Origin of the sequence: Actinomadura sp. WAC 06369 (genome assembly GCF_003947565.1) — a bacterium.
GTDB classification, from domain to species: Bacteria; Actinomycetota; Actinomycetes; order Streptosporangiales; family Streptosporangiaceae; genus Spirillospora; species Spirillospora rifamycini.
In genome coordinates, this window is sequence record NZ_QHJN01000021.1 from 1 (window position 1) to 55220 (window position 55220).

53 protein-coding genes (1 of these 53 running past the window's edge) are annotated in these 55220 nt (G+C 75.4%); 21 read left to right on the plus strand and 32 right to left on the minus strand.

Annotated elements, in window-relative coordinates:
• The 3 genes from DMH08_RS08210 to DMH08_RS08220 all read left to right on the plus strand — a co-directional run.
• On the plus strand, window positions 1-260 hold a 260-nt coding region (locus tag DMH08_RS08210; protein WP_199747684.1), incomplete at its 5' end, for a chorismate-binding protein.
• Window positions 261-483: 223 nt separating this feature from the next.
• A complete protein-coding gene (locus DMH08_RS08215) occupies window positions 484-966 on the plus strand; it encodes a cation:proton antiporter regulatory subunit (RefSeq protein WP_125612785.1) in 483 nt (160 codons plus the stop codon).
• Window positions 967-969: 3 nt separating this feature from the next.
• Window positions 970-2232, plus strand: a complete 1263-nt coding sequence (locus DMH08_RS08220; protein WP_034517324.1) for a cation:proton antiporter — start codon at window positions 970-972, stop codon at window positions 2230-2232.
• A gap of 111 nt (window positions 2233-2343) precedes the next feature.
• On the opposite strand, the gene DMH08_RS08225 is transcribed toward DMH08_RS08220, so the two are convergent.
• Together DMH08_RS08225 and DMH08_RS08230 are read right to left on the minus strand one after the other, a co-directional pair.
• Window positions 2344-3159, minus strand: coding sequence for an Fpg/Nei family DNA glycosylase (locus tag DMH08_RS08225; RefSeq protein ID WP_125612787.1), 816 nt, complete (start codon window positions 3157-3159; stop codon window positions 2344-2346).
• A 55-nt stretch (window positions 3160-3214) separates the two neighbouring features.
• Window positions 3215-4300 carry a fatty acid desaturase family protein gene (locus DMH08_RS08230; protein ID WP_125612789.1) on the minus strand — a complete coding sequence of 362 codons (1086 nt, stop codon included), beginning with the start codon at window positions 4298-4300 and terminating at the stop codon, window positions 3215-3217.
• A gap of 263 nt (window positions 4301-4563) precedes the next feature.
• Between DMH08_RS08230 and DMH08_RS08235 the strand changes: the two genes are divergently transcribed.
• Window positions 4564-5328, plus strand: coding sequence for a tyrosine-protein phosphatase (locus DMH08_RS08235; RefSeq protein ID WP_026401852.1), 765 nt, complete (start codon window positions 4564-4566; stop codon window positions 5326-5328).
• A 167-nt stretch (window positions 5329-5495) separates the two neighbouring features.
• Here the strand turns inward: DMH08_RS08235 and DMH08_RS08240 are convergent, their stop codons facing one another.
• The 5 genes from DMH08_RS08240 to DMH08_RS08260 all read right to left on the minus strand — a co-directional run bounded on the left by DMH08_RS08240 (window position 5496) and on the right by DMH08_RS08260 (window position 11714).
• A complete protein-coding gene (locus tag DMH08_RS08240) occupies window positions 5496-6701 on the minus strand; it encodes an MFS transporter (RefSeq protein ID WP_125612791.1) in 1206 nt (401 codons plus the stop codon).
• 90 nt (window positions 6702-6791) lie between these two features.
• Complete coding sequence (locus DMH08_RS08245) at window positions 6792-8084, minus strand: cryptochrome/photolyase family protein (protein ID WP_125612793.1); 1293 nt, start codon at window positions 8082-8084, stop codon at window positions 6792-6794.
• Window positions 8085-8141: 57 nt separating this feature from the next.
• Window positions 8142-9812, minus strand: a complete 1671-nt coding sequence (gene menD / locus DMH08_RS08250; protein ID WP_026401855.1) for a 2-succinyl-5-enolpyruvyl-6-hydroxy-3-cyclohexene-1-carboxylic-acid synthase — start codon at window positions 9810-9812, stop codon at window positions 8142-8144.
• The gene (locus DMH08_RS08255; RefSeq protein ID WP_233617486.1) at window positions 9809-10729 is read right to left on the minus strand and encodes an o-succinylbenzoate synthase; all 921 of its coding nucleotides are present in this window, start codon (window positions 10727-10729) and stop codon (window positions 9809-9811) included. The genes menD and DMH08_RS08255 overlap by 4 nt, the downstream gene beginning before the upstream one ends.
• A gap of 85 nt (window positions 10730-10814) precedes the next feature.
• Window positions 10815-11714 carry a 1,4-dihydroxy-2-naphthoyl-CoA synthase gene (locus DMH08_RS08260; RefSeq protein ID WP_026401857.1) on the minus strand — a complete coding sequence of 300 codons (900 nt, stop codon included), beginning with the start codon at window positions 11712-11714 and terminating at the stop codon, window positions 10815-10817.
• 93 nt (window positions 11715-11807) lie between these two features.
• Here DMH08_RS08260 and DMH08_RS08265 point away from each other — a divergent pair, with 93 nt between their 5' ends.
• The 3 genes from DMH08_RS08265 (at window position 11808) to DMH08_RS08275 (ending at window position 15608) form a co-directional block, all read left to right on the plus strand.
• Complete coding sequence (locus tag DMH08_RS08265; RefSeq protein WP_125612796.1) at window positions 11808-12884, plus strand: AMP-binding protein; 1077 nt, start codon at window positions 11808-11810, stop codon at window positions 12882-12884.
• 66 nt (window positions 12885-12950) lie between these two features.
• The gene (locus DMH08_RS08270) at window positions 12951-13955 is read left to right on the plus strand and encodes a cation diffusion facilitator family transporter (protein WP_125612798.1); all 1005 of its coding nucleotides are present in this window, start codon (window positions 12951-12953) and stop codon (window positions 13953-13955) included.
• Window positions 13956-14198: 243 nt separating this feature from the next.
• Window positions 14199-15608: an RNA polymerase sigma factor gene (locus DMH08_RS08275; protein WP_125612800.1), complete on the plus strand. Its 1410-nt coding sequence runs from the start codon at window positions 14199-14201 to the stop codon at window positions 15606-15608.
• Between the two features lie 82 nt (window positions 15609-15690).
• On the opposite strand, the gene DMH08_RS08280 is transcribed toward DMH08_RS08275, so the two are convergent.
• The 4 genes from DMH08_RS08280 to DMH08_RS08300 all read right to left on the minus strand — a co-directional run bounded on the left by DMH08_RS08280 (window position 15691) and on the right by DMH08_RS08300 (window position 20954).
• Complete coding sequence (locus DMH08_RS08280) at window positions 15691-16872, minus strand: esterase-like activity of phytase family protein (RefSeq protein ID WP_233617481.1); 1182 nt, start codon at window positions 16870-16872, stop codon at window positions 15691-15693.
• Window positions 16873-17036: 164 nt separating this feature from the next.
• On the minus strand, window positions 17037-18260 hold the full coding sequence (locus DMH08_RS08290) for a uroporphyrinogen-III synthase (protein WP_026401862.1): 1224 nt from the start codon (window positions 18258-18260) through the stop codon (window positions 17037-17039).
• Entirely contained in the window at window positions 18244-18735 is a 492-nt protein-coding gene (nirD, locus tag DMH08_RS08295) for a nitrite reductase small subunit NirD (RefSeq protein ID WP_125612804.1), read from the minus strand. Before nirD ends, DMH08_RS08290 begins: the two co-directional genes overlap by 17 nt.
• A 101-nt stretch (window positions 18736-18836) precedes the next feature.
• A complete protein-coding gene (locus DMH08_RS08300) occupies window positions 18837-20954 on the minus strand; it encodes a molybdopterin oxidoreductase family protein (RefSeq protein WP_125612806.1) in 2118 nt (705 codons plus the stop codon).
• A 293-nt stretch (window positions 20955-21247) separates the two neighbouring features.
• Here DMH08_RS08300 and DMH08_RS08305 point away from each other — a divergent pair, with 293 nt between their 5' ends.
• A complete protein-coding gene (locus tag DMH08_RS08305) occupies window positions 21248-21751 on the plus strand; it encodes an NUDIX domain-containing protein (protein ID WP_125612808.1) in 504 nt (167 codons plus the stop codon).
• Between the two features lie 14 nt (window positions 21752-21765).
• Here DMH08_RS08305 and DMH08_RS08310 read toward each other — a convergent pair whose 3' ends face one another.
• From DMH08_RS08310 to DMH08_RS08325, 4 genes are all read right to left on the minus strand, one after another.
• Window positions 21766-22014: a hypothetical protein gene (locus DMH08_RS08310; protein WP_026401864.1), complete on the minus strand. Its 249-nt coding sequence runs from the start codon at window positions 22012-22014 to the stop codon at window positions 21766-21768.
• Window positions 22015-22167: 153 nt separating this feature from the next.
• Window positions 22168-23559, minus strand: a complete 1392-nt coding sequence (locus DMH08_RS08315; protein ID WP_125612810.1) for an MFS transporter — start codon at window positions 23557-23559, stop codon at window positions 22168-22170.
• Between the two features lie 131 nt (window positions 23560-23690).
• Window positions 23691-24437 carry a maleylpyruvate isomerase N-terminal domain-containing protein gene (locus DMH08_RS08320; RefSeq protein WP_084550053.1) on the minus strand — a complete coding sequence of 249 codons (747 nt, stop codon included), beginning with the start codon at window positions 24435-24437 and terminating at the stop codon, window positions 23691-23693.
• Window positions 24438-24721: 284 nt separating this feature from the next.
• Entirely contained in the window at window positions 24722-25159 is a 438-nt protein-coding gene (locus tag DMH08_RS08325) for a plectin (RefSeq protein WP_233617482.1), read from the minus strand.
• 250 nt (window positions 25160-25409) lie between these two features.
• On the opposite strand from DMH08_RS08325, the gene DMH08_RS08330 reads away from it, so the two are divergent.
• The gene (locus tag DMH08_RS08330) at window positions 25410-25979 is read left to right on the plus strand and encodes a TetR/AcrR family transcriptional regulator (RefSeq protein ID WP_026401867.1); all 570 of its coding nucleotides are present in this window, start codon (window positions 25410-25412) and stop codon (window positions 25977-25979) included.
• A gap of 27 nt (window positions 25980-26006) precedes the next feature.
• On the opposite strand, the gene DMH08_RS08335 is transcribed toward DMH08_RS08330, so the two are convergent.
• The 3 genes from DMH08_RS08335 to DMH08_RS08345 are packed head-to-tail and all read right to left on the minus strand — an operon-like array spanning window position 26007 to window position 28860.
• Entirely contained in the window at window positions 26007-26648 is a 642-nt protein-coding gene (locus DMH08_RS08335; protein ID WP_125612812.1) for a LutC/YkgG family protein, read from the minus strand.
• Window positions 26645-28090 (minus strand): lactate utilization protein B, encoded by a 1446-nt coding sequence (locus DMH08_RS08340; protein ID WP_125612850.1) that lies wholly within the window; start codon window positions 28088-28090, stop codon window positions 26645-26647. The genes DMH08_RS08335 and DMH08_RS08340 overlap by 4 nt, the downstream gene beginning before the upstream one ends.
• Window positions 28091-28131: 41 nt before the next feature.
• Window positions 28132-28860 (minus strand): (Fe-S)-binding protein, encoded by a 729-nt coding sequence (locus DMH08_RS08345; protein ID WP_026401869.1) that lies wholly within the window; start codon window positions 28858-28860, stop codon window positions 28132-28134.
• 353 nt (window positions 28861-29213) lie between these two features.
• On the opposite strand from DMH08_RS08345, the gene DMH08_RS08350 reads away from it, so the two are divergent.
• Window positions 29214-29417: a DUF5999 family protein gene (locus DMH08_RS08350; RefSeq protein WP_026401870.1), complete on the plus strand. Its 204-nt coding sequence runs from the start codon at window positions 29214-29216 to the stop codon at window positions 29415-29417.
• A 140-nt stretch (window positions 29418-29557) separates the two neighbouring features.
• Here the strand turns inward: DMH08_RS08350 and DMH08_RS08355 are convergent, their stop codons facing one another.
• Window positions 29558-30172, minus strand: a complete 615-nt coding sequence (locus DMH08_RS08355; protein ID WP_026401871.1) for an alpha/beta hydrolase family protein — start codon at window positions 30170-30172, stop codon at window positions 29558-29560.
• 50 nt (window positions 30173-30222) lie between these two features.
• On the opposite strand from DMH08_RS08355, the gene DMH08_RS08360 reads away from it, so the two are divergent.
• Window positions 30223-30648, plus strand: a complete 426-nt coding sequence (locus DMH08_RS08360) for a PPOX class F420-dependent oxidoreductase (protein ID WP_125612814.1) — start codon at window positions 30223-30225, stop codon at window positions 30646-30648.
• Between the two features lie 94 nt (window positions 30649-30742).
• Here DMH08_RS08360 and DMH08_RS08365 read toward each other — a convergent pair whose 3' ends face one another.
• On the minus strand, window positions 30743-31312 hold the full coding sequence (locus DMH08_RS08365) for a TetR/AcrR family transcriptional regulator (RefSeq protein ID WP_125612816.1): 570 nt from the start codon (window positions 31310-31312) through the stop codon (window positions 30743-30745).
• A gap of 82 nt (window positions 31313-31394) precedes the next feature.
• Here DMH08_RS08365 and DMH08_RS08370 point away from each other — a divergent pair, with 82 nt between their 5' ends.
• Window positions 31395-31790: a nuclear transport factor 2 family protein gene (locus tag DMH08_RS08370; RefSeq protein WP_125612818.1), complete on the plus strand. Its 396-nt coding sequence runs from the start codon at window positions 31395-31397 to the stop codon at window positions 31788-31790.
• Window positions 31791-31816: 26 nt separating this feature from the next.
• On the opposite strand, the gene DMH08_RS08375 is transcribed toward DMH08_RS08370, so the two are convergent.
• On the minus strand, window positions 31817-32611 hold the full coding sequence (locus DMH08_RS08375; protein WP_233617483.1) for an MBL fold metallo-hydrolase: 795 nt from the start codon (window positions 32609-32611) through the stop codon (window positions 31817-31819).
• 69 nt (window positions 32612-32680) lie between these two features.
• Here DMH08_RS08375 and DMH08_RS08380 point away from each other — a divergent pair, with 69 nt between their 5' ends.
• Window positions 32681-33433: a maleylpyruvate isomerase family mycothiol-dependent enzyme gene (locus DMH08_RS08380; RefSeq protein WP_158642273.1), complete on the plus strand. Its 753-nt coding sequence runs from the start codon at window positions 32681-32683 to the stop codon at window positions 33431-33433.
• On the opposite strand, the gene DMH08_RS08385 is transcribed toward DMH08_RS08380, so the two are convergent.
• The 3 genes from DMH08_RS08385 to DMH08_RS08395 all read right to left on the minus strand — a co-directional run bounded on the left by DMH08_RS08385 (window position 33430) and on the right by DMH08_RS08395 (window position 38593).
• A complete protein-coding gene (locus DMH08_RS08385; protein WP_125612822.1) occupies window positions 33430-34125 on the minus strand; it encodes a Crp/Fnr family transcriptional regulator in 696 nt (231 codons plus the stop codon). The genes DMH08_RS08380 and DMH08_RS08385 overlap by 4 nt on opposite strands.
• Window positions 34126-34207: 82 nt before the next feature.
• A complete protein-coding gene (locus tag DMH08_RS08390; RefSeq protein WP_125612824.1) occupies window positions 34208-38083 on the minus strand; it encodes a tetratricopeptide repeat protein in 3876 nt (1291 codons plus the stop codon).
• A 3-nt stretch (window positions 38084-38086) separates the two neighbouring features.
• Window positions 38087-38593: a hypothetical protein gene (locus tag DMH08_RS08395; protein ID WP_026401877.1), complete on the minus strand. Its 507-nt coding sequence runs from the start codon at window positions 38591-38593 to the stop codon at window positions 38087-38089.
• Window positions 38594-38799: 206 nt separating this feature from the next.
• On the opposite strand from DMH08_RS08395, the gene DMH08_RS08400 reads away from it, so the two are divergent.
• A complete protein-coding gene (locus DMH08_RS08400) occupies window positions 38800-39465 on the plus strand; it encodes an MBL fold metallo-hydrolase (protein ID WP_026401878.1) in 666 nt (221 codons plus the stop codon).
• A 163-nt stretch (window positions 39466-39628) separates the two neighbouring features.
• Complete coding sequence (locus DMH08_RS08405) at window positions 39629-40159, plus strand: ATP-binding protein (RefSeq protein WP_233617484.1); 531 nt, start codon at window positions 39629-39631, stop codon at window positions 40157-40159.
• Window positions 40160-40188: 29 nt separating this feature from the next.
• Here the strand turns inward: DMH08_RS08405 and DMH08_RS08410 are convergent, their stop codons facing one another.
• Window positions 40189-41493 carry a hypothetical protein gene (locus DMH08_RS08410; protein WP_199747686.1) on the minus strand — a complete coding sequence of 435 codons (1305 nt, stop codon included), beginning with the start codon at window positions 41491-41493 and terminating at the stop codon, window positions 40189-40191.
• 237 nt (window positions 41494-41730) lie between these two features.
• Between DMH08_RS08410 and DMH08_RS08415 the strand changes: the two genes are divergently transcribed.
• On the plus strand, window positions 41731-42816 hold the full coding sequence (locus tag DMH08_RS08415) for an S-(hydroxymethyl)mycothiol dehydrogenase (protein ID WP_125612826.1): 1086 nt from the start codon (window positions 41731-41733) through the stop codon (window positions 42814-42816).
• Window positions 42816-43445 carry an MBL fold metallo-hydrolase gene (locus tag DMH08_RS08420; RefSeq protein WP_026401881.1) on the plus strand — a complete coding sequence of 210 codons (630 nt, stop codon included), beginning with the start codon at window positions 42816-42818 and terminating at the stop codon, window positions 43443-43445. The genes DMH08_RS08415 and DMH08_RS08420 overlap by 1 nt, the downstream gene beginning before the upstream one ends.
• Before the next feature lie 51 nt (window positions 43446-43496).
• On the opposite strand, the gene DMH08_RS08425 is transcribed toward DMH08_RS08420, so the two are convergent.
• Window positions 43497-45119 carry an adenylate/guanylate cyclase domain-containing protein gene (locus DMH08_RS08425; protein WP_125612828.1) on the minus strand — a complete coding sequence of 541 codons (1623 nt, stop codon included), beginning with the start codon at window positions 45117-45119 and terminating at the stop codon, window positions 43497-43499.
• 160 nt (window positions 45120-45279) lie between these two features.
• On the opposite strand from DMH08_RS08425, the gene DMH08_RS08430 reads away from it, so the two are divergent.
• On the plus strand, window positions 45280-45618 hold the full coding sequence (locus DMH08_RS08430) for an SPW repeat protein (RefSeq protein ID WP_026401882.1): 339 nt from the start codon (window positions 45280-45282) through the stop codon (window positions 45616-45618).
• A gap of 67 nt (window positions 45619-45685) precedes the next feature.
• Window positions 45686-46306 carry a TetR/AcrR family transcriptional regulator gene (locus DMH08_RS08435; protein WP_026401883.1) on the plus strand — a complete coding sequence of 207 codons (621 nt, stop codon included), beginning with the start codon at window positions 45686-45688 and terminating at the stop codon, window positions 46304-46306.
• A 10-nt stretch (window positions 46307-46316) separates the two neighbouring features.
• On the opposite strand, the gene DMH08_RS08440 is transcribed toward DMH08_RS08435, so the two are convergent.
• Complete coding sequence (locus DMH08_RS08440; protein WP_026401884.1) at window positions 46317-46811, minus strand: winged helix-turn-helix transcriptional regulator; 495 nt, start codon at window positions 46809-46811, stop codon at window positions 46317-46319.
• Window positions 46812-46935: 124 nt separating this feature from the next.
• Between DMH08_RS08440 and DMH08_RS08445 the strand changes: the two genes are divergently transcribed.
• Window positions 46936-48321 (plus strand): MFS transporter, encoded by a 1386-nt coding sequence (locus DMH08_RS08445; protein WP_125612830.1) that lies wholly within the window; start codon window positions 46936-46938, stop codon window positions 48319-48321.
• Here the strand turns inward: DMH08_RS08445 and DMH08_RS08450 are convergent.
• Entirely contained in the window at window positions 48318-49709 is a 1392-nt protein-coding gene (locus DMH08_RS08450; protein ID WP_125612832.1) for a vWA domain-containing protein, read from the minus strand. The genes DMH08_RS08445 and DMH08_RS08450 overlap by 4 nt on opposite strands.
• A 1-nt stretch (window position 49710) precedes the next feature.
• Entirely contained in the window at window positions 49711-50619 is a 909-nt protein-coding gene (locus tag DMH08_RS08455) for an AAA family ATPase (RefSeq protein WP_051300498.1), read from the minus strand.
• A 146-nt stretch (window positions 50620-50765) separates the two neighbouring features.
• Between DMH08_RS08455 and DMH08_RS08460 the strand changes: the two genes are divergently transcribed.
• Entirely contained in the window at window positions 50766-51122 is a 357-nt protein-coding gene (locus DMH08_RS08460; RefSeq protein WP_125612834.1) for a hypothetical protein, read from the plus strand.
• A 78-nt stretch (window positions 51123-51200) separates the two neighbouring features.
• On the opposite strand, the gene DMH08_RS08465 is transcribed toward DMH08_RS08460, so the two are convergent.
• The 3 genes from DMH08_RS08465 to DMH08_RS08475 form a co-directional block, all read right to left on the minus strand.
• Window positions 51201-53399 (minus strand): acyl-CoA dehydrogenase, encoded by a 2199-nt coding sequence (locus DMH08_RS08465; protein ID WP_026401890.1) that lies wholly within the window; start codon window positions 53397-53399, stop codon window positions 51201-51203.
• Between the two features lie 77 nt (window positions 53400-53476).
• Entirely contained in the window at window positions 53477-54526 is a 1050-nt protein-coding gene (locus DMH08_RS08470; RefSeq protein WP_125612836.1) for a TerC family protein, read from the minus strand.
• 234 nt (window positions 54527-54760) lie between these two features.
• Window positions 54761-55220, minus strand: partial view of a glycosyltransferase family 4 protein gene (locus DMH08_RS08475; protein ID WP_199747687.1) — the final stretch only. It continues 782 nt past the right edge of the window; only the last 460 of its 1242 coding nucleotides appear in the window; its start codon lies beyond the right edge, outside the window — the gene reads right to left on this strand; the stop codon is at window positions 54761-54763.

A 55220-nucleotide genomic window follows, 5' to 3' on the forward strand; every position in this document is an offset into this window, starting at 1 on the left:
GCGGCACCCCCACCGGCACCGCCATGCACCTCATCCGCGAACTCGAAGGCATGGACCGCGGCCGCTACGCCGGCCCCGTCGGCTGGGTCGACGCCCGCGGCGACGGCGAATGGGGCATCGCCCTGCGCTGCGCCCAACTCGACGGCCCCCGCGCCCGCCTGTTCGCCGGCTGCGGCATCGTCGCCGACTCCGACCCCGCCGCCGAACTCAGCGAAGCCGACCACAAGTTCGGCGCCATGCGCCACGCCCTGCACAGCTGACCGACACGCTGACCGGCACGGCCGACCGGCACCGCCACGACCGACGCAACCCCAGGTCAACCCCGCCCCCGGCTACCGCACCACCGCCCACATCTGCGATCATGACGGGCTGTGACCCCGGCCCGACCGGGTAGCGTCGAACGGCAGAACGTGCCCGCGAAGGCCCCCACAGCCGCCCCGGGCACCACCGCCCCACCATCCGAACCGGAAAGAACACAGCACCGTGGACCTCGAACGCACAAAACTCCCCGGCATCGGCCTCCAGCACGTCATGACCACGGCACGCGGCCGCCAACTCGGCGTCATCTCCCACCGCACCGGCCGCCGCGACCTCGTCATCTACGACAAAGAGGACCCCGACAGCTGCATCGCCACCGTCGCCCTCACCGTCGAAGAGGCCAACGCCATCGCCGAACTCCTCGGCACCGGACGCGTCCTGGAGCACCTCGCCGAACTCCAGCGCCAGGTCGGCGGGCTGAACACCGAACAACTCCCCATCACACCCGGCTCCCCCTACGACGGACGCACCCTCGGCGACACCCGCGCCCGCACCCGCACCAGCGCCTCCATCGTCGCCGTCGTCCGCCAGGACCGCATCATCCCCAGCCCCACACCCGACTTCACCTTCGCCCCCGGCGACACCGTCGTCGTCGTCGGCACCGCCGAAGGCACCACCGCCGTGGCCCGTATCCTCACCGACGGCTGACATATGCACTCGACCCTCCAGCTGATCGAAATCGGCGCCATCATCCTCGCCCTCGGCCTCCTGGGCGCCGTCTCCACCCGCTTCTCCATCTCCCCCATCCCCCTCTACCTCATCGCCGGCCTCGCCTTCGGCACCGGCGGCATCTACCCCCTCACCACCAGCGAGGACTTCATCTCCATCGGCTCCGAAATCGGAGTCATCCTCCTGCTGTTCACCCTCGGACTCGAATACACCGCCGACGAACTCGTCGGCACCCTGCGCACATCCGCGCCCGTCGGCCTCGCCGACCTCGTCCTCAACGCCGCCCCCGGCGTCATCGCCGCACTGCTCCTCGGCTGGGGACCCGTCGCCGCCGTCGCCATGGGCGGCGTCACCTACGTCACCTCCTCCGGCATCACCGCCAAGGTCATGGGCGACCTCGGCTGGCTCGGCAACCGCGAAACACCCGCGGTCCTGTCCATCCTCGTCTTCGAAGACCTCGCGATGGCCGTCTACCTGCCGATCCTCACCGCCCTCCTCGCCGGCGCCGGACTCGTCAGCGGCTCCATCACCCTCGCGATCGCCGCCGGAACCATCACCATCATCCTCATCATCGCGCTCCGCTTCGGATCGCTCGTGGAACGCTTCGTCCACAGCCCCAACGAGGAAGTCCTGCTCCTGAAGGTCCTCGGCCTCACCATGCTGGTCGCCGGAATCGCCCAGCAACTCCAGGTCTCGGCCGCCGTCGGCGCCTTCCTCGTCGGCATCGCCCTGTCCGGCAGCCTCGCCCACCAGGCACAGAAGCTCCTCGCACCCCTGCGCGACCTGTTCGCCGCGGTGTTCTTCGTGTTCTTCGGCCTCCACACCGACCCCTCGGACCTGCCGCCCGTCCTGCTCGTCGCCGCGCTCCTGGCCGTCGCCGGCATCGCCACCAAGCTCGGCAGCGGATGGCTCGCCGCCCGCAACGCCGGCGTCACCCTCACCGGACGCCTGCGCGCCGGCGCCGCCCTCGTCCCCCGCGGCGAATTCAACATCGTCATCGCGGGCCTGGCCGTCAGCGCCGGCATCAACCCCGAACTCGGGCCCCTCGCCGCCGCCTACGTCCTGATCCTGGCCGTCGCCGGCCCGATCCTGGCCCGCGGCGCCGAACCCATCGCCGCCCTCGCGCGCAACAAGCGCGCCCGGCGCAAGGGACGCACACCGCAAACCGACGACGACGTGCCCGTCTCCACCCAGCACAATGCCGTGGAAACCTCCGCCGGCGACGAATCCCTCACCGGACGCTGACCGCCCCCCAACCGGCGAAACGCAGACCGGCGAGCACGACACCGATGCCCGGTGCGCCCCCACGGGCGCACCGGGCATCACCGTCCTACGACCACAACCGAAACCCGGAACTCACACCGCAGACGGCTGGCACCCCGGACACCAGAACAAATTCCGCCCCGCCAGCACCGCCGACCGCACCTCCGCACCGCACACCAGACACGGCAACCCCGCACGCCGGTACACGTACACCTCACCACCATGATCATCCACCCGCGGCGGCCGCCCCATCGCCTCCGGCGTGTGCTCCGCCCGCACCGTATCGATCCACCCCGTCCGCACACCCTCCGCCATCAACACCACCAGATCCGCCCACAACGCCGACCACACCCCACGCCCCAGCGCACGCCCCGGCACCATCGGATCCACCCCCTGCCGGAACAGCACCTCCGCACGGTAAATGTTCCCCGGACCCGCCACCACCCCCTGATCCATCAACAACGCCGCCACCGGCACCCGGCTCCGCGAAATCCGCCGCCACGCCTCATCGGGATCCGCGTCCCCCCGCAACGGATCCGGCCCCAGCCGATCCCGCAGCCGCTTCACCTCACCCGGCTCCAGCAGCTCGCACGCATTCGGACCCCGCAGATCCGCGAACCCCGCCGACCCCGTCAACCGCAACCGCACCGCACCCACCGGCGCAGGCGCCGGCACCCCGCCGAACACCAGCTTCCCGTAAATCCCCAGATGCACATGCAACACCGCATCATCATCGAACCGCACCAGCAGATGCTTACCGTGCGCGTCCGCCTCCACCAGCACCCGCCCGTCCAGACGCGCCGCCCCCGCGGCGAACCGCCCCTGCGGGCTCTCGGCGGCAACGCGACGGCCGCCGAACATCCGCTGATGCTCGGCGGCCAGACGATGAATCGTGTGTCCCTCGGGCATGATCAGGCAAGCATACGACCCCGCACACCCGCCCACCGCCCCGACACCGGACCCGCTAGCGCCGCGCCGCCTCCGCCCGCAGCTCCGCACCCACCTCGCGCATATGCCCCAGCGCCTGCCGGTACGACTCCACCAGCCCCGTCTCCGTGTACGGCAGCCCCACCCGCTCGCAGTGCTCCATCACCAGCGGCCGCACCCGCCGCAGACTGCACCGCGGAATCCCCGGGAACAGATGGTGCTCGATCTGGTAGTTCAACCCGCCCATCAGCCAGTCCACCACCGCACCACCGCGCACGTTCCGCGACGTCAGCACCTGCCGCCGCAGATGACCCCACCGCGCACCCGGCTCCGGCATCTCCATCCCCTTGTGGTTCGGCGCGAACACCGACCCCAGATGCACACCGAACAGCGCGTGATGCACCAGGATCAGCACCACGGCCTTCCCCGGCGACAGCAACATGAACGCCAGCCCCAGATACGCCGCCACATGCAGCAGCAGAAGACCCCCCTCCAGAAGCTGCGCCCGACGCGACCGCCCCCGCAGGAACAGCAGGCTGCCCGCCTTCAGGTTGAACCCCTCCAGCGTCAGCAGCGGGAAGAACAGCGCCGCCTGGTGCCGCGCCAGCCACCGCAGCGGACCGCGCTGCCGCGCCGCCTGCTCCTCGGTCCACGCCAGCACCCCCTCACCGACGTCCGGGTCCTTCCCGACGTGGTTCGGATTCGCGTGGTGACGGTTGTGCTTGTCGTTCCACCACCCGTGCCCCATCCCCAGCAGCAGGTTCCCCAGCAGCAGCCCCAGCCACTTGTTGCCCCGCGCGGTCCGCGCGATCTGCCGGTGCCCCGCGTCATGCCCCAGGAACGCCGTCCGCGCCGACACCACGGCCAGCGGCACCCCCAGCAGCACCGACCACCACGAAGCGCCCGCCCACGCGATCGCCGCCCACACCGCGGCCGTCGCCGCCAGGTTCAGCGAGATCGCCCGCGCGTAGTAGGCGGGCCGCCGGTCCAGCAGCCCGCCCTCCCGGACCCGCCGCGCGAGCGGAGCGAAATCGCTCCCGCCCGCCCGGCCCGGCGGGGACGCCGGCGCGGACGGGGACGGGGACGGCGGCGGCGCGACGACGGCGGACGGGCCAGCGGGCATGGGCGCTCCAATCGGGAGGGCTGTGCGGAGAGACGACTCCGGAATACGACCAACGCCGAACACGCTATGGATGCGCGGGCCGGTGCCACTCCCCGCTGCCGAGCCATCCCGCGTCTGGCTCCCAGGTCTCGGTCCGCACCGCCGAAAGTAGTCCCTTCGACCGATACGCGAACGGCCGGTGGGGTGCGAACGTCCCTACCCCGCGGTGCGAACCATGCCCTTCCCACTACAACCGACAGACCGGCCATATAGGGTCACAAGTCATGAGCGGTGACACTCGGTGGATCGAACTCGACGGCGCGGTCAACGCACGGGACCTCGGCGGACTCCCCACGGCCGACGGCCGCACCACACGGCGCGGACGGGTCCTGCGCTCCGACAACCTGCAGGACCTCAGCGTCGCCGACGTCCGCGTCCTGTGCGACGACTACACCCTCAAGAACGTCGTCGACCTGCGCAGCGAGACCGAGATCCGGCTCGAGGGCCCCGGCCCCCTCAACCGCGTCCCCTCCATCACCGTCCACCAGCTCCCGCTCCTGCCCGAAGGCGGCCACCGCACCGACGTCACCGCCGACACCACCGCGGCCGCGCTGCCCGCCCAGGAACGCTCCACCGCCCACTACCTCGGCTACCTGCGCGACCGCGCCGACTCGGTCGTCGCCGCGCTGCGCGTCATGACCCGCACGGACGGGTCCACCCTCGTGCACTGCGCCGCCGGCAAGGACCGCACCGGCGTCATCTGCGCGATGGCCCTGGAGGCCGTCGGCGTCACCCGCGAGGCCGTCGTCGCCGACTACGCCCAGACCGGCGAACGCCTCGACGCCGTCCTGGCGCGCCTGCGCGCCACCGACACCTACGCCGCCGACCTCGACGGACTTCCCGCCGAAGCCCACCGGCCCGACCCCGCGATCATGGAGAAGGTCCTGGCGCGCCTCGAGGAGGAGTTCGGCGGCGCGGTCGGCTGGCTCACCGCCCACGGCTGGACCGACGAGGACACCCAGGCCCTCCAGGACCGCCTCCTCAACTGACCGGCCGAACCCGCTAAGCGAGACGAGCAAAGCCGCTTTTCGTCGTCGAGGGTTTGTGGTTTTGGGTCTACTTGTAGATCTAGCGCAGCCCGGGCCTTTACATAGTAAATTGAAGGCTTGAGTTTCTGTCGTGCCTTCTCATACCGGAGAGCGACGCCGGCCTCGGGTCAGCGTCGCTCGGGAGACGACGGCACCGCCTCGGGGGCCGCCGGCTCCCCCCGTCCGATCCCCTCCCCCTGCGGGGCCCGAGGAGGCCGGAGCACGGCCGCGGACAGGAAACCCAGCGCCGCCAGTCCCCCCATCGCGGCGGTGGCGGCGCCCGCGTCGAACGCCTCCCCCACCGCCAGGCCGCCCGCGAACGCGACCACTCCCGCCATGAACCGGAGCAGGCCGTTGTAGGAGCCGACCCGGCCCTCCGGGGCGCGGCGGACGATCGTCTGGAACGCCCCCGGGTCCACCAGGCCGGTGCCGAGGCCGGTGAGGGCGGCCGCCGCCACCAGCACCGCCGTCCGACACTCCCCCGCGACGGGCAGCGCGGCCAGGAACAGGTAGCTCGCACCCGCGCAGAACAGTCCGCCGCGCAGCACCCACGGACTTCCGGCCCGTCCGGCCACGAACGGCTGGACGCCCGCGGTGACGGCGGCCGACGCGCAGAAGAACAGCGTGGCCGGACCGGAACCGGCGACGCTCAGCGGGACCACGGTCACCGCCTGGGTGGCGAGCAGCGTGGTGGGCGCGGCGACGACGCAGAACCGCACGAACGCACGATCGCCGACGACCTCCGCGACGCCGCGCACGAGCGAACGGGCGGGCGCACGGCCCCCGCCGGGCCGCACGACCGGACGGTCACGCTCCAGCAGGGCGAACAGCACGGCCGCGACTACCCACGCCGCCGCGGCCACCGCCGTCACGAACGCGAACCCGCCGCCGAGCAGCAGCAGCCCGGCCGGCGGCCCCGCGACCGCGGCGACCTGGCCCGACACCACGTTCAGCGCGAAGCCCCGCGGCCGGCGCTCCGGCGGAAGCCCCGCCAGCAGCGCCTGCACCGCGGGATGCAGCAGCGCTCCGCCGACGGCCAGCAGCAGCGCCGCGGCGAACAGGACCCGGACGTCGCCGACCGCCCCCAGCAGCAGGAGCGCCGCCGCCCGCAGCACGCCCGCCAGCATCCCGGCCCGCCGGGCCCCGAGCCGGTCGACCAGCGCCCCGAGCGGCAGGAACAGCGCGTACTGAACGGCCACGCGCAGCCCGAGCACCAGCGCGATCGTCCCGGCGACGAGCCCCACATCGTCGCGCAGGTGCGCGACCAGATGGCTCATCACCGCCCAGTAGCCGAGCGCGGCGGACAGCTGCACGCAGACCACGACCGCGATCACACGGCGCGCCGCCGACAACGTTCCAGACAAGATCACCAACCGGGGAGGGGAGCGATCCGATGCTAGCGGCCCCCGGCCGGCCGCCCCGCCTCACTCCAGGTCGACGATGGGCGGCGGGTAGCCCAGGGCCCGGCGCCGCTCCTCCGGCAGCCGCCACGGACGGTGGACGTCCCCGCCCGCGACCGGCGCCAGCTCCGGCACGTACGCGCGGACGTAGTCGCCGCCGGGGTCGAACCTGGACGCCTGCCGCAGCGGGCTCAGCGTCCGGTTCGGCCGCGTGTCGTTGCCCGTCCCCGCGACCCACTGCCAGTTCCCCGCGTCGTCGGCGACGTCCCCGTCGAGCAGCCAGGCGTCGAAGTGCGCCAGGCCCTCCCGCCAGTCGACCCGCAGGTTCCGGGTGAGGAACGACGCGGTGATCATGCGGGCGCGGTTGTGCATGAACCCCTCGCGGCGCAGCTGCCGCATCCCCGCGTCGACGATCGGCACCCCGGTCGTCCCCTCCCGCCACGCGTCCAGCGCGTCCCGGTCGCGGTTCCACCGGTGCCCGCGCGGACGGTAGTCGCGGCGCGGCAGCTCGGGGAACGCGGCGGCGACCTGGTGGTGGAAGTCCCGCCACGCGAGCTGCCGCCGGAACCCCTCCCCCGCCGCGTGCTCCAGCTCCAGCGGCGACACGCACCCGAACCGCAGGTACGGGCTCAGCCGGGACGTGCGGTCGGCCGCCAGATCATCGCGGACGTCGTCGTACACCGCGGCGTCGCGGCGCAGCCACGCCTCCAGGCGGCCGCGGCCCGCCCGCTCCCCGCCCTCGGGCACGTCCGGGGAGAAGGGCCCGGACGTCAGCGCGTCCAGCGGCGGCAGCGGCCCCGCATCGACGCCCGGCGCCACCCGCACCGCCTCCGGGACGGGCGCGACGGGGCGGCGCGGCGCCCGCTCCCAGGCCCGCCGGTACGGCGTGAACACCCGGTAGTGGTCGCCGCTCGCGGGCGCCACGCCGCCCGGCGGCACGACCGTCACACCCGGATGGACCGACACCTCCAGCGGCAGCCCCCGCAGCGCGGCCAGCCGCCGCATCGCGAACGCCGACCGGTCCTCGGCCAGCGCCACCGCACCCGCGCCCGTCCGCTCCGCCAGCTCCGCCACATGCGCGACCGGGTCCCCGCGCCGCACCACCAGGTCCCCGCCCAGCTCCCGCAGCGACCCCCGCAGGCAGCGCAGCGCGTCCAGCAGGAACCGGACCCGGTTGGGCGCGGCGGACCGCCCGCCCAGAATCGCGTCGTCGAGCACGAACAGCGGCACCACGCGCGCCGCCCGGCACGCGTGCACCAGCGCCGGATTGTCCCGGACGCGCAGATCCCGCGTGAAAAGCACGATCGAGGTGTCCACCCCGGCATCCTGCCCGCCCCGCCCCCCGGCAAGCCGCGCCGCCGGGCGCGGACGCCCCTACAGTTCGAGGACCTCGCGGACCGCCGCGTACGCCGCCTTGCGCATCTGCCCGTGCAGCACCGCGTTCGCGTCCCGGTCCGTGCGGGCCTCCACGATCCGCAGCCCGTCCCCCGTGATCGCCTTCGGCAGGTCCGCGGCCGCCTCCAGCCGCCGGTACGGGACGCCGTGCGCCGCGGCGATCGACTCCACGTCCACCCGGTGCGGCGTCCCGAACACCCGCTCGAACGGATCCTGCAGCGCCGCCTGCGGCAGCAGCGAGAAGATCCCCCCGCCCTGGTTGTTCACCACCACGATCGCCAGATCCGGCCGCGGATCGTGCGGCCCCACCACCAGCCCGTTCTGGTCGTGCAGGAACGCCAGATCGCCCAGCAGCGCGTACGAGCGGCCCGCGTGCGCCAGCGCCGTCCCCATCGCCGTCGAGATCAGCCCGTCGATGCCCGACGCGCCCCGGCTCGCCATCACCCGGATCCCGCGCCGCGGCCGCATCACCTGGTCCAGGTCCCGGATCGGCATGCTCGCCGCCGCGAACAGCAGCGACCCGCCCGGCAGCGCCGCCACCAGATCCCGCGCCAGCCGCGGCTCACTGACCTCCGGGACCGCGTCCAGCACCGCGTCCACCGCCGCGGCCGCCGCCCGGTCGGCGGCCCGCCACGACCTCAACCACGCGTCGTCGCCCGACACCACCGGGATCTCCACCTCCGGCGCCACCTGCGTCGCCGACCGCACCGGATCCGGCCAGTGCGCCAGATCGGGCGCGAGCACGATGTGCTCATCGGCGCGCCGCAGCAGCGACAGCAGCGGCCGCGACAGCCCCGGCTTGCCCAGCGTCACCACCACCTCCGGGCGGTGCCGCTCCGCGAACTCCGGAATCCCCAGCAGGAAGTGGTACGACGTCAGCGCGTGGTCCCCGTACCGCGCGTTGCCGTTCGGCTCCGACAGCACCGGCCAGCCCGCCATCGACGCCGCCGCCACGTACCGCTTGACGTTCACCGCGCCGTCCCCGACGACCAGCACCCCGCGCCGCGTCGGCGGCACGTGCAGCACCGAACCCGGCGTCGCCGCCCGCACCTTCGTCCACGCGCCCGGCCCGTCCCCGTCCAGCGGCTCGCACCACGACCCGTCCCCGTCCGGGACCAGCGGCTCCCGGAACGCCGCGTTCAGATGCACCGGCCCCCGGACCGGCGCCTGCGCCAGCCCCCACGCCCGGCTCACCAGCGAACGCCAGTACGCCACCATCCCCGGGCGGTTCTCCGGCGCACCGATCTCGGTGCTCCACCGCACCGCCGTCCCGTACAGCTTCACCTGGTCGATCGTCTGGTTCGCGCCCGTGTCCCGCAGCTCCGGCGGACGGTCCGCGGTGATCACGATCAGCGGCACGCCCGACTGGTGCGCCTCGATCACCGCCGGATGGAAGTTCGCCGCCGCCGTCCCCGACGTGCACACCAGCGCCACCGGACGGCCCGACCGCTTCGCCAGCCCCAGCCCGAGGAACGACGCCGACCGCTCGTCGATCCGCACGTGCAGCCGCAGCCGGCCCGCCTTCTCCGCCGCGTGCATCGCCAGCGCCAGCGGCGCCGACCGCGACCCCGGCGCGAGCACCGCGTCGGTCATCCCGCAGCGCAGCAGCTCGTCCACCAGGACGGTCGCCAGCGCGGTCGCCGGATTCACGCCCCACCCCCCAGCAGGGCCCCGGCCTCCTCGGCCCGCCGCCGCCACCCGTCCGCGGGCGCCTCGAACCGGGCCAGCGCCGCCTCGTCCACCACCGGGCGCCGCACCGCGATCGCCCCGCCGGACGGCCGCAGCGGATCGTCCACCACGTCCCCCTCCAGCAGCGACAGCGTGCCCAGCCCGCACGCGTACGGCAGCTCCGGCAGCGCCGCCGCCAGCGCCACGCCCGCGGCCAGCCCCACCGACGTCTCCACCGCGCTCGACACCACCACCGGCAGCCCGCACGCCTCCGCGACCCGCAGCGCCGCCCGGACCCCGCCGAGCGGCTGCACCTTCAGCACCGCCACGTCCGCGGCGCCCGCCGCCCGCACCTTCAGCGGATCCTCCGCCCGCCGGATCGACTCGTCCGCCGCGATCGGCACGTCCACCCGCCGCCGCACCTCCGCCAGCTCCTCCAGCGTCGCGCACGGCTGCTCGGCGTACTCCAGCTCCCACCGGTCCAGCGACCGGATCATCCGGGCCGCGTGCTCCACGTCCCAGCCGCCGTTGGCGTCCACCCGGATCCGCCCGTCCGGCCCCAGCGCGGACCGGACGGCCTCGACCCGCTCGAGGTCGTCGGCGTCGCCCTGCCCGCGCTCGGCCACCTTCACCTTCGCGGTCCGGCACCCCGACCCGGCCGCCGCGGACGCCATCGCGTGCGCCCGCTCGGCGTCCACCGCGGGGATCGTCGCGTTCACCGGCACCCGGTCGCGCACCGGCGCGGGCCAGCCCCGCTCCGCGGCCTCCCGCGCCGCCGCCAGCCAGCGGGCGGACTCGGCCGGGCCGTACTCGGCGAACGGCGAGAACTCCCCCCACCCGGCCGGCCCCTGGATCAGGGCGCCCTCCCGGCGCGTGATGCCGCGGAACCGCGCCCGCATCGGGATGGAGTAGACCCGCACCCGCTGAACCCCCAGACTGTCCGCCGAATCACGCTATTGCAGACCACGCCGTCCGTACGACCGTTTAGTAGTACCACGGGAAGCGCGACCAGTCGGGGTCGCGCTTCTCCAGGAACGAGTCCCGCCCCTCGGCCGCCTCGTCCGTCCCGTACGCCAGCCGCGTCGCCTCACCGGCGAACACCTGCTGCCCCACCAGACCGTCGTCGATCAGGTTGAACGCGAACTTCAGCATCCGCTGCGCCGTCGGGCTCTTGCCGTTGACCTTCCGCGCCCACTCCAGCGCCGTCGCCTCCAGCTCCGCGTGCGGGACGACCGCGTTCACCATCCCCATCCGGTGCGCGGCCTCCGCGTCGTACTCGTCGCCCAGGAAGAAGATCTCCCGCGCGAACTTCTGCCCGACCTGCCGCGCCAGGTACGCCGAACCGAACCCGCCGTCGAAGCTGGCCACGTCCGCGTCCGTCTGCTTGAACCGCGCGTGCTCCCGGCTCGCGAGCGTCAGGTCGCACACCACGTGCAGGCTGTGCCCGCCGCCCGCGGCCCACCCCGGCACCACGCAGATCACGACCTTGCCCATCATGCGGATCAGCCGCTGCACCTCCAGGATGTGCAGCCGCCCCGCCCGCGCCGGGTCGATCGTGTCCGAGGTCTCGCCCTCGGCGTACTTGTAGCCGTCCTTCCCGCGGATCCGCTGGTCGCCGCCCGAGCAGAACGCCCACCCGCCGTCCCGCGGGGACGGCCCGTTCCCCGTCAGCAGCACGCACCCCACGTCGCTCGACATCCGCGCGTGGTCCAGCGCCCGGTACAGCTCGTCCACCGTGTGCGGGCGGAACGCGTTGCGCACCTCCGGCCGGTTGAACGCCACCCGCACCGTCCCGTGCTCCACCGCCCGGTGGTAGGTGATGTCGGTGAAGTCGAATCCCTCGACCTCACGCCAGGCGTCCGCGTCGAACAGCTCCGAGACCATGTGTCCTCTATCCACCTCTCCGTCGGGGGCGCCCCCATTCAACCGGCCGCCGATTCGAACGCGTTCAGCGGGGTCGTCTACCCTGATGAGATCATGGACCGCCGCCTGCACGCCGTCGTTCTCCCGCCCGGCCCCCGCCTGTTCGCCGCGCTCACCGCCGCCCTCGACGGCGTCGCGCCGCACGCGGGCCGCGGCGAGCCCGTCGCCGACGGCACCGCCGTCCTCATCGCCACCTCCGGCTCCACCGGCACCCCCAAGTTCACCGAGCTGTCCGCCGCCGCCCTGCGCCACTCCGCCGCCGGCACCCTCGCCCGCATCGGCGCCGCGCCCGGCGACCGCTGGCTGTGCTGCCTGCCCACCAGCCACATCGCCGGCGTCCAGGTCCTGGTCCGCGCCCTCGTCGCCGGCACCGAACCGGTCATCATGCCGAGGTTCGACCCCCTCGACCTCGCCGCGGCCGCCCCGCCCGGCGCGCACGTCGCGCTCGTCCCCACCCAGCTGCGCCGCCTCGCCGACGCCGGCGCCGACCTGGGCAAGCTCGGCGCCATCGTGCTCGGCGGCGCCGCCGCCCCGCCCGGCCTGCTCGCCGCCGCCCGCGACCGCGGCGCCCGCGTGTTCACCACCTACGGGATGAGCGAGACCTGCGGCGGCTGCGTCTACGACGGCACGCCCCTGGACGGCGTCCGCGCCGGGCTCACCGCCGACGGCCGCATCCGCCTCGCCGGGCCGTCGCTGTTCACCGGCTACCGGCTGCGGCCCGACCTGACCGCCGCCGCCCGCGACGGCGACTGGTTCGTCACCGGCGACCTCGGCGCGTTCGACCCGGACGGGCGGCTGCGCGTCCGCGGCCGCGTCGACGACGTCATCAACACCGGCGGCGAGAAGGTCGTCGCCGGCGAGGTCGCCGCCGCGCTGGCCCGCCACCCGAAGATCCGCGACGTCGTGGTCGTCGGGCGCCCCGACCCCGAGTGGGGCGAGCGCGTCACCGCCGTCGCCGTCCCCGCCCCGGGCGCGCCGCCCTCGCTGGACGAGCTGCGCGCGTTCGTCCGCGCGACGATGCCCGCCCACGCGGCGCCGCACGAGCTCGAGCTGCGCGAGCGGATCCCGCTGCTGCCGTCCGGCAAGCCCGACCGCGCCCGCCTCCGCGGCGCGGGAGCCCACGCCCCCTGAGCGTCGGGCTCCAGGGCGGGCGTCCCCGGGGGCATGGGCCCCGGGCGCCGGGGGATGACGACCGGCATGGCCGATCATCGGGACCCGGGGAAGGCCGGGGAGAGCGGGCCGACCGTCGCGCTGGCGTTCCTGGCCAACCTCGGCATCGCCGTCGCCAAGATCGTCGCGGCGCTGCTCACCGGATCGGCGTCGCTGGCCGCCGAGGCCGCGCACTCGGTCGCCGACACCTTCAACGAGGTCCTGCTGATGGCGGGGCTGCGCCGCAGCGGCCGTCCCGCCGACCGGCGCCACCCCCTCGGCTACGGCATGGAGCGCTACATCTGGACGCTCCTGGTCGCCGTCGCGATTTTCGGGATGGGCGCGCTGTTCGCGTTCTACCAGGGCGTGCAGACGCTCACCGGGCACACCGCCGAGGAGGCCGACCCGCTCGTCGGGTACGCCGTCCTCGGCGTCTCCTTCGTGCTCGAGGCCGTGTCCTGGCAGCAGGCCCTCCGGCAGGCCCGCGCCGCGGCCCGCGGCGCGGGCCTGCCGGTCGCCGCGTACATGCGCCGCACCGACGACCCGCCCGCGATCAGCGTCCTGCTGGAGGACTCGGCCGCGCTGATCGGCCTGCTGCTGGCGTTCGGCGGCCTCGGCCTGCACCACCTCACCGGCTCGGCCGTCTGGGACGGCGTCGGCTCGGTGCTGATCGGCGTGCTGCTGACCGCCGTCGCGCTCGTCCTCGGCCGCATCAACCTCGACCTGCTGATCGGCAACCAGGCGGATCCGCGGCTGGTCGCCGACGTCCGCGCCCGGCTCACCGCGGCCCCCGAGGTGGAGTGGCTCGTCGACATCGTCACGATGACGGTCGGCGCGGACCGGGTGCTGGTGTGCGCGCGGCTGGACTTCCGCGACGCGATCGCCTCCGCCGAGCTCGAGCGCGCGTGCGTCCGGATGGCGCGCGAGCTGCGGGAGGCGCACGCCGAGATCGACGAGGTGTTCCTCGAGCCGGTCCCCCGGGACGATCCTGAGCTGCGCGAACGCGTCGTCGCGCGTTATGGTCGACCATTGCGGCCGAAACGCTCGGAATGATGGAAGTCGCACCGCCCGTTGCCTTTACCTAGTAAGGTACGGGGCGGGCGGGCCGCCGGTGTGAGACGGCCCGCACCGGGCACGAAATCCTGTCCGGGGCACCCTCCCGCTCCGCGGCGAGGGCGCCGATCCGGGGCGCCGGGAACAAGGACCCGGTCCCGCGACGTTCCGATAGATGCGCGCGCCACCAGCGAACGACAATCCGCGCCGCATTCACACCACCGAAGGGAGGGGGGCGTCCCCATGCCGCGAACCGCCGCAGAGACCCCGCTCACAGGGGCGACGAGCCCGGCACTCGACGACCTCCTGAAGCGTGGCCGCGCCCAAGGGCGCCTGTCGCTCGACGAGGTCCGTGGGGCCTTCGAATCGGCCGGCATCAGCCCCGCCCAGGGCCGCTCGATCCTGCGCGAGCTCTCCGAGGCCGGCATCAGCCTCGCCGGCGACACCGACGCCGGGCGCAAGGCCGCCGTCCCGGCGGCCGCCCGCGCCGAGGACCGCGCCGCCGAGCACCCGGCCGACCACCCCGCCGGAGCCGATGTCCCCTCCCCCGCCCGCAAGCGCACCGCCAAGAAGACCACCGCCGGACGGGCGCGCCCGAAGGCCACCGCCAAGACCGGCGCCAAGACCGGCGCCAAAGCGGGCGGAGGCAAGGCCGCCCGCGACGGCGACGGCACCGCCGACGAGGCGTTCGACGTCACCGAGGTCGAGGCCGCCGACACCCCGGCCGACCTGGACGACCAGTCGACCGCGATGGGCGACTCGGTCCACACCTACCTGAAGGCGATCGGCCGCAGGCAGCTGCTGACCGCCGAGCAGGAGGTCGACCTCGCCAAGCGGATCGAGGCCGGGCTGTACGCCGAGCACAAGCTCGAGACCGAGGAGCTGAGCCCGGCGCTGCGCGCCGACCTCGAGTGGGTCGCCGCCGACGGCCGCCGCGCCAAGGCCCACATGCTGGAGGCCAACCTCCGGCTCGTGGTGTCGGTCGCCAAGAAGTACTCCGACCGCGGCCTGTCCCTGCTGGACGTCGTCCAGGAGGGCAACCTCGGGCTGATCCGCGCCGTGGAGAAGTTCGACTACTCCAAGGGCTACAAGTTCTCCACCTACGCCATGTGGTGGATCCGCCAGGCCATCCAGCGCGGCTTCGCCGATTCGGCCCGCACCATCCGGCTTCCGGTGCACGTGCTGGAGATGCTCAGCAAGCTGAGCCGCGTCGAGCGCGACATGCATCAGCGGCTGGGCCGCGAGCCCACCCCCGAGGAACTGGCCGTCGAGCTCGACAAGAGCCCCGAGCAGGTCCGCGAGCTGCTGCGCACCAGCCGCCAGCCGATCAGCCTGGACTCCACCATCGGCGAGGACGGCGAGACCCGCATCGGCGACCTCATCGAGGACACCGACAGCCCCGAGGCGTCCGAGCTGGTGGACCGGCAGCTCATGGCCGACCAGCTGCGCCGCACCCTCGACATCCTGTCGCCGCGCGAGGCCAAGATCATGGCGATGCGGTTCGGGCTGTACGACGGGACGCCGCGGACCCTCGACGAGATCGGCCGCGCGCTCGGGCTGACCCGGGAGCGGATCCGGCAGCTGGAGAAGGAGTCGCTGTCCAAGCTGCGGCACCCCAGCAACGCCCGGCCGCTGCTCGACTTCGCCGTCTGAGCGCCGCCGCGACGGACGGAGGGCCCGCCGGACCACGGTGTCCGGCGGGCCCTCCGCGTTCGCGGGCCGGCGAGCGGGCGGTTCAGCGCCCCCGCACGGCGAACGCCAGGAACTGCGTCACCTCGCGGTCGTCGAAGTTGTCGTCCGAGCCGATCAGCAGCGTCCGCTCCCCCGTCCGCAGGCGCGGCCCCCACGCCATCGCCTCGAGGTTCTGCGCCGGGTCGGCGTACCGGCCGAGGTCGGCGACCAGCCGCTTGGCCACCGGCCGGTACGGGGCGTCGCCGAGCCGGTCGCGCCGCAGGACGTCGGTGGCGCCCCGGACGTCGAACGCGTACAGCCGCACGCGGTAGCCGACGCCCTCCATCCAGGAGCGCTCCAGCGCCAGGTAGCGGTGGTCATCGATCGCGAGGATCTCCGAGACGCCGCTGTCGGCGTGCCCGTCCGCCGGCACCGGCGCGGCCGGGAGCGGCTCCACCCGGTAGGCGTGCTGGGCGAGCAGGCCGCCGCCGCGGTTCCACAGGGTCAGCCGGACGGCCGCGCCCCGCTCGGCGGTCGGCGGGGCGCCGTCCTCGTAGCGCGGGCCCTCGGCCATCGCGGCGAGGCGGTGCGGCGCGACGGCGACGGCCTCGAAGCCGTAGTTGCGGCGCGGCCCGCGGTCCTCGGTGGTCTGCTCGAGGTTCGCCGGGAGCGGGAGGGCGCCGCGGTGCCCCCCGTCCGGCCCCGCCCACTGGACCGACAGGGGCGACAGCGCGATGCCGGGGTGGGCGGCGTCGGGGCGGTCGCCCTCGTTGCCCCACAGCAGCCGGTTCCCGCGCGGGTCGAACCGGATCGCCTCCGGGTCGACCGACCCGGGCTCGCCGAATCCGGGGTAGGGGCTGCCGTCGGGCCGCTTCAGCGTGCGGACGCCGCTGATCCGCACGCCGGAGAACGCGCCGGTGCGCGGGTCGATGTCGACGCGCCCGGTGTAGAAGCGCGCCGGGTCGTAGCGCCACCGGTCGTCGGAGATGAAGTACCAGGTGCCGGTGCGGGGGTCGCGGTCCATGCCCGAGATACCGCCGACGGTCGTCCCCTCGACCTGCATCTTGTGCGGCAGCCGCCGCTCGCCGAGGAACCGCGAGATCCGCACGCCCGCCGCCGCGTCGGCGCTCTGGGCGCCCGCCGCCGGCCGCGGGGCCGGGCCCGCGGCCGCCGCCGGAGCCGCCCCCGCCACGAGCAGCGCGGCCGCCAGCACGGCGCCGCCACGAAGAACCTTCTTGTCGTCCACCCGACCTCCGTCACCATGAGCATCCGAGCGAATGCATTCCGTGACGCCAGTATCGCCCACCGTCCCCGCCGACGAGAGCTTTTCCGCGACGTGGCGGACCGAAGGCGGGGAGCGAGACGGGACCTCTGGCGGGACGGAGCGGAGGACGGGCGTTCGCGGGCCGCTCAGCCCGCGGGCACCGAGGCGCTCTGGCGGGGGTCGCAGGCGAGCCGGTAGCCGCGCTTGACCACCGTCTCCACGATGCCGGGACGGCCCAGGCCGCGGCGGAGCCGCGCCACCGCCATCTCCACGGCGTGCTCGTCCGCCTGCGGGCGGGCCAGGACGCCCGCGCCGCCGAAACCGGGGACGCCGGCCGCGCCGCCCGCCCCCGAGGCGTCGGCGGCGCGGAGCGGCCGTCCGGGCAGCGCCCCGGACAGCTCCGCCCGCGACACCACGTGCCCGGGGCGCCGCGCGAGCGCCCGCAGGATCGCCATCGGCGCGGGCGCGATCGGGCGCAGCTGCCCGTCCAGGACGACCGCGTGGCCGCGCAGCTCCAGCGCCAGCCCGCGGACCCGCAGCCGGCGCGCCCGCCGGCGGGGCAGGTCCGCGGCCAGGGTCCGCACGAGCGCGCCGAGCCGGGCGCGTTCGGGCTGGACGGTCGGGACGCCGCGGGCGGTCAGCTCCGCCGCCGTGACCGGGCCGACGCACGCCGCGACCAGCGGCCCGCGCATGGCCTCCAGCAGCGGCTCGGCGAGCCCGTCCGCGGCGGCCGCGGCCAGCGTCGCGGCGACCGCCGGGGCGCTGGTGAAGGTGATCGCGTCGACCGTCCCGGCGACGGCCTGCCCGACGAGCCGGTGCAGCGGGGTCGGATCGTCGGCGGGAGCCCACCGGTACACCGGGACCTCGACGACCTCGGCCCCGGCGGCCCGCAGCGCGCCGGTCAGCTCGGGCTGCGGCTCGCCGTACAGCTGGACGGCGACGCGGGAGCCCGCCAGGTCCTCCGCCAGCAGGTGCCGCAGGACCTCGGCCGTCCCCTCCGACTCGGGCGACCAGCGCTCCCGCAGGCCCGCCGACCGGACGGCGCCGCGCGCCTTCGGGCCGCGCGTCAGGAGGGCGGCGCCGCCGAGGCGGGCGACGAGCTCGTCGCGCATCCCCCACCCGTCGGCGGTCTCCAGCCACGCGCGGAACCCGATCCCGGTGGTGACGACGACGTGGTCGAGCGGCGCGGCCAGGCACGCGCGGGTCGCCTCCAGCAGCGCCGTGTCGTCGGCGAGCGGGACCAGCCGGATCGCCGGCGCGAGCACCACCCGGGCCCCGCGCCGCTCCAGCAGCGTCGCGAGCTCCTCCTGGCGGCGGGCCGCGGTCACCCCGACGGCGAACCCGGCCAGCGCGTCACCGACGGTGCTCATCGGGGACCGCCACCTCCACCCGGCCGCCCGCGCGCCGGACGCCGTACGCGGGCAGCGCCACCCGCGGGTCGTCCAGGCAGACGCCGGTGCGCAGGTCGAAGACCTGCTTGTACATCGGCGAGGCCACGGTGGGGACGCCGTCGCGGGTCCCGAGGATGCCGCGCGACAGCACGTGCGCGCCGCTGAACGGGTCCAGGTTCGACAGCGCGTACAGGTCGCCGTCGAAGGTGCGGAACACCGCCACCTGCGTCCCGCCGACCATCGCGCAGACGCCGCGCTCCGGGATGATGTCGGCGTAGGCGCACACGTCGACCCACCGCCGTTCCGTTCGGGTCTGCGCCGCCGCGTGCTGCGACGACCCGTTGTGCGACGTACCGTTGTGCGACGATCCGTGGTGCGACGTACCGTTCTGTGCCGTGCGGGCGGACTGGGGAGCGCGGGCCTCGGGTGCGAGGGTCGCTTCGGTCGTGCTCATCGTGCGGCAACCTCCTGGCTCTCGATCACTTCCTGGCTCGTGATCGCTTCGATCCTCGGCAGGGGCGGTTTCGCGATTGGGTCCCTTCTGTCACCGGCGTGTTAAAAAACGCTCACGGGGGCCGGGCGGGCGGCGGGCTCCAGCCGCACCGCGCACACCTTGAACTCGGGCATCCTGGACACCGGGTCGAGGGCCGGGTTGGTGAGCAGGTTCGCGCGCCCCTCCCCCGCCCAGTGGAACGGCATGAACACCGTGTCGGCGCGGACCGCCTCGGTGAGCCGCGCGGTCGCGAGCACCGCGCCGCGGCGGCTGCGGACCCGCACCGCGTCGCCGTCCTCGACGCCCAGGCGTCCGGCCAGGTCGGGGTGCAGTTCGACGAACGGGCCCGGCTCGGCCTCGGCCAGCGCCGGGACGCGCCGGGTCTGCGCGCCCGACTGGTAGTGCGCCAGGACCCGCCCGGTCGTGAGGTACACGGGGTAGTCGGCGTCGACCTCCTCCTCGGGGCCCCGGTGCCCGACCGGGACGAACCGGGCGCGCCCGTCGGGCGTCGGGAACCGGTCCAGGAACGGGCGGGGGGTGCCGGGGTGGTCCGGCGACGGGCACGGCCAGAAGACGCCGCCCTCCCGCTCGATCCGCCCGTAGTCGATGCCGGAGTAGTCGGCGGGGCCGCCCGCGCTCGCGCGGCGCAGCTCGGCGAACACCTCCGCCGGGTCGTCCGGCCAGTCCCCCGGGGCGTCCAGCCGCCGCGCCAGGTCCGCCAGGACGGCCAGGTCGGTGCGGACGCCGTCCGGCGGGGCGAGCGCCCGCCTGCGGCGCAGCACCCGGCCCTCCAGGTTCGTCATCGTCCCGGACTCCTCGGCCCACTGCGCCGCCGGGAGCACCACGTCGGCACGCGCGGCCGTCTCCGACGGGACGAAGTCGGCGACCACCAGCAGGTCGAGCGCGGCGAGGCGCTCCTCGACGGCCGCGGCGTCCGGGGCCGACACCACCGGGTTCGAGCCGAACAGCAGCAGCGCGCGCGGGCCGGCGGGCCCGCCGAGCGCCGACAGCAGCTCGTGCGCGGACCGTCCGGGGCCGGGCAGGGAGTCGGGATCGACGCCCCACACCCGCGCGACGTGCTCCCGCGCGGCGGGGTCGTCGATGCGCCGGTAGCCGGGGAGCTGGTCGGCCTTCTGCCCGTGCTCGCGGCCGCCCTGCCCGTTGCCCTGCCCGGTGAGGCATCCGTACCCCGACCCGGCGCGGCCCGGCAGCCCGAGCGCCAGCGCGAGGTTGATGAACGCGGTGACGGTGTCGGTGCCGTGGGCGTGCTGCTCGGCGCCCCGCCCGGTGAGGACGTGCGCGCGCTCGGCGCCCGCCAGGAGCCGGACGGCCTCGCGCATCTCCGGGACGGGCACGCCGGTGATCCGCTCGACGCGGTCCGGCCAGTAGGAGTTGACGGCCGTGCGGACGGCGTCGAACCCGGTGGTGCGGGCCGCGATGTAGGCGTGGTCGGCGAGGTTCTCGGCGAGGACCAGGTGCAGCAGCCCGTTGGCGAGCGCCAGGTCGGTGCCCGGGAGCGGCTGCAGGTGCAGGTCGGCCTGCCGGGCGGTGGCGCTGCGGCGCGGATCGACCACGACGAGGGCGCCGCCGCGGTCGCGCATCGTGGTGAGGTGCCGCATGAACGGCGGCATGGTCTCGGCGACGTTCCCGCCGGCCAGCAGGACCGCGCCGGACTCGGCGAGGTCGGTGACCGGACCGGGCAGCCCGCGGTCCATCCCGAACGCGCGCCCGCCCGCCGCCGCGGCCGACGACATGCAGAACCGCCCGTTGTAGTCGATCTGCGAGGTGCCGAGCGCGACCCGGGCGAACTTCCCGAGCGTGTACGCCTTCTCGTTCGTCAGGGACCCGCCGCCGAACACCGCGACGGCGTCCGGCCCGTGCGCGGACCGCAGCCCGCGCAGCTCCCCCGCGACGCGGTCGAGCGCCTCGTCCCACGTGCACGGCTCCAGCGGCGCGTCCCGTCCCGCGCGCATCAGCGGCGCCGTGAGCCGGTCCGGGACGGTGAGCAGCTCCGCCGACGTCCAGCCCTTGCGGCACAGCCCGCCCTGGTTGGCGGGGACGTCGTCGCGCGGCGCCACCTCGACGGGCGGCGAGGCGGGCGGCGCTCCGGGGGCCGCGAGGCGGAGGGTCATGCCGCACTGCAGGGCGCAGTACGGGCAGTGCGTGGGTGTCCCGATCATGTCGGCGAGCGTGCCCGTGGGCCGTTTCGCGGCCGATTCCCGCAGATGACCGCCGTGTTAAAAGGCATTCACGCAGTGCGCACGGCGGCCGTTCGGCGCCGACCGGAGGCACGGCGATGGCGAATTCTGACGATCTCGTGTCAAGCGTTGTCGAACGCTGTCATGGCCGTTTCGTCGCCTTTCACCCGATTACCGAACGGATTCGCGGTGACCCCGCGGCGCCCCGGAACGATGCGGCCCCGGCCGCCGACCCCGTCCTGCCGCCCCACCAAGATCGCGCCTAACCTCGGTACATGCCCGACCTTGCCTACTACGCCTCACTGCCGCGCTCCCGCGGCGCCGCGGCGGCCCTGCTCCTGGACGACCTCGGGCGGGTCCTGCTGGTCAAGCCGACCTACAGCGAGGGCTGGTTCCTCCCCGGCGGCGTCATCGAGGCGGACGAGTCCCCCCTGTCGGCCTGCCTGCGCGAATGCGAGGAGGAACTCGGCCTCGTCCCGCGCCTGGACGGCCTGGCCTGCGTCGACTGGGGCTCGCCCCGCGCGGACGGCGTCGACTCGGTCAACGTCTTCGTCTTCGGCGGCTCCATCACCGGCACGGAGGCCGACGCGATCCGGCTGCCGCCCGACGAGCTGTCCGACCACGTCCTGGTCGCGCCGGAGAAGATCCCCGAGCTGGCCCCGCCGCACGTCGCCCGCCGGATGGCGCCCGCGCTGCGCGCCATGGCCGAGGGCCGCGCCGTCTACCTCGAGGACGGCGTCGAGCAGCCGTTCGGCACCCCCGCCCTCGGCCGCCGCTGACCGCCGCTCCGGCCTCAGGCCGGAACGGCGTCCTTGATCTGCCTGCCGCGCTCCGGGTCGGCGACCCGCGCGCAGTGGGCGCAGCAGTACCAGTGCCCGTCCACGTCGACGCCGTGCCCCATGATGCGGCACTCGCAGTTCTCGCACACCGGCGCCATCCGGCTCACGGCGCACTCGAACGAGTCGAACGTGTGCACCTGCCCCTGCGCGTGGACCTCGAAGGACATGTCGTAGTCGTTCCCGCAGACCTCGCAGACCGCCATTGCCGTTCCCCTTCCTCCGTCGCGTGGCGTGACGTCACCCCCGGCCCTACCCGCGAACGACGCCCGTACCCGCCGAAGCGCCGGGGGCCGCCCCCCACCCCTGGCGGCGGCCCCCGGCGGGCTCTCATCGGGCCGCGCGCGGCCCCGGCCGGGTCACACCCCGGCCTCCGCCAGGCTCATGCGCCGGTCCCCGAGCCGCACCCGACGCATGTACACGGCCCAGGTCAGCACCAGGCACAGGCCGTAGAACACCGCGAGCGCGACCAGCGCCGGCGCGATGCCCCCGGTCCGCTCCACCGAGATCCGGAAGGTCTGCTGGATGAGCGCGCCGCCGAGCGCGCCCACGGCGGAGATGAGCCCGATCGCCGCGGCCGCCTCCCGCCGCGCCGCCGCCAGCGCCCGGTCCCGGGCCTCCCGGCCGGCCGCGGCGGTGCGCGCCGCCGCCCGCGTCCGGAAGATCGACGGGATCATCTTGTAGGTCGAGCCGTTCCCGATGCCGGTGGAGGCGAACACCCACAGGAACGCGCCGAGGAACAGCCCCCACGACCCCGTGTTCACGCCGGCCCAGACCGCGACGACGCCCAGCCCCATCCCCAGGAAGTTCCAGAACGTGACGGCCGTCCCGCCGAACCGGTCGGCCATCCAGCCGCCGAGGGGCCGCGCCGCCGACCCGACCAGGGCGCCGATCCAGATGTAGTTGGACGCGTCGACCTCGGGGAACTGGTTCCCGATCAGCACGCCGAACGAGAACGAGTACCCGATGAAGGAGCCGAACGTCGCGATGTACAGCACCGCCATGACGACCGTGTGCGGCCGGGCGGCGATCCGCCCCATCTCCGCCATCGTGTAGGACCGGCTCGCCCCCGCCAGGTTGTCCATGAAGAGGTAGGCCCCGGCGGCCGCCGCCAGGATCAGCGGCATCCACACCCAGCCGACCGCGATGAGGCCGAAGGCGACGATCAGCGGCGGCATCGTCAGCTGCGTGACGCTCACCCCCACGTTGCCGCCCGCCGCGTTCAGCCCCAGCGGCAGCCCCTGCTTCGCCGTCGGGTAGAAGTGCGCGATGTTCGACATCGAGGAGGCGAAGTTGCCGCCGCCGAGCCCGGTCGTCGCGGCGATCAGCAGCAGCGCCCAGAACGGCAGCCCGGGATTGGCGATCGCGAACACGAACAGGCCGCACGGGATCAGCAGCAGCAACCCGCTGACGACCGTCCAGTTGCGCCCGCCGAACCTCGCCGGGCCGAACGTGTACGGGATCCGCAGCAGCGCGCCCACCAGGTTCGGCAGCGTCGTCAGCCAGAGGGTCTGCCCCACCGACAGCGCCGTGCCGTTGTCCGCCAGGTGCAGGACGGCGATGCTCCACAGCAGCCAGACGCAGAACCCGAGGTGCTCGGTGAAGATCGAGAACACCAGGTTGCGGGTGGCGACCCGCCGCCCCGTGCGCTCCCAGAACTCCTCGTCCTCGGGATCCCAGTGATCGATCCACCGGCCGCCCCGCCGCGCCGCCTCCGGCCGCGCGGCGGCCTCGTCGGTCACCGCCGTCATGCTCGGTCCCTCCAGACGTCTCGTGGACACCCGAAGGACGGTAGGAACGGCGGATTACACCGGACGGCGCGGCGCGTGCACGCGCTGCTACATACTCCGCACAACCCCGCCGAGGGGGTTGTGAGGGCGGCTCACCCGGAGCCGGGCCCGCGGGGCGAGCGGACGCGCCGCGCCCGGCCCGGCGCCTGCCGGCCCGTCCGCGCCCGCGCCGCCGCGGCCCCGGGCGTCCCGCCGGTGCGTCCGTCCGGGACGGCGTCGGGCTCCGGCCAGCGCGGCGAGCGGCCCGACGCGCGCAGCACCGCCTCCCACCCCTCGCCCGAGGCCAGCGGCAGGTGCGGGACGCCCCAGTGCCACGCCGACACGAGCAGGTCGGGATCGCGCGGCCGGTAGTCGGTGCCGAGGGCCCGGGCCATGTCCCACGCGTGCAGGTGCCACTCCACGCACGCGGCGCCCGCATGGTCGCCCACGGTGTACTTGGTGCCCCGGTAGATCAGGTGGGTGCGATCCCACATGTCGGGCATCAGGTCGGCGTACGCGCCCGCCGACACACCGAACGCCATGATCCGGTCGGGGCCCGAGTCGGGCGGCAGCACCGCCAGCTCGGCCGCGTTCTGCCGCGCCTGCTGCCGGATCAGCACGGCCGTCGCGGCCTCCTGGGCGAACAGCTTCGCGAGCCGGCTGTCCGGCGCGTCCTGCAGGTACTCCAGGAAGTTCTCGGCGACGCACCGCAGATGGCCGGCGAGGTCGATCAGCTGCCAGTCCGAGCACGGCGTCGGGACGTCCCAGTCGCCGGCCCGGCCCGCCAGCTCCCGGATCGCCCGCACCCCGTCCTGGTAGGACTCGAGTACGCGGCACCGGTCCGGCGGCGTGCGCTCCACGTGACTTCCCCCCGCGTCCAGAGCACCTGTGCCCTCTCCACCGGGACGTCCTCCCGCCCGCGAACGCGCGGCGGCGGGCGGGTCGCCCGGTGCTCCCCGAGAGGGCAGACTCTCAAAGTTCGGTGGCCGGTGCCACCCGGTGACGCTGTGTCGCCCCACGTCCGGGCCCCGTCGCCCGCCCCTCCCCCGGGGCGGGCGCCTCCGGACGCGGGCCGACCGCGACCGTGAAAATCTCGACCGTCAGGCCGTACCCGTCGGACCCGTGCCCGTCAGACCCGTGCCCGTCAGACCGCGGCGGTCGGCTGCGTGCGGAAGCCCAGCCGGTGCGCCTCGCGCGCCGTGCGGAGCCGGTCGACCTCGTCGGTCCACGGGCGGACGGACGGCGTCGCCTTCGCCTTCCGCGCCGCGATCTCGGCGGCGCGCTGGGCCTTGGCGTCCTGCGGGTCGGGCGCGTACACCTTCGGGCCCATCGCGGCGCGCTCGGCGGCCTCCGCGGCGGTGAGCGCCTCGGTCAGCGCCCGGTCGAACGCGACGGTCAGCTCCCGCAGCTCCTCCGGCGGGACCGCGCCGCCCTGCGCCTCGCGCAGCGCCCGCTCCGCCTCGTTGGCCGCGGCGAGCCGCTCGGTGTACCCGGCGGCCAACTCCCGGTCGGCCTCGTGCAACTCCGCGACGTCCTTGCTGACCCGGCGGCCCAGCGGCATGGTGCTCTCCCTCAAGCTCACGGTCTTCTGGATCGGTCCGGCCGTACGGTCCCGCCGATCCGGCCCGTCCGATCGAGGCAAGCGTACGCGGGTGGCGGGCCCGTTGTGACGGGGGACACCGAAGTTCGGTCCTTTACGCAGTAAGGTCAGGGCGGTGGCCGGGGCCGGCACGACAGGGGGACGGCCCCGGGGCGGACATGATCGCCCGACTTTAGGCGCGCCCTGCGGCGTTTCGCCGCCGGGCCGGGCCTTTACGCAGTAAGGTCTGGCCATGGTCCGGCAACCTGCGATCAACGCGCGGAACCGCGCGCCGCTGTCCATCGAGCGCATCATCGAGGCCGCCCTGCACATCGTCGACGGGCAGGGGCTCGGCCGCCTCACCATGCGCCGCCTCGGCGACGCGCTGGAGGTGGAGGCAATGGCGATCTACCACCACCTCCCCCGCGGCAAGGAGCAGCTCCTCGACGGCCTCGTCGCCCACGTCGCCGCCGCGCCCGTCTCGGCGGACGTCCCGGACGGGCGCGCCGGGGACGTCCTGCGCGGCTGGGCGCGCGACTACCGCGCCCGGCTGCTCGAGCACGCCGGCGTCCTGCCCCTGGTCGTCACGCGCCGCAATCCCGCCGCGCTGACCGCGACCGTCGCGTCCCTGCGGGAGGCGCTGCGGCTCGGCGGCACCGCCGAGGACGCCGCCGCCGTCACCGCGCACACCCTGCTCGGCTACGTCATCGGGCACGCCGCGCTCGAGGTGCGCGGCACCGCCGAGGACGGCGCCGACCGCGCGGTGGACTGGGACGCCCGCTTCGACGCGGGACTCGGCGTCGTCCTGGCGGGCGTCCGGTAGGGGTCCGCGGGGGTCCCGGCCGCCGGTTCAGTCCTCGACGACGAGGATCTCCAGGTGGCGGGGGCCGTGCGGCCCCGGCACCCGCACCGACTCGACGTCGCGGGTGGCCGACGGGCCGCTGATCCAGGTCAGCGGGCGCGCCGGGTCGAGCCGCGCGACGACCTCCGGGACCGTCCCGGCGATCTGGTCGGCGTGGACGACGCACAGGTGGTAGTCGGGCACGAGGGTCAGCGCGCGCCGCCCCTGCGCGCGGCCGCCGTCCAGCACGACCGTCCCGGTCCGCGCGACGGCCGCCGCGCAGCCCGTCACGACGCCGTCGGCCGCCGCGAGCGCCTCGGCGTCCAGGGCGGGCGCGTCGGCCAGCGCCCGCACCCCCTCCAGTTCGGCCAGCCACCCGAACGGCAGGTCGGCCGGGACGACGATCTGCTTCGCCTCCCGGCCCCACAGCGCGGCGGCGACGGCGGTGCCGACGTCGTCGGCGGCGACGTGCCGGACCGCCGCGCGGTTCTCGGCGACCCGCTCGGTGAACAGCGCGAGGACGTCCGCGCGGGACGCGGCCTCCTCCCCGGTGAGCCGCCGGTCGTAGCCGCGCGGCACCGGCGGGGCGGTGCCGCGCTCCCCGCCGAGGGCGTCGCGGACCCGCCGCAGGATCTCGTCGCGGGCGCTCACCGGCGCGCCCACCAGTCGCGGAAGCTCTGCGCGGGCGGCGCCGGCACGTCGCGGGCCTCGGTCCACTTGCCGAGCAGCCCGGGCAGCCGCCGGATCCGGCCGCCGCGCGACAGCAGCCGCGCCCACCGGGTGCCGCGGCGGACCGCGAGGCGGTGGCGGCGGGGGTCCGCCATCGTCCAGGCCAGGCCCCGCATCAGCGCCAGCTCCGGGGTGGGGACGGGACGGGCGCGGCGCGACTCCACGACCGCGCCGCGCAGGTGCACCAGGACCTCCGGGATGTCGATCTTCACGGGGCACACGTCGGTGCAGGCGCCGCAGAGCGTGGACGCGAAGGGCAGCGACGCGTTCGCGGCGCTCTCGACGCCGCGCAGCTGCGGGGTGAGCATCGCGCCGACGGGCCCCGGGTACACCGGCCCGTACGGGCCGCCCCCGGTCCGCTCGTAGACGGGGCACACGTCCAGGCACGCCGCGCAGCGGATGCAGCGCAGCGCCGCCCGGCCGACCTCGTCGGCGAGCGCGCCGGTGCGCCCGTTGTCGAGCAGGACGAGGTGGAACGCGCGGGGCCCGTCGCCCGGGTGCACGCCCGTCCACGCCGACACGTACGGGGTCATGCGGTCGCCCGCCGAGGCGCGCGGCAGGAGCTGCAGCAGCACCTCGAGGTCGGTCCAGGACGGGACGACCTTGTCGATGCCCGCGACGGTGATCAGCGTGTCGGGGAGGGTGACGCACATCCGCCCCTCGCCGCCCGACTCGACGAGCACGGCCGTCCCGGTGTCGGCGGCGAGGAACGCCGCGCCGGTGACGGCGGCGCGGGCGCCGGCGAACCGGTCGCGCAGGTGCGCGCGGGCGGCGCCGGCGAGGGCCGCCGGGTCGTCGGACAGCTCCGGCGGGACGCCCGGCAGCGCCCGCAGGAACAGCTCCCGCACCTGCGCGCGGTCGCGGTGCAGCGCCGGGGAGGCCAGGTGCGCCGGCGCCTCCTCCCCCAGCCGGACGATCAGGTCGCCGAGGCCGGTCGCGCGGACGGTGACGCCCGCGCGGGCGAGCGCGTCGGGCAGGCCCGCCTCCCGGACGGTCGCCGACGGGGCCTGCAGGACCTCGCGGGCGCCCGTCCCCCGCACCAGCCCGGTGACGATCCGGCGGGCCTCGGCGGCGTCCACGGCCCAGTGGACCGTGCCACCCGCCTCGGTGACGGCGCGTTCGAGGCGTTCCAGGTGCGTGTCGAGGTCGAGGAGCGCCGCGTCCCGCAGGGCGCGGCCGGCGTCGCGCAGGGCCTCCCAGTCGGCGGGCTCGGCGGCGGCCGCGGCGGCGCGGGCGCGGCCGGCGGCGACCGCCGCGCCCAGGTTGCGCCGCAGCCGGGTGTCGGCGAGCGCGGGCCGCGCCGCGTCGGCGAACCGCGACGCCCGCGCCCCGGCCGCGGGAGCGGCGGGCGCGCCGTGCGCGATCGCCGACGCCAGGGCGTCCGGCGGCTCGGTGCCGGGGGCCGTCACGCGGGCCCCGTCCCGGCGAGGATCTCGGCCAGGTGGGCGACGCGGACGCCGCCGCGCAGCCGCGACAGCGCCCCGCCGATGTGCGCGAGGCAGGAGTTGTCGACGGCGCACACGACGTCGGCGCCGGTGTCGCGGATGTGCCGGATCTTGTCGGCGACCATCGCGACGGACACGTCGGCGTTCTTCATCGCGAACGCGCCCCCGAACCCGCAGCACTCGTCGGCGGCGGGCAGGTCGACCAGTTCCAGGCCGCGCACGGCGCGCAGCAGCCGCTCCGGGCGGTCGGCGACGCCGAGGGCCCGCGCGGACTGGCACGTCGGGTGGTAGGTGACCCGGTGCGGGTAGTAGGCGCCGACGTCGGTGACGTCCAGGACGTCCACCAGGAACTCGGTGAGCTCGTACACGGCGAGGGCTTCCGCGGCGTCCGCCAGGCCCGGGTCGCGGACGGTCCGCGCGATCCGGGGGTAGGCGTCCCGGACGGCGGCCGCGCACGAGGCCGACGGCGCGACGACCGCGTCCGCGCCGGCGAAGACCCGGGTGAAGGCGCGGGCGAGGCCGGCGGCCTCCCGCCGGTACCCGGTCGTCCAGTGGAACTGCCCGCAGCAGGTCTGCCCCGGCGGGTGGACGACCTCGTGCCCGAGCCGCTCGAGCAGCACCGTCGCGGCCTTCCCCGTGCCGGGGAACCACGCGTCGTCGTAGCACGCGACGAACAGCGCGACGCGCATACCCGGCCTCCCCCCTCCTTCGGCCCGCTCCCCGGGGGACATCGTAGGGCGCGCGGAGGCCGCCTCCGGCTGAAACGTTCGCATCCGGTGGCCGGAACCGGGCGGGCCGGTGACGGGCGACGGACCTTTTGAAACGTTTGCCGATCTTCGGCGTGTCGTTCTTCATCCGTTATCGAGCGCGGGGGACGCTATGCACGGCACCTCAGGGTGAGGCGGGTCACAAAATGCCCCTGCCCCGGTACCAGAGGACAATCGTCCCAACGGGCTATAGGCGGCAAGGGCGAACCGTTCCACACTGGGGTGCGTCAATTAAGGAAAGTCCACCGACCAGTAGTTGAGACCGGAGGCACGCCATGTGCCCGCACCAGCCGCCCTGTCCCTCGCACGACGCGCCCGACCGCGACGCCGCCCGCACGCTGGCCGCCCACCCCGAGCAGGGGTGGAGCCTGCTGTGCAACGGCGTCGTGCTCTTCGAGGACACCGGTGAGCTGCTGCCCGACGGGGGAGTCATCGCACCGCACCGGCCGACGGACCTGCAGGCATCGCCCGCGGCCTAGGCCGTCCGAGGGCCGGTCGCCACGGGGGGACCGGCCGCACCGATGATCGCTCCGCGGGGGCACGCGCCACCGCACCGACCTCTGGGCCCGCCCTCCGGGCCCAGAGGGAACCCTCGCATCCGCCCGAACACCGATTCCGTTCACGGGGAGACGGCGGCCCGCGACGCCGCCCAGCGCCGCAGCCACGGGACCGCCGCCGCCGCGACCGCGGCGGGGTCCTTCTTCAGCTCGTGCCGCTCCCCCGGCAGCACCACCACCCGCGCCGCGTCGGCCGGGTCCGGGACGCCGAAAGGGTCCCGGTCGCCGTTCACCACGAGCACCTCCGCGCCCGCCGACCGCAGCTCGTCCGCCCGCGACCGTTCCGGCCTGCGCGGCGGGCGCAGCGGGAACGCGAGCGCCAGCACCCCGGCCGCCCCGGCCGCCCGCGCCGTCCGGCACGCCACCCGGGCGCCGTTGCTGCGGCCGCCCTGCACCAGCGGGACGTCCCCGAACCGCTCCCGCAGCGCCGCGACGATCTCCAGCCACGCCTCGTCCTGCTTCACCGCCGACCCGGGCGCCCGGCGGCCCGCGAGCCGGAACGGCTGCGTCACCCGCGCCACCGCGCCGCCGAGCCCCAGCGCCGCGTCCCGCACCGCCAGCAGGTCCGGGGCGTCCACTCCCCCGTTCGACCCGTGCGTCAGGACCAGCAGGAACGCGGGGCCCGCGGGCTCGTCGAGCGCGGCCTCCGCGGGACCGTGCGCGGTCGTGATCTGCATGCCGCCACCGTAGCGACCGTCCCGATGATCTTGTGAGGCAGACTGGGCGCATGGAGAAGATGACCGACGACGAGTGGCGCGCGTTCGTCACCGCGGGCACCCGCACGGGCAAGTGCGCCGTCACCCGCAAGGACGGCGCCCCGCACGTGACGCCGATCTGGTTCGTGCTCGACGGCGACGACCTGCTGTTCAACACCGGCGCGTCCACCGTCAAGGGGCGCGCGCTGGCCCGCGACCCGCGCCTGTCGGTGTGCGTCGACGACCAGGAGCCGCCGTACTCGTTCGTGCTGCTGCGGGCGGAGGCGGCGCTCGTCGAGGACCTGGACGAGATGCGCCGCTGGGCCACCGCGATCGGCGCCCGCTACATGGGCGCGGACCGGGCCGAGGAGTTCGGCGCCCGCAACGCCGTCCCCGGCGAGTACCTCGTGCGCGCCCGGATCACCGGCGTCGTCGCCGAACGCGACGTCGCCCACTAGACCCGCCGGGCCGCCGCCGGCGCGCGGGCCCGCGGGGCGTTCGTCCGGGACGTCCGGTTCCCGGTGGAGAGCGGTGGGGGCGCGGGCGCGGCGTTCACTCGGCGGCCGCGGTGCGCGGGCGCAGCGCGTCGACGACCAGGCCCCGGGTGCGGAGCCGGAGTCCGTCGGGCCAGGCGCCGGTGAGGGCGCCCTGCGCGGTGGCCGTCACCAGGGCCATCACCTCGGGCGGCCGGACGTTCGCGCGGACGGCGCCCGCGCGCTGGGCGGCGTCCAGGAGGGCGCCGAACGCGTCCGCGAGGGACGCGATCTGCTCGCCGGGATCGACGGGGACGCCCTCGGCGGCGAGCAGGCCCAGGACGTCGCCGGTCTCGGACGCCGAGTCGACCAGGTACGCGATGTAGTCGAACAGGGCGGTGGCGGGGTCGCCCTCGGCCAGGAGCGCGTCGGCGCGGGCGACCAGCCGGGCGCGGACCTCCTTCATGATCGCGGCGAGCAGGTCGCGCTTGGTCGGGAAGTGGCGGAACACCGTGCCGACGGCGACGCCGGCGCGGGCGGCGACCTCCTCGGTGGAGGCCGCGGCGCCGTGCTCGGCGAACACCGCCTCGGCGGCGGCGAGGATGCGGGCTCGGTTGCGCCGGGCGTCGGCGCGCAGGGGCTTGTCCATGTGCGTGCGGTCCCGTTGACAAGATGAGTGGCGACTCATATTTTCCAAGATGAGTAGCGACTCATCTTAATGGAGGCGGCCCATGACGCCGAGGGGTCTGTTCGCGCGGTTCCAGGACAACGTGCTCGCCGGGCGGCCGGGCCTGGACGAGGGCATGCTCGGGGACGGCACCGTGGTCGAGACGCCGTTCTCGCCCGAGGGTCACCGCCGGTTCGAGGGGCGGGACGCGGTGGCGGCCATGCTCGAGGCGGGTCGCGGCCTCCCCGTGGAGTTCGAGGCGTTCCGGCGGGTGGTCGTGCACGAGACCGCCGATCCGGACGTGATCGTCGCCGAGTACGAGTTGGTCGCGCGGATCCCCGCGACGGGACGGCGGGCGGCGGGCGCGTTCGTCCTCGTCCTGCGGGCGCGGGACGGGCGGGTCGCGCACTGGCGCGAGTACCAGGACGTCGGGGCGATGGCCCGGGCCTTCGCCGCCTAGGGCGTCCGGGCCCCCGCCGCCCGGGGTCACTCGTCGTCGAGAGCGTACTCGAGGTAGCGGTCGGCGGAGCGGCGCACGGCGTTCTTGCCGTCGGCGTAGACGATCTTGCGCCACCAGGCCCCGTAGACGCGGTCGAAGTCGTAGGGCTCGAGGAGGCGCAGCGCGCGCCGGACGGTCCGGGGGCGCTCGGGGATGAAGTTCGGGTAGCTGTACATGAAGCTCACCCAGTCGCGGTCGTTGACGACCTGCAGGATGTCGCCGGAGAACAGCGCGCGGGCGTCGCGCCAGTGCAGGACCTGGCCGCCGTCGAAGTGCACGCCCGCGTTGATCAGGGTGACGCCTTCGGCGATCTCGCACGTGTCGCCCGTCCAGAAGACGACGGCGTCGTCGGGGCGGGCGACCCAGCGGCGGTCGGCCTCGTGGATGTACACGGGGGCGCCGAACGCGTGCGCCCACTCGACCATCGTGCCGTAGTAGTGCGGGTGGCTGATCGCGATCGCGTCGACGCCGCCGAGGTCGTTCACCTCGCGGATCACGTCGTTGTCGATGTACGTGACCATGTCCCAGAGCACGTTCCCGGCGGGCGTGCGCAGCAGCAGCGCCCGCTGGCCGATCGCGATGGAAGGCTCGGTGCCGATGCCGACGACGTCCAGGCCCTCGTCCTCGATCCGCGCGCGGTGCCCGGCCGCCCCCAGCTCCTCCAGGCTCGTCCAGCGCTGCCCCTCCCAGCCGACGTACTGCCGCTCGTCCTCGCAGATCGGGCAGTCGGGGCGGGGAGCGCCGTACTGGACGCCGCAGGTGACGCAGATCGGGAATTCCATGATCGGCATTGTGAACGGGAGGCGGCCGGGGGTGCAACGCGGCGTGCGGGTGGGCCAGGATGGACGGTCGTGAGCACCTCGGAATTCGCCTTCGACGCCATCGACGACCTCGACGCGGGCGCGGCGCGCCTCGTCGCCACCCTGTCCGCACTGGACGGGGCCGGCCTGCGCGCCCCCTCGGCGCTGCCGGGATGGAGCCGCGCGCACGTCGCCACGCACATCGCCCGCAACGCCGACTCGCTCTGCAACCTGCTGGAATGGGCGCGCACCGGCACGGAGATCCCGCAGTACCCCAGCGTGGAGCAGCGCAACGCCGACATCGAAGCCGGCGTCAGGCGGGGGCGCGACGAGATCGTCGAGGACGTGCGCGCCAGTGCCGCCCGGTTCACCGGGCTGGCCCGCGCGCTCCCGGTGGACGCCCGGGACGCGCGGGTGCGGGCGATGGCGGGGTTCGAGCACCCGGCCTGGTACCTGATCCTGCGGCGCTGGCACGAGGTCGAGGCCCACCACGTCGACCTCGCCGCCGGGTACGGGCCCGCCGACTGGCCCGACCGGTACGTCGGGTGGGCGCTGCGCAGCACGCTGGCCGACATGGCGGTGCTGCCCGCCGAGCGGCTCCCCGGCCTGGCCGGGCACCGGATCGTCGTGACGGACCTCGGCGAGGAGGCGGTGCTCGGCGAGGCGACCGGCGCCGAGGCGTCCGGGACGGCCCGCGCGCTGCTCGGCTGGCTGAGCGGGCGGTCGGACGGCGCGGGCGTGGCGGCCCGCGGGGCGCTCCCGGAGCCGCCGCCGTGGCCGCACGCCCCCGCCGGGTTCCGCTAGTCGCGGTCCGCCAGCCGGCGCAGCGCGTCGGCCGACCGGACGACGATCACGTTGCGGGCGACGTCGAGGCCGCCGCGGACGGACTCCGCGGTGAGGATCTGCGCGACCTTGCGGCGGCCCATCCCGGCCCACCGCCCGAGGTCCTGCTGGGACACCGGGAGCCGCACCTCGACGCCCGCGGCGGCCCCGTCCCCGGGGCCGCCGTCCCCGGCGAGCGGGGAGCCGAACCGCGACGTCAGGCGCAGCAGCCGGCCGGCGAGGCGGCGCTCGGGGTCGTCGGGGAAGTGCGCGACGCGGAGCTCGTCGGCGTCGCGGAGCCGCTCGGCGAGGACGGCCGCGACCGCCCAGACCGTCCCGGGGTGGGCGTCCAGGACGCGGCGGAACCGGTCGGCGGTCAGCCTGGTCGCCTCCACCGCGGTGAGCGCCTCGGCGTTGGCGTGCCGGACGCCGCCGTCGACGGCCTCCAGCTCGCCGACGAGGTCGCCCGGCCCGAGCACGTCCAGGATCGCGACGTCGCCCGCGCGGTCCACCCACACCTTCACGGCGCCGCGGTGCAGGACGAAGACCTGGGACGTGTGGGTGTGCTCGCGCACGAGGAACGCCCCCGGCTTCATCATCACGGTCGTCCCCTCGCGCCGCAGCGCCTCCCGGGCGCGCTCGGGCAGCGCGTCCCAGAAGCGGGTGAGCTCCATGTCGCCTCCTCGCGGGACCCGGCGGGGTCACGGGTCCCGGCCCCAGTCAACGCCGCGATGCGGCACGAGTCAGCGTCTTCCGTCACATCTCCAGCGATCGGTCCGATTCGAGCCACTTGTCGAGGGCGCGGACGCGGCGGGCGCAGTCGGCGGCGGCGTCCGCGTCGCCGAGCGCCCGGTACGACGCGGCCTGCAGCCGGAGCGCCTCGCGCCGCCCCGGATGGTCGTCCATGTCGCGGCGGATGGCGATCTCGGCGTCGAAGTGCGCGGCCGCCCGCGCGTGCTCGCCGCGCAGCTGCGACGCGCGCGCCATCACGTGCAGCGCGTACGCCTGCTCGCGGGCGTCGCCGAGCTCGGCCGCGAGGTCCAGCGCCCGCCGCGCCGTCTCGAGGGCGTCGTCGGCGCGGCCGAGGTCCAGGTGGACGGCGGCGAGGTGCACCAGCGCGGTTCCCTCGGCGTACCGGTCGCCCGCCTCGCCGATGAGCCGCAGCGCCTCCAGGCCGACGCGCAGGGCGTCGTGCGGGCGGCCGCTGCGGCGCAGCACCAGCGCGAGGGTGTCGGTGCCGACGCCGAGCCCGTGCCGGTCGCCGGCGGCGCGGCGGATGCCCAGCGCCTGCTGCGCGGCACGCTCGGCGTCCTCCGGCAGCCCGAGCCGCAGGTAGGTGCGGGCGAGGCTGCCGAGCGTGCCGGCCAGCCTGCCGCGGGCGCCGAGCCGGTGCCACAGGTCGAGGGCCTCCAGGCCGAGGACGAACGCCTCCTGCGGGCGCCCGAGGCGGCGCATCACCACCGACAGCTGCTCCAGGTCGTTGGCCTCGCCGTGCCGGTCGCCGATCTCCCGGCGCACCTCGAGCGCGTGCAGCAGGTGCTCGCGGGCCTCCCGGTGGCGGCCGTGCCGCAGGTGGACGACGCCGATCTGCGCGAGCGTCTCGGCCTCGCCGTGCCGGTCGCCGACGTCGCGGTGCAGGCGCAGGGCGTCCCCGCAGTAGGTGAACGCCTCCGCGAACCGCGCCGCGTCGCACGTCAGCATCCCGAGGGTGGTGAGCGCGCGCGCCTCCCCGTGGCGCGCGCCCAGCGCGCGGTACGTGCGCAGGGCCTGTTCGGCGTCCTGCATGGCCAGGTCGCGCTGGCCGAGGGAGGCGTGCATGCGCGCCAGGAGGGTGAGCGCCTGCGCCGCGCCGAGCTGGTCGGCTTGTTCTTGGCGGATGTAAAGGGCCTCCAGGGCGTACAGGACGGCGTCCCGGACGTTCCCCCAGCGGCGGTGGACCCTCGCCAGGGTGAACAGGGTTCCCGCCACGCCGGGCATGTCGCCGATGCGCCTGCGTATGGCGAGCGCCCGGTCCGCGTGTTCGAGGGCCCGTTCGTGGTCGGAAAGCCCCACGTGCGCGCGGGCGAGCGTGTCGTGCGCCTGGGCGACGCCCGCGTCGTCTCCGAGCTCGCCGTGGGCGGCGAGGGCGCAGCGGGCGTGGTCGATGGCGGTCGGGTACCGGCCCAGGGCGGCGTGCACGTCGGCGAGCGTCGCCAGGGTCGCGGCCTCCCCGTACCGGTCGGGCGGGTCGACGGCGCGGAACCCGCGCCGCGCGTCCTCCCCGTACCCGACGGCCTGCTGGGCGCGGTCGAGCTCGACGTGCGCGACGGCGAGGTCGTGCAGCATGACGGCGGCGGCCGCCCAGTCCTCCTCGGCGCGCGCCGCGCGCAGGCCGGCCTGCAGGACCGCGACGTTGTCCTCGCCGTACCGCCGGAGACGCTGGAAGTCGAACAGGGCGTCGGCGAGTTCCCAGCACGTCCGGTGCAGGCCGAGCCGGGCCGCCTGGTGCACGGCCGCGACGAGGTTGCGCCGCTCGGCCTCGAACCAGGCGAGCCCGGCGGCCCGCACGTCCCGGTCGGGAGCCGGGCGGGACGCCCGCACCCGGGCGCCCGCGGCCGGGCCCGGCGCCGCGGCGGGGCGGGCGGGGGCGCCGAGCCGCTCCCCCGCCGCCCGCGCCCCCGCCAGGTACGCGGCCAGCAGCCGCCGCTGCGCGGCCTGCAGGTCGCTGTCGTCGTCCTCGACGAGCGCGCGCCCCCGCGCGAACTCGCGGAGCAGGTCGTGCATCCGGTAGCGGCCGGGCGCGGTGTCCCGGACCAGGTACGCCTGCCGCAGGCCCTCCAGGCAGTCGCGCGCCCCGTCCTCGGTCCGGCCCATGAGGGCGGCGAGGGCCGCGGCGGTGAAGTCGGGCCCGGCGACGAGCCCGAGCCTGCGGAACGCCTCCCGCTGGTCGGGGCCCAGCCCCCGGTAGGCCACCTCGAAGGTCGGGCTCAGGACGCCCTGGAGCGCTCCGCCCGGAGCCGCCGGGCCCCGGACGCCGTCCCGGGCGCCCCCGCCGGACGTGCCGGGCGCGGTCTCCTCGTCGTGCGCCGTCAGCTCCCGGACCGTCTCCGCGATGGACTCGTCCGGGTTCTCGGCGAGCCGGCCCGCCATCACCGCCAGGGCCAGCGGCAGCCGGCCGCACTCGCGGGCCAGCCGGGCGAGCGGCCGCCGCTCCCCCCGCACCCGCGGGTCGTCCGGCCCGAGCACGCCCGCGATCAGGTCCTCGGCCTCCTGCTCCGCCAGTTCCCGCAGCTCCAGCGTGCGGACGTCCGTGCCGCGCAGCAGCGGCGGGAGCCGGCGGCGGCTCGTCACGATCACCAGGCCGGACGCCGCCGCCGACAGCAGCGGGCCCACCTGCTCGGGACCGGCGGCGTTGTCGAGGATCAGCAGCATCCGGCGGTCGGCCAGCAGCGACCGGCACTGCGCCGCCAGGCCCGCCTCGGTGCGCGGCAGTTGGTCGCCGGGGACGCCCGCCGCGCGCAGCACCTGCCCCATCGCCTCACCGGGCGTGGCGGGGGCGCGGGACGTCCCGCGCAGGTCGGTGAACAGGATCCCGTCGGGGAACCGCCCGGCCGTCCGGTGCGCCCAGTGCAGCGCCAGCGCCGTCTTGCCGACCCCGGCCATGCCCTGGACGACGACCGCGCGCGGCCACTCGGCCTGCGCGACGAGCATGTCGAGCTTGCGGAGGCTGACGTCGCGGCCGGTGAAGAAGGGGTTGTCCGCGGGGAGCCCCGCCAGGTCGGGCCGCGCACCGGACGGCTCCAGCCGCACGGGTTCGCGCGCGGCGAGCCCGCCGGGCTCCGGCGGCGCGGGGGCGTGCTCGACGGCCGGCCACTCGTCGCCCCAGGGGCTGGCGGCGCGGCGCAGCCGCTCCGGATCCAGGACGATCAGCGGGCGGGGGCGCCGGTCCAGGATGCCCTTGGCGCGCCACAGCCGGAACCAGCGGACGAGCGTCTCGCGGGAGATCCCCGCCCAGTTCGCCAGCTCGGCCTGGCTGAGCCGCAGCGGGACCTCCAGCCCGCGCGAGGTGCGCTCCCCGAACCGGTGGACCAGCTCGAGCAGGTGGTAGGCGAGGCGCTGCGGATGGTCGGCGGCGCGCACGGCGTGCCGGCGGCCGCCGTAGGTGACGGTCTGCGAGACGGCGTGCATCATCGCCTCGGCGACCCGCGGGTTGGCGGCCAGCAGGCGGCGGAACGTGCGGCGCTCCACCCGGAGCGCCACGACGTGGTCGAGCGCGGCGACCGTCCCGCGCTGGGGGTGCCCCCACGGGCCGAGGACGCCGACGAGGTCGCCGGGCCCGAACAGGTCGATGATCGACTGGTCGCCCTCGCTGGAGTCGACGAACTCCTTGGCGACGGCGTTGCCCGCCGCCCGCGGCACCTCCTTGAACAGGACGTACACCGCGGGGGCCGCCACGCCCTGGTGGCACAGCGTCCCCCGCGGCGGGACGGTCGTGGTGCGGCCCATCGCCCGCAGGGCCTGCCGGTCCGCGGGCGCGAGCCGCGCCCAGAAGCTGCCCGGGCGCACGCCGTGCCCCGGATCATGGCCCGGGTCCGGGTCCGCGCCGTGATCCGGGCCGGGCGCGAGCGGGTGCTCGAGAGGATGCTCCAGCACGGGTCACCCGCCGCCCGCCGCCGCCGCGAGCGACCAGAACAGGAACAGCACCGCGGTCGTCACGGCCCACGCGACCGCCCGCCAGGACAGCTCGCCGCACCGGTGCGCGGCCGACAGCAGCCGCCGCAGCTCCCGGTCGCGGACCGCCGCGTCGAGCGCGGCGGCCGACGCGAACGTCGTCCACGGCACCGCCGGGTCGACCGGCGCGCCGGTGCGGCCGCGGACCTCGCCGAGCACCGCCACCAGCGTCCGGCGGGACCGGACGGTGAACGCCGCCGAGGCCGCGAACGCCCCGGCGAGCACGGGGAGCAGCGCCAGCGCGGCGGGGCCGGGCGGCCCGGCCGTCAGGCGCGTGGCGGTGCCGACCAGCACCAGGGTGAGCAGCACCGCCGCGATCGCGGCGTCCTGCCCGCAGAGCCGGACCAGCGCGCACGCCTGCCCGAGGAGGTCCTCGGGCGGCTCCGGGCGCGGTCCGGGACGTGACGCGGCGACCCGCCGATCCACCTGCATCGTCCCACCGTCCTCGCGGTCGAACCTGATCTGCCAATCACCATGGTGCGGCCGCGGCCGGAACTTTTCCGCCCACCGGCGCACACTGCGGCTGAGTCACGTGACGCAGATCCGCCGCGCCCGCGCGGCCCGGCCGGACCGTGCCCGCCGCGCCCGATGGTGGAAGATGGTCGTCCGGCATCGAACGCGGCCATCGAGGAGGACCCATGACCTACACGGGGAACGTCGAGCCCGGCGGGCGGCCCGACGTCCGGGAACTGCCGGGCCTGACGGTCACGAAGGTCTCGGTGGGCCCGTACGACAACAACGCCTACCTGCTGCGCTGCACCGCCACGGGCGAGCGGCTGCTGATCGACGCGGCCAACGAGGCGTCCCGGCTGCTGGAGCTGGTCGGCGACGGCCCGCTCGCCCGGATCGTCACCACCCACCGGCACCAGGACCACTGGATGGCGCTGAGCGAGGTGGCGCGGGCGACCGGCGCGCCCGTCGCCGCGCACCCCCGCGACGCCGAGGCGCTGCCCGAGCCCGTCGCCGAGCCCGTCGAGGACGGCGACACCGTCCGGGTCGGACGCGCCGCGCTCGAGGTGATCCACCTGCGCGGGCACACGCCCGGCTCGATCGCGCTGCTGTACGACGCGGGCGGGGAGCTCGCCGACCGGCCGCACCTGTTCACCGGGGACAGCCTGTTCCCCGGCGGCGTCGGCAACACCTGGGGCGACCCGACGCTGTTCGAGCAGCTCCTCGGCGACGTGGAGGAGCGGCTGTTCGCGCGGCTCCCGGACGCCACCTGGTTCTATCCGGGGCACGGCAAGGACTCGACGCTCGGCCGCGAGCGCCCCGCACTGCCGGAGTGGCGCGCCCGCGGCTGGTGACCGCCCCCGCGCGCACGGCCGCACCCGGCCGCCGTCCCGTCCGGAACAACCGGCGGGGAGTGTTCGTTTCTCAAGGCACACTTCCGGCGGCCAGGAGAACGACATCCACGACATCGACGAGGTCGATCCGGGCCCGGCGCTGCACTACCCGGCCGGTTCCCTCGTGCTCGTCGCCGGCCTGCCCGGCGCCGGCAAGAGCACGCTGCTGAACCGGCTCTACGGCCTGCGCGGAGACGAGACCGCACCGGTGCCCGCGGGTGACGTGCTGGTGATCGACTCGGGGCAGGCCCGCAACTGGTGGGCGCGTCGGCTGCGTCCGCTGCCCGCGGTCCTGCGCACCCCGCTGATCCACACCACGCACGTGTGGCGGATCGGCCGGGCCGTGCTGCGCGGCCGCGGCGTCGTCGCGCACACCCGCGGCACCTGGCCGCACATCCTGCACCTGTTCGCGTGGATGGCGCGGCTGCACGGCGGCGGCGTCCACCTGATCCTCATCGACGTCGACCCGGAGACGGCGCGGGCCGGGCAGTTCGCCCGCGGCCGCGTGGTCACCCGCACGACGTTCCAGCGGCACTGCCGCCGCTGGCGGCCGCTGCTCGACAGCGCCCGCGGCGGCACGGTCCCGCCCGCCGCCGGGGTCACCGTCCTCGACCGCGACACCGCCGACAAGCTGCAGGTCATCCGCTTCCACTGAGCCCGCGCCCCGGCGCCCCCGGCCCGGGATCACCGCAGGCCGGCGAACCAGCGGACCGTCCGGCCCGTCGCCGCCACGTTCGACCCGAGGTGCCGCGACCCCTCGTGGAGCCGGTCGTCCAGATCGACGACGGACACCGGCGCGCCGCGCTCCCGCAAGGACGCCGCGCAGGCCGCGGTGTTCGCGGTGACCGCCTGCTCGTCGCCGTCCATCCGGTACAGCCGGACGGGCGCGCGCGGCGTCCAGGCCGTGCAGACCTCGGCGTCCACGCGGAGCCCCTCGGCGAACGTCCCCGACGGGTGCCGCAGCAGGTCCATGCCCCGCGGGGTGAGCAGCTCCTCGAGGGTCCCGGGGAGTCCCCGGAGCATGACGGGGCCGGGCGTGGTCCCGTCGAAGTACTTCTCGACGCGGGCGGCGTAGGGCGTCCGGAAAAGCTCCGACGGCTCGCGGTAGACGCCGCCGTAGACCCGGTTCCAGGACGTGAGCAGGTACGCGGCGTAGGCGACGCCCATCCTGGGGTCGATCTCGCCGTTCAGCAGCGCGGGCAGCTCCGCGCCGCGGAAGTCGTAGGCGCCGCTGACCGGCGCCACCGCGCGGACCCGGAACCGCCGGTCGGCGCCCTCCTGGAGCGCCCGCGCCAGCCCCAGCGCGGACGAGGCGCCCTGCGAGAACCCGGTGACCAGGACGTCCCGCTCGAGCGCGCGGCCGCGGCGCGGCGCGAACGCGCGGGCCGCCCGCAGCATGTCCAGCGCCGCCGACGTCTCGGACGGCACGTGCTTCCACGGGTGGACGCCCGGTCCCTCGCCGAGGCCCAGGTAGTCGGGGGCGACGGCGGCGAACCCGGCGGCGCCGAAGGCGACGGCCGGGCCGCGCGCCCACGCGTCGTCCGCGACCGAGGGCGCGTCCGGCTTGTAGCTCGTCGTCCCGTGCGTGTAGGAGACCGTGCGCAGCCGCCGCTCGGCGCTCCGCGGGAGCACCAGCAGGCCGCTCGCGACGGTCGGCCGGCCGTGCGCGTCGATCGTCCGGTAGACGAGCCGGTAGGCGTCCGTTCCGTACCGGACGGACGCGGTGTCGAAGCCGGCGCCCGCCAGCCACGGGCGGATCTCGGCGGCGGTCATGCCGCCGAGGTGCCGTGCCGACACCGGGCTCCCCCGGCGCGCGTCGGTGTGCCCGGGCGCGGCGGCCGCGGCCGCGGCGGCGTCCGCGCGGGGCGGGGTGTCGGCGGCCAGCGCGCCGGCGGTGACGGCGCCGGCGACGAGGGCTCCCGCGGCGAGGCCGGCGGCGACGCGGGGGGTGGTGCGGGCGGTCGGGCGGGCGGTGGTGGTGCGGGGCATCGGTTTCCCTTCCGTGTTCGGTCCCCCCAGCCTTCAGGCGCCGCCGCCGCGCCCTCCACACCCGCGCTGGTGATCTTCGGACCGCTACCTGAGCGGGTGCGGTGTCCCCGCGTGGTCGTGCCCCGCCGCCCCCGGCCCGGGCGGAAGCACTTTTTCCGGTCGATGAAAGTGGCGTGTGACGGGCGGGGCGGGGATTAATAGGGTCGTCGGACACCGCTACGACGAGGAGACACGAGCATGGCGCAGCAGGTACGCGGGGTCGTCGCACCCGGCAAGGGGGAGCCGGTGCGGATCGAGACGATCACGATCCCCGACCCCGGCCCGGGGGAGGCGGTGGTGGACGTCCAGGCGTGCGGGGTCTGCCACACCGACCTGCACTACCGGGAGGGCGGGATCAACGACGAGTTCCCGTTCCTGCTCGGGCACGAGGCCGCCGGTGTGGTCGAGTCGGTCGGCGAGGGCGTCACCGAGGTCGCGCCGGGCGACTTCGTGGTGCTGAACTGGCGGGCCGTGTGCGGGCAGTGCCGGGCGTGCCTGCGGGGACGCCCGTGGTACTGCTTCGACACCCACAACGCGTCGCAGAAGATGACGCTGGCGGACGGCACGGAGCTGACGCCGGCCCTCGGCATCGGCGCGTTCGCCGACAAGACGCTGGTGGCCGCCGGGCAGTGCACGAAGGTCGACCCGGCGGCGAAGCCGGAGGTCGCGGGGCTGCTGGGCTGCGGCGTGATGGCGGGCCTCGGCGCGGCGATCAACACCGGGAACGTCGGCCGGGGCGACTCGGTCGCGGTCATCGGCTGCGGCGGGGTCGGCGCGGCGGCGGTGCTCGGTGCGCGGCTGGCCGGCGCCGCGAAGATCATCGCGATCGACCTGGACGAGCGCAAGCTCGCCACCGCGACGTCCCTCGGGGCCACGCACACGGTCCACGCGAAGGACGCCGACGTCGTCGAGTCCGTCCGGGAGCTGACCGGCGGGTTCGGCGCGGACGTCGTGATCGAGGCGGTCGGCCGCCCGGAGACCTACGAGCAGGCGTTCTACGCCCGCGACCTCGCCGGGACGGTCGTGCTGGTCGGCGTGCCGACGCCGGAGATGAAGCTCGAGCTGCCGCTGCTGGACGTGTTCGGCCGCGGCGGGTCGCTGAAGTCGTCCTGGTACGGCGACTGCCTGCCCTCGCGCGACTTCCCGATGCTGATCGACCTGTACCTGCAGGGGCGCCTCGACCTGGAGGCGTTCGTCACCGAGACGATCGGGCTCGGCGACGTCGAGGCGGCGTTCGACAAGATGCACCGCGGCGACGTCCTGCGCTCGGTGGTGATGCTCTGATGGCGGCCCGCATCGACCACCTGGTCACGTCCGGGACGTTCTCGCTGGACGGCGGCACCTGGGACGTCGACAACAACGTGTGGATCGTCGGGGACGACGCCGAGGCGGTCGTCATCGACGCGGCGCACGACGACGCGGCGATCCGGCGGGCGCTGGACGGCCGCAGGCTGGTGGCGATCGTGTCGACGCACGGGCACGACGACCACATCGACGCGGCCCCCGCCCTCGCCGACGCGACGGGCGCGCCCGTCCTGCTGCACCCGGACGACCTGATGCTGTGGAAGCAGCGGCACCCCGACCGCGACCCGGACGGCGTCCTGGCGGACGGCCAGGTCGTCACGGTCGCCGGAACGGACCTGACGGTCCTGCACACTCCGGGTCACAGCCCCGGCGCCGTTTGCCTGCACGCGCCGGAGCTGGGCACGGTGTTCTCGGGCGACACCCTGTTCCAGGGCGGTCCCGGGGCGACCGGGCGGTCGTTCTCCGACTTCCCGACGATCATCACGTCCATCCGGGAGCGGCTGCTGACGCTGCCGGAGGACACCGTCGTCCGCACCGGCCACGGCGACTCGACCACGATCGGCGCCGAGGCCCCGCACCTCGAGGAGTGGATCGCCCGCGGCCACTGACGCCGCTCGCTGCGCCCCGCCCCGCCTCGCCGCGCCCGCCCGGTCCCGTCCCTAGGACGGGTCGCCGGCGGGCGCGGCGAGGCGGGTGGGGCTCGTGCGGCCGCGCAGGACGACCTCGTCGCCGAGGGCCCACCGCGCGGCCTCGTCCGGTCCGGCGGCGTCGAGGAGCGGACCGGCGGCGAGGACGCGCGCGGGCGTGGTCTTCGCCAGGTCGGTGAGCCGCGCGGCCTCGTTCACCGGGTCGCCGATCACGGTGTACTCGAAGCGCTCCTCGGCGCCGATGTGCCCGGCGACGGCCTCTCCGGCGGAGACCCCGACGGCCGCCTCGACCCCGCGGACCTCGGCGCGCAGCCGGGCCGCCAGCTCGCGGCCCGCCGCGAGCGCGCGGGCGGGCGCGTCCGGCAGGCCGACCGGCGCCCCGAAGATCGCCAGGGCGGCGTCGCCCTCGAACTTGTTGATCCAGCCGCCGTGCGCGCCGACGACCTCGACGACGACGGCGAAGAAGTCGTTGAGCAGCTTGACGACCTCGGCGGGCGGGCGGTCCGCGGCGAGCCGGGTGGACCCGATGATGTCGACGAACAGCACCGCGACCTCGCGCAGCTCGCCGCCGAGGTCGACGCCGCGCTCGACGGCGACGCGGGCGGCGTCCGCGCCGACCTGCCGGCCGAACAGGTCCCGGAGGCGCTCGTGCTCGCGCAGGCCGGCGGCCATGTGGTTGAACCCGGCCTGCAGGAGGCCGACCTCGCTCCCGTCGTAGACGGGCACTTCGACGTCGAGGTCGCCGTGCTGGACGCGGGCGAGGCCGTGCCGGACGGACTCGACGGGGTCGGCGATCGCGCGGGCCGCGCCGTAGGTGACGAGGAAGCCGACGACCAGGGCGACGCCGCCGAGGGTGAGGACCGCGACGGCGAAGTCCCGGACGGTGATCCGCGCGATGAGGAACGAGCCGACGGCGAGGGTGATCAGGCCGAGGATCGGGACGGCGGTGCCGAGCGCCCACGCGAGGACGGACCGGGCGACGACGCCGGGCAGGCCGGTGCGGCGCGGCAGCTCGCTGCGCAGCGCGGTGGTCACCGCGCGGCGGAGCAGCCGCTCGGTGAGCAGGTAGACGATCGTGCAGGTGGTGAGGCCGCCGAGCAGGCTGGTCAGGCCGAGCTTCACGGCGAGCAGCCAGGAGAACGGCAGGTTGATCAGGACCCAGCCGACCGTCCCGATGCCCCACAGGGTCAGGTGCAGGGCCATCAGCCGCAGCGGCCCGTACAGCAGGAGGGAGCGTTCCCGGCGCCGCGGCTCGTCGTGCCGTTCGACCAGGCGGTGGACGCGGCGGAAGAACCGTTCGCCGAGGACGAGCCCGGCCGGCACCGCTGCGGCCACGTAGACGGTGAACACGACCAGGTTGATCAGCTTGATGCGTTCGGAGAAGTCGCCGACCGGGTCGGGGACGACGACGGCGAACAGCAGCACGACGAGCGCGCCGCCGAGGTTGGCCAGACCGGTGGCGACCGTGACCAGGATCCGGGCGCGCCGCGCGACGGCGGCCCGCGAGTCGCCGGGGCGCCCGTCGATCAGCCGCCACAGGGGGCCGAGCAGGGTCCGCCGGGGCCGCGGCGCGGTCGCGGGGGCGAGCGCCGCGCCGGGCCCCGGGGCCGGATCGTCCGCCGTATCGGTCTCCATGGGCGTGCAGGGTAGCCGGTCGGCCGGACTGTCCGTCGGTACCGGCCATGTCACCCGAAAGAGGGATAGGTCCGCCCTTTCGGTCAGATTGACCGGTCGGTCAATCAGGGCACCCTCTCCGGTACCGGACCTGACGGAGCACGACCCCCGGAGGTGGCACATGGACAAGTTCGCGTGGCAGGACGGGGTGGCCTTCGCGGCCGGGCTCGTCGCGCTGCTGGCCCCCAACCTGTGGGCCGACGACGCGGGCGAGCAGCCGCTCATGGTGCTCGGCGCCCTGCTCGCGCTCGCGGGCCTGTACGCGCTGCTCGGCGCGCCCGGCCCGACGGCGTGGACGACGACCGCGTTCGCGCTGCTGATCTTCGTGTCGCCGTGGGCGTTCGGGTTCACCGGCGCCGACGCGGCGGCCTGGACGGCATGGATCGTCGGCGCCGTCGCGACTATCGTCGGCCTGTGGGGAGCCACCCAGGCGCGCGGCCGGACGCCCGCCGCGACCTGAACCTGAACCCGAAGCGGTCCCGGACGCCCGCGCGTCCGGGGCCGTCCGGCATGTGGGGGGAGCGCCGATGAGAACGCGGCCGTCCGGGAAGCACGAGCCCGATATCGAGCCGGCGGCGGGCGGCGGAGAGGTCTCGTCCCGCACCCGCATCCTGGACGCGGCCGAGGCGCTGTTCGCCGAGCGCGGCTACGAGGCCACGTCGACGGCGCGCATCGCGCGCCGTGCGAAGGTCCCGAAGGGGCTCGTGTTCCACTACTTCCCGCAGAAGATGGACGTCCTGGTGGCGCTGATCGACGAGCGGACGTTCGTCGAGGAACTCGACGCGTCCGGCGGCGCCGGGATGGACGACGCGGTGCCGGGCGACCCGGCGGGCACCCTCTCGCGGCTGGCCCGCAAGCTGCCGCTGCGGGCGTCCCCCGCGATGCGCCGCATCCTGTTCCGCGAGGCCGATACGCACACGTCCGTCCGGGAGCGGCTCGGGCGGCTGAACGGCGAGGTGTTCCTGCGGGCGCGGCACGCGCTGGAGCTCGCGCTGCCCGGCGCGCGCGGCGACCAGGCGCGGCTGGAGGTCGCGGCGGCGACGTTCACGGCGGTGCTGATCTACCAGGAGAACCTGGCGAGCGTCACCGGCCAGCACCTCGACCCGGACGCCGTCGCCGAGCTCATCGCGCGCGCCCTGGGGGCCTGAGGGCGGCCGGTCAGGTCCGGATGGGCTCCAGCAGCCGGTGCGGGGAGCGCAGGACCCGGCTGACGGGGTCGTCGCGGTGCCGGACGCCGGGCCCGGCGTGGATCTCCAGATCCTCCATCGGGACGGTCGCGCCGCAGGACGGGCACGTCCCGTCGGGCCGCACGCGGCCGCCGCAGCCGACGTGGACGAACAGCCGGCAGGGCTCGGCGGACAGGTGCTCCTCGCTCCACCGGGCGAGCCCGTGCACGACCGGCCACAGGTCGCGGCCCCTCCCGGTGAGCACATAGTCCTGCCCGTCCTTGGCGAGCACGCCCGCCTCGACGAGGGACTGCAGCCGCGCCGACAGCACCGCGCGCGGGATGTCCAGATGGACGAGGAAGTCGCTGAACCGCCGGACGCCGTACATGGCGTCACGGATGATCAGCAGCGTCCAGCGCTCCCCCACGACCTCCAGGGCGCGGGCCAGCGAGCAGTCCTGCGCCGCGTAGTCCTTGCCGAGTGCCATGCGCCCACACTAGCCGAGTCGAGGTTCAATGAACGAACCATGGCGTGCTACGGTCACCGAGTTCAATGAACGAACCGACCGGCGGCCGGGCCGGTCCGTTCGCCGGACCACCTCGGGAGTGCGCATGACCACCCTGGCGACACCCGCGGCGCGCGGGCGCCGCGCGGAGAGCCCCTCCGCCGCGCTGGCGCTGCCCGCCGCCGCGACCCTGCTGGCGCTCATGAACTACTGCGCCCCGGCGGCGACGCTCGCCGACACCGCCCGCGGCCTGCACGCGGGGGCGACCGCGCAGATCTGGCTGATGAGCTCCATCAGCCTCGGGCTGGCGGCGGCGCTGCTCGCCGTGGGCAGCCTCGCCGACGACCACGGACGCAAGCGGATGTTCGTCCTGGGCGCGGCTCTCCTCGCCGTCTCCAGCGTCGCGTGCGCCCTGGCGCCGGACGCCCTCACCTTCGTCGCCGGCCGGATCGTGCAGGGCGCCGCGAGCGCCGCGCTGCTGGCCACCGGCCTCGGCATCGTCGCCGCCTCCTTCGGGCCGGGCCCGCGCCGCGCCCGCGCCACCGGCACCTGGGGCGCGATGGTCGGGCTCGGCATCGCCCTCGGGCCGATCGCCGCCGCCGGGCTGACCGTGCTGGGCGGCTGGCGGCTCTGGTACTGGGCGACGGTCGCCGCGGCGGCGCTGCTCGCGGTGGTGGCGGCCCGCGCGCTGGAGGAGTCCCGCGCCGAGCGCCCGCGCGGCCTGGACCTCCCCGGCCTGGCCGCCATGAGCCTCGGCGTGGGCGCGCTGGTCGCGGCGATCACCTGGGGGCGCGCCGGCTGGACGAGCCCCGGCGTCCTCGCCCTGTTCGCCGCGGCGGCCGCGCTGCTGGCCGCGTTCGTCGCGGTCCAGGCGCGGCGCCGCGACCCGATGGTCGACCTCGCGCTGTTCCGGCGCCCGGCGTTCCTGCTGTCGGTGACGGGCGCGCTGGTCACCGGGCTCGCGATCATCGGCGTCATGACGTACTCGGCGACGATGATGAGCCTGGTGATGGGCCTGTCGCCGCTCGCGGCGGCGCTCGTCCTCGCGATCTGGTCGGGGCTGTCGTTCCTCGTGGCGCTGCAGGCGCACCGCCTCCCGGCCCGGCTGCCCGTCCGCCGGCTGCTGGCCGCCGGGTTCGCGCTGGCCGGGGCGGGCGAGCTGGCGATGGCGGTGTTCGCGCCGGGGGCGCCGTGGTGGCGCCTCGCGCCGGGCCTCGCCGTCGCGGGCGTCGCGAGCGGGCTGACGAACGCGATGCTCGCGCGGCTCGCCGTCGACAGCGTGCCCGCCGACCGCGCGAGCATGGGGTCGGGCGCGAACAACACCGCCCGCTACATCGGCGCGTCCGTCGGCGTCGCGATCGTCGGGGCGGTCGCGACCGGCTCCGGGCACGACCCGGCCGCCCTCGCGCACGGGACGAACGTCGCGCTCGTCGTCTCGGCCGCCGCGGCGCTCGCGTACGCCGCCCTGGCCCTCGCCATCCGGGAGCGCTAGGCCAGGTCCTCGACGAAGGCGGCGAGCTGGACCAGGTTGCGGCACTCGTGCATCTCCACGATCTCGCCGTAGCGGGACGCCGCGGAGTCGCCGGTGTCCCACAGCCGGCGGGGCTCGGGGTTCAGCCAGTGCGCGTGGCGGGCGCGGTCCGCCAGGTCCCGCAGGACCGGCAGGGACAGCTCCCCGTAGTTGGACCGCGCGTCGCCGAGGATCAGCAGCGACGTCTTCGGCCCCACCGCGTCCCCGTACCGGTCCGCGAACACCTTGATCGCGTTCCCGTAGTTGGAGCGGCCGGTGATCCAGACGAGGTCGGCCTCCTCGGCCATGCGGGTCATCGCGTCGGCGACGTCCGCACCGGGCCGGAAGTACTTGGTGATCTCGTCGGTGGCGTCGATGAACGCGAACGCCCGCACCTTGCTGAACTGCTCGCGCAGCGCGAACGTCAGCAGCAGCGTGAAGTGCGCGAACGCCGACACCGAGTCGCTGGCGTCGCACAGCACGACCAGCTCCGGCTTGTGCGGGCGCCGCGGCCGGTAGTGGGTGGCCAGCGGCACTCCCCCGCTGCCCAGGGACGCGCGGACGGTGCGGCGGAAGTCGAGCCGCCCGCGGTCGCCGCGCCGCTGCTTCTGGACGAGCCGGGTGGCGAGGCGCCGCGCCAGCGGGTACACCTCGCGGCGCAGCGCGTCCAGCTCGGCACGTCCCGCACTGGAGAAGTCGAGGCGCTCCAGCGGCGGCCGCACGGTCAGCCGCGCCGTCCGCTCGACGCCGGTGTCCTCGGCGATGCGGCGGCGCACCTCCCCGGCGACGAGGTCCTCGAACCGGGCGATGCGGTCGCCGAACGTGCGGCGCGCGATCCGCTCGGCCATCCCGCCGCGCTCCCGCCCCTGCAGCACGGCGTTCAGCAGCCCCGCCATGAGCGTCTCGGGCGACAGGGCCCGCAGGACCCCGGAGGAGAACCAGGCGTCCTGCCCCTCGGGCCGCCCGTACTCGGCGACGGCCGTGCGGGCGAACTGCCGCAGGCCCGCGTCGTCCCCGGTCAGCAGCAGGTCCGCCAGCTCCTCGCGGCGCAGCCGCACCCGGGGGTCCAGCGGCGCCGGGACGGGGCGCCCGTCGGCGCCGAGCGTCCGCGCGGCGCGCTCGGGCGGGGCGCCCGCGCCGTCCCCGACGGCGGCCGGGAACCACAGGTCGAACAGCCGGTCGAACGCGAGCCGGTGCGCGGGCCGCTTGACCACCGTGGCGGCGTACGCGGCGCGCAGCGCCGCCCGGTCGAGCAGGTCGACCGCCTGCACGGCGCGGACCGCGTCCAGGCCCTCGGCGACCGACACCGGCAGCCCGGCCTCGCGCAGCGCCGCCACGAACCCGGTGTGCCGGTCGACGAGCGACGCCATGTCAGCCCAGCCCCAGTTCCTTCGCCGCGCGCTCCTGGTCGGACGCGTGCTTGAGCACGACGCCGAGCGTGCGGGCGACGGCCGCCTCGTCCAGGTCGTCCAGCCCGAGGGCGAGCAGGGTGCGCGCCCAGTCGACGGTCTCGGCGATCGACGGCGCCTTCTTGACCTCGAGCGCCCGCAGCGTCCCGACCGTCCGGACGAGCTGCTCGGCCAGTTCCGCCTCGATGCCGGGGACCTGCGCGAGGACGATCTCGCGCTCCCGCTCGGGCGCCGGGTAGTCGAGGTGCAGGTAGAGGCAGCGGCGCTTGAGCGCCTCCGACAGCTCCCGGGCCGCGTTCGAGGTGATCAGCACGAACGGGCGGCGGACGGCCTCGACGGTGCCGAGCTCGGGGATCGTGACCTGGAAGTCCGACAGGACCTCCAGCAGCATCCCCTCCACCTCGACGTCGGCCTTGTCGGCCTCGTCGATGAGCAGGACGGTCGGGCCGGTGCGGCGGATCGCCGCCAGCAGCGGCCGCTCGAGGAGGAACTCCTCGGAGAAGATGTCGTCGTGGGTCTCCTGCCAGGCCCGGTCCTCCGGCGCCGCCTGGATGGCGAGGAGCTGCTTCTTGTAGTTGAACTCGTACAGGGCGCGGGCCTCGTCCAGGCCCTCGTAGCACTGCAGCCGGATCAGCTCGGACCCGGTGGCCGCCGCGACGGCCTTCGCCAGCTCGGTCTTCCCGACGCCCGCGGGCCCCTCCACCAGCAGCGGCTTGCCCAGCGCCTGCGCGAGGTAGACGGTCGTGGCGATCGCCTCGTCGGTCAGGTACCGGACGGCCGCCAGCCGCGCGGCCGCGTCGGCGGGCGAGGCGAACGCGCCGTCCCCCGCCGGCCCGCCGGACGCGGCCTCGGACACCGTGCTCTCGCTCATCCCTTGACCTTCGTGTACGTCTGCTTCGTCCCGCCGAACGTCAACTCGTCCCCCTTCTCACTGAGGGTGACACCCCAGTTGGACTCGGTCTCCGGGTCGCCGCCGTTCCAGGAGAACCGGAACGCGCGCCCGCGTATAACCGGAGCATGACGAGCCCACGCCTGCCCCGCGAGGACCTGACCGCGGCGCTGGCCGCCCGGCGGGAACTGGGTCCCGACTACGACGACGCCTTCATCGAGACGGTCGTGGACCGCATCCAGGAGGCGCTCGACGCCCGCGCCGCGCACGCCCCGGCGCCCGCCAAGCGGGCCCGTCCCGCCCGGGCGCCCGCGCCGGTGACGTCCGAGCGGGACCACGGCCTCGCTCTCGCGGTGCTGTCGCTGCTCGCCGCGATCCCGCTGACCGCGATCACGGCGATCAACGCCGGGCTTCCGGGACTGGTGTTCACCCTGGCGGCGATCGTCCTGCTGAACGTCACCTACAACTTCCGCCCGCGCCGCTAGCCGGGCGCCCCCGCGCGGTCCCGGACGCGCGGGGCGTCCGGGACCGCGCGGGGCTAGCCGGTGACCGCGGATCGCCGGCTACTTGCCGGGCTCGGGGTCGCGGGGCAGGCCGAGGAGGCGCTCGCCGATGATGTTCAGCTGCACCTCGGTGGTGCCGCCGTAGATCGTCATCGAGCGGCTGAACAGCATCGCGCGGGCCACGATGCCGCCCTCGGTCATCGGAACCTCGGTGGTGGCGGCCGCGCCCTGCGACGCCCAGCAGTAGTCGGCGACGTCCTGGTTGAACTGGACGCCGAGGAGCTTGCGGACGCTCGCCTCCGCGCCCGGCTCCACGCCGTTGAGCTGCTTCAGCGTCGTGCGCAGGCCGAGCAGGTCGATCGACTGGCCCTGCGCGATGAGCTTGCCGACCTCGCCGGCCGCGACGGCGTCCAGCTCCTTGCCCCGGAAGAACTTCAGCAGCTCGGGGACGCCCATGCCGAGGCCGCCGCCGGTGGACAGCGACACCCGCTCGTTGGACAGGGTGTTGCGGGCGACCTGCCAGCCCTTGTTCACCTCGCCGACGACCTGGTCGTCGGGGACGAACACGCCGTCGAGGAAGACCTCGTTGAACAGGGCGTCGCCGGTCAGCTCGCGGAGCGGGCGGACGTCCACGCCCGGGGCCTTCATGTCGACGAGGAAGTACGTGATCCCGTCGTGCTTTGCGGCGTCGGGGTCGGTGCGGGCGATGCAGAAGCCCCACTGGGCGTGCTGCGCCATCGACGTCCAGATCTTCTGGCCGGTGAGCTTCCAGCCGCCCTCGACCCGCTCGGCCTTCATCGACAGGGAGGCCAGGTCGGAGCCGGCGCCGGGCTCGGAGAACAGCTGGCACCAGACCATCTGCCCGCGCAGCGTCGGGCGCAGGAACCGCTCCTTCTGCTCCTCGGTCCCGTAGCGGACGAGCGAGGGCACCAGCCACGCGCCGATGACCAGGTTCGGGGCCTTGACCCCGGCGGCCTTCAGCTCCTGCTGGATGAGGACCTGCTCGACCGGCCCGGCCGCGCGGCCCCACGGCTTCGGGAAGTGCGGGACGGTCCAGCCCTCGTCGCCCATCCGGGTGTTGCGCTCGGTCTTGTCCTCGATCTCCGCCAGCGCGGCGATCTCGGCCTGGATCCGCTCGCGGGTCGGCTGCGCGTCCTCGTCGAGCTCCAGGACCACCTCGCGGCGGCCGCCGGCGAGGGCGGTCGCGGCGACCTCGGCGGCCCAGTCCTTCGCGGGGCCGAGCAGCGCGCGCAGGGTGAGCGTCCGGCGCAGGTACACGTGCGCGTCGTGCTCCCACGTGAAGCCGATGCCGCCGAGGATCTGGATGGCGTCGCGGGCCGTCCGGACGCCCGCGTCGGCGGCGATCACTGCGGCGACCGCGGCGGCGAACCCGGCGTCGGGCGAGGCGTCGTCGAGCGCGCGGGCCGCGTCCCAGGCGGCGGCGCGGGCCTGCTCGAGCGCGATGAGCATCCGGGCGGCCTTGTGCTTGACGCCCTGGAACTGCCCGATCGGGCGGCCGAACTGCTCGCGCACCTTCGCGTACTCGGCGGCGGTGGTGACCAGCCAGTCGGCGGCGCCCGCCGCCTCGGCGCCGAACAGCGCCGCCGCGAGGTTTCGGACGGCGCCGGCGGTGATGTCGTCCAGCAGCCGGTCGCCGGTGACCGTGACGCCGGACGCCTCGACCTTCGCGACCCGCCGGACCCGGTCCAGGCTCTCGACGGGCGTCACGGTGACGTCGGCGGCGTCCACCGCGACCCAGTGCTCGGCGCCGTCCTCCGCCGTCACCGGCAGGACCAGCACGTCCGCGAGGGACGCGCCGAGCACCGTGGCGGCCTCCCCGGACACGACGAGCGCGTCGCCGTCGCGGCGCGCGGTGAGCGCGCCCTCGAGGGCGACCGCCGCCGTGCGGGACCCGTCCGCCAGGACCGGCAGCAGCTCCGCGCACGCCTTGGCGTTGCCGGACGCGTCGATCACCGCGCTGGCGAGCACCGTGGGCAGGAACGGGCCGGGCGCGGCGGCCCGGCCCAGCTCCTCCAGCACGATCGCCAGCTCGAGCAGGCCGTAGCCCTGCCCGCCGTGCTTCTCGTCGAGGTGCAGGCCCAGCAGGCCCTGCTCGGCCAGGGCCGACCAGAAGGCGGGCCTCGTCTCTTCGTCCGCGTCCAGCGCGGCCCGTACGACCGTCGCCGGGATGTTGCGCTCGGCGAAGCCGCGCACCGATTCGGCGAGCGCCTCGTGCTCCTCGGTCAGCCCGATGGCCATGCGTCCAACCCTTCTGAGACCGCTTTTCGCGCGATTCTAGAACAGAGTTCTGTTCTGGCGGGACGGCGGCCCGGGTCTCAGTCGAGCGCGGTCCGCGCGTCCCGCTCCTCGCCGGCCGCCGCGGCGGCCTCGACCTGCGCGCCCTTCTCCCGGTCCGGCGCCGCGCCCGCCGTCGCGGCCTTCTTCGCGGCCTTCTTCGGCGGGGCCACGAGGCTGACCACGGTGACCGCGACGAGGGTGCCGGCGATGACCGAGAGCGACAGCCAGATCGGGATGTCCGGGGCCCAGTGGAAGCCGTACTCGTGCAGCGCGTGCAGCACCAGCTTGACGCCGATGAACCCGAGGATGAACGCCAGCCCGTGGCTGAGGTAGGCGAGCCGCTCCGCGAGGCCGCCCAGCAGGAAGTACAGCTGCACCAGGCCCATCAGGGCGAACGCGTTGGCGGTGAACACCAGGTACGGCTCGGTGGTCAGACCGAAGATCGCCGGGATGGAGTCGAGCGCGAACAGCACGTCGGTGGTGCCGATCGCGATCATGACGATCAGCAGCGGGGTGGCGATGCGGCGGCCGTTCTCCCGGGTGAGGAACCGGTTGCCGTCGTAGGCGTCGGCCGTCGGGATGACCCGCTTGGCCCAGCGCAGGATGCCGTTCTCCCCGACCTCGTCGTCGTCCTCGCCGCGGACGAGCCCGAAGGCCGTCCAGATGAGGATCGCGCCGAAGATGAAGAACACCCAGGTGAAGGCGGCCAGGGCCGCCGCGCCGACCGCGATGAAGATGCCGCGCAGCACCAGCGCGATGATGATCCCGGCCATCAGCACGGTGTGCTCCGACCGCTTCGGCACGGCGAACCGCGCCAGGATCACCATGAACACGAAGAGGTTGTCGACGCTGAGGCTCTTCTCGGTGACGAAGCCGCCGAAGTACTGCGCGGCGTACTCGCCTCCGGAGAAGGCCCAGACGCCGAGGCCGAACACCACGGCGAGGCCGATGTAGACCGACGACCAGAACGCGGCGCGCCGGGTGGTGAACTCCCGGGTGTCGTTCCGGTGGATGAGGAACAGGTCGGCGAGGATGACGGCGAGGATTCCGACGAGCGTCAGAACCCACACCCAGGGGGCGACGGACAAGGTGAACTCTCCTCCGGCGGACATGTTTGAGCGCCGGAGGTCTCTCCCGCCCTGCAGGGAACGGGCCGCGGAACCCGGGCCGGTACGGACCGGCCGTGCTGACGAGAACCGCGCGCAGGGATACTCCCCTCCACTGCCTCCTTAAACGCGGTCCCCCAACGGCCGGTTCCCGCATCGCCAAGTTTTTTGACGTCTCCCCGAACCCGGACCCGCCGGAGAGCGTCTAAGGTCCTGTCACTCACCGCTCCCGCGCCGGGCGCGCCCCTCCCGCAGCTCCCGGTAGAGGCGGACGAGCTGGTCGACGGCGTCGTCCTCGCCCGGCAGCAGTGCCGCCCGCGCGGCGGCGGCCGACGCCAGCCGCGCCGCGAGCGCCGGGTCGTCCAGCACCCGGCTCACCGCGCGCTCCAGCGCCCCGGCGTCCCCCGGCGGGACGAGCAGCGCCGCCTCGCTCTCGGGGCCCTGCAGCAGCCCGCCGCCCGTCCGGTCGGCGGCGCCCACCAGCCCCGGGATCCCGCCGACGCGGGTCGCGACCAGCGGCCGCCCCGCCCGCAGGATCTCCTGCACGATCAGCGGCTGCCCCTCCCACACGCTCGGGACGGCCGCGACATCGGCGGCCGCCAGCAGCTCGGGCACGTCCCGGCGGCGGCCCAGCAGCACCACCGGCAGCCCCTCGCGGTCGATGCGGGCGCGCAGC

Excerpts from the sequence above, each read along its gene's own strand:
- DMH08_RS08220 (WP_034517324.1), top strand. The coding sequence starts at position 970 with ATGCACTCGACCCTCCAGCTGATCGAAATCGGCGCCATCATCCTCGCC.
- DMH08_RS08225 (WP_125612787.1), bottom strand. The coding sequence starts at position 3,159 with ATGCCCGAGGGACACACGATTCATCGTCTGGCCGCCGAGCATCAGCGG.
- DMH08_RS08230 (WP_125612789.1), bottom strand. The coding sequence starts at position 4,300 with ATGCCCGCTGGCCCGTCCGCCGTCGTCGCGCCGCCGCCGTCCCCGTCC.
- DMH08_RS08235 (WP_026401852.1), top strand. The coding sequence starts at position 4,564 with ATGAGCGGTGACACTCGGTGGATCGAACTCGACGGCGCGGTCAACGCA.
- DMH08_RS08255 (WP_233617486.1), bottom strand. The coding sequence starts at position 10,729 with ATGCGGGCGCGGTTCCGCGGCATCACGCGCCGGGAGGGCGCCCTGATC.
- DMH08_RS08260 (WP_026401857.1), bottom strand. The coding sequence starts at position 11,714 with ATGGTCTCGGAGCTGTTCGACGCGGACGCCTGGCGTGAGGTCGAGGGA.
- DMH08_RS08265 (WP_125612796.1), top strand. The coding sequence starts at position 11,808 with ATGGACCGCCGCCTGCACGCCGTCGTTCTCCCGCCCGGCCCCCGCCTG.
- DMH08_RS08270 (WP_125612798.1), top strand. The coding sequence starts at position 12,951 with ATGGCCGATCATCGGGACCCGGGGAAGGCCGGGGAGAGCGGGCCGACC.
- DMH08_RS08275 (WP_125612800.1), top strand. The coding sequence starts at position 14,199 with ATGCCGCGAACCGCCGCAGAGACCCCGCTCACAGGGGCGACGAGCCCG.
- DMH08_RS08290 (WP_026401862.1), bottom strand. The coding sequence starts at position 18,260 with ATGAGCACCGTCGGTGACGCGCTGGCCGGGTTCGCCGTCGGGGTGACC.
- nirD (WP_125612804.1), bottom strand. The coding sequence starts at position 18,735 with ATGAGCACGACCGAAGCGACCCTCGCACCCGAGGCCCGCGCTCCCCAG.
- DMH08_RS08300 (WP_125612806.1), bottom strand. The coding sequence starts at position 20,954 with ATGATCGGGACACCCACGCACTGCCCGTACTGCGCCCTGCAGTGCGGC.
- DMH08_RS08305 (WP_125612808.1), top strand. The coding sequence starts at position 21,248 with ATGCCCGACCTTGCCTACTACGCCTCACTGCCGCGCTCCCGCGGCGCC.
- DMH08_RS08310 (WP_026401864.1), bottom strand. The coding sequence starts at position 22,014 with ATGGCGGTCTGCGAGGTCTGCGGGAACGACTACGACATGTCCTTCGAG.
- DMH08_RS08315 (WP_125612810.1), bottom strand. The coding sequence starts at position 23,559 with ATGACGGCGGTGACCGACGAGGCCGCCGCGCGGCCGGAGGCGGCGCGG.
- DMH08_RS08330 (WP_026401867.1), top strand. The coding sequence starts at position 25,410 with ATGGTCCGGCAACCTGCGATCAACGCGCGGAACCGCGCGCCGCTGTCC.
- DMH08_RS08345 (WP_026401869.1), bottom strand. The coding sequence starts at position 28,860 with ATGCGCGTCGCGCTGTTCGTCGCGTGCTACGACGACGCGTGGTTCCCC.
- DMH08_RS08350 (WP_026401870.1), top strand. The coding sequence starts at position 29,214 with ATGTGCCCGCACCAGCCGCCCTGTCCCTCGCACGACGCGCCCGACCGC.
- DMH08_RS08355 (WP_026401871.1), bottom strand. The coding sequence starts at position 30,172 with ATGCAGATCACGACCGCGCACGGTCCCGCGGAGGCCGCGCTCGACGAG.
- DMH08_RS08360 (WP_125612814.1), top strand. The coding sequence starts at position 30,223 with ATGGAGAAGATGACCGACGACGAGTGGCGCGCGTTCGTCACCGCGGGC.
- DMH08_RS08365 (WP_125612816.1), bottom strand. The coding sequence starts at position 31,312 with ATGGACAAGCCCCTGCGCGCCGACGCCCGGCGCAACCGAGCCCGCATC.
- DMH08_RS08370 (WP_125612818.1), top strand. The coding sequence starts at position 31,395 with ATGACGCCGAGGGGTCTGTTCGCGCGGTTCCAGGACAACGTGCTCGCC.
- DMH08_RS08375 (WP_233617483.1), bottom strand. The coding sequence starts at position 32,611 with ATGGAATTCCCGATCTGCGTCACCTGCGGCGTCCAGTACGGCGCTCCC.
- DMH08_RS08385 (WP_125612822.1), bottom strand. The coding sequence starts at position 34,125 with ATGGAGCTCACCCGCTTCTGGGACGCGCTGCCCGAGCGCGCCCGGGAG.
- DMH08_RS08395 (WP_026401877.1), bottom strand. The coding sequence starts at position 38,593 with ATGCAGGTGGATCGGCGGGTCGCCGCGTCACGTCCCGGACCGCGCCCG.
- DMH08_RS08400 (WP_026401878.1), top strand. The coding sequence starts at position 38,800 with ATGACCTACACGGGGAACGTCGAGCCCGGCGGGCGGCCCGACGTCCGG.
- DMH08_RS08410 (WP_199747686.1), bottom strand. The coding sequence starts at position 41,493 with ATGCCCCGCACCACCACCGCCCGCCCGACCGCCCGCACCACCCCCCGC.
- DMH08_RS08415 (WP_125612826.1), top strand. The coding sequence starts at position 41,731 with ATGGCGCAGCAGGTACGCGGGGTCGTCGCACCCGGCAAGGGGGAGCCG.
- DMH08_RS08420 (WP_026401881.1), top strand. The coding sequence starts at position 42,816 with ATGGCGGCCCGCATCGACCACCTGGTCACGTCCGGGACGTTCTCGCTG.
- DMH08_RS08425 (WP_125612828.1), bottom strand. The coding sequence starts at position 45,119 with ATGGAGACCGATACGGCGGACGATCCGGCCCCGGGGCCCGGCGCGGCG.
- DMH08_RS08430 (WP_026401882.1), top strand. The coding sequence starts at position 45,280 with ATGGACAAGTTCGCGTGGCAGGACGGGGTGGCCTTCGCGGCCGGGCTC.
- DMH08_RS08435 (WP_026401883.1), top strand. The coding sequence starts at position 45,686 with ATGAGAACGCGGCCGTCCGGGAAGCACGAGCCCGATATCGAGCCGGCG.
- DMH08_RS08440 (WP_026401884.1), bottom strand. The coding sequence starts at position 46,811 with ATGGCACTCGGCAAGGACTACGCGGCGCAGGACTGCTCGCTGGCCCGC.
- DMH08_RS08445 (WP_125612830.1), top strand. The coding sequence starts at position 46,936 with ATGACCACCCTGGCGACACCCGCGGCGCGCGGGCGCCGCGCGGAGAGC.
- DMH08_RS08450 (WP_125612832.1), bottom strand. The coding sequence starts at position 49,709 with ATGGCGTCGCTCGTCGACCGGCACACCGGGTTCGTGGCGGCGCTGCGC.
- DMH08_RS08455 (WP_051300498.1), bottom strand. The coding sequence starts at position 50,619 with ATGAGCGAGAGCACGGTGTCCGAGGCCGCGTCCGGCGGGCCGGCGGGG.
- DMH08_RS08460 (WP_125612834.1), top strand. The coding sequence starts at position 50,766 with ATGACGAGCCCACGCCTGCCCCGCGAGGACCTGACCGCGGCGCTGGCC.
- DMH08_RS08465 (WP_026401890.1), bottom strand. The coding sequence starts at position 53,399 with ATGGCCATCGGGCTGACCGAGGAGCACGAGGCGCTCGCCGAATCGGTG.